Source organism: Cryobacterium sp. PAMC25264, assembly GCF_019443325.1.
Lineage (GTDB): Bacteria > Actinomycetota > Actinomycetes > Actinomycetales > Microbacteriaceae > Cryobacterium.
Map to the genome: position 1 here is coordinate 230,687 of NZ_CP080383.1, position 57,003 is coordinate 287,689.

The following is a 57,003-nucleotide window of genomic DNA, read 5'->3' on the forward strand; positions in this document are numbered from 1 at the left end:
TCGTCTCCGGCCAGACCCCCGCCGTGCGCCGCGAGCAGTACGCCTGCGACATCACCTACGGCACCAACAACGAGTTCGGCTTCGACTACCTGCGCGACAACATGGCGTGGCAGGCCACCGACATGGTGCAACGCGGCCACTACTTCGCCATCGTCGACGAGGTCGACTCGATCCTCATCGACGAGGCCCGCACCCCGCTGATCATCTCCGGCCCCGCGTCGGGTGAGGCGAACCGCTGGTTCACCGAGTTCGCCAGCCTCGCCAAGCGTCTCGTCCCCGACGAGGACTTCGAGGTCGACGAGAAGAAGCGCACCGTGGGTGTGCTCGAACCCGGTATCGAGAAGGTCGAGGATTACCTCGGCATCGACAACCTGTACGAGTCCGCGAACACCCCGCTGATCTCGTTTCTGAACAACGCCATCAAGGCCAACGCCCTGTTCAAGAAGGACAAGGACTACGTCGTCATGAACGGCGAGGTGCTCATCGTCGACGAGCACACCGGCCGTATCCTGATGGGTCGCCGGTACAACGAGGGCATCCACCAGGCCATCGAGGCCAAGGAGGGTGTCGCCGTCAAGGCCGAGAACCAGACTCTCGCCACGGTGACCCTGCAGAACTACTTCCGGCTGTACTCCAAGATCTCCGGCATGACCGGAACGGCCGAGACCGAGGCCGCCGAGTTCATGAGCACCTACAAGCTCGGCGTCGTCGCGATCCCCACCAACAAGCCGATGCAGCGCATCGACCAGTCCGACCTGATCTACAAGAACGAGGAAGCCAAGTTCGGCCAGGTCGTCGAGGACATCGTCGAACGGCACGAGAAGGGCCAGCCGGTCCTGGTCGGCACCACGAGTGTCGAGAAGAGCGAATACCTGTCCCGCCTGCTGGCGAAGAAGGGTGTCCGCCACGAGGTCCTCAACGCGAAGAACCACGCTCGCGAGGCCGCGATCGTCGCCCAGGCCGGGCGCCTCGGCTCCGTCACCGTCGCCACCAACATGGCCGGCCGTGGAACCGACGTGATGCTCGGCGGCAACGCCGAGTTCCTCGCCGTCGCCGCGATGAACGCCAAGGGCCTGAGCCCGGTGGAGACCCCCGACGAGTACGAGAAGGAATGGGATGACGTCTTCGCCGCCGTTAAGGCAGAGGTCTCCGAGGAGGCCGAGAAGGTCATCGCCGCCGGCGGACTTTACGTGCTCGGCACCGAACGCCACGAATCGCGCCGCATCGACAACCAGCTCCGCGGCCGTAGCGGCCGTCAGGGCGACCCGGGTGAGAGCCGTTTCTACCTCTCGCTGACCGACGACCTGATGCGCCTGTTCAACGCCGGTGCCGCCGAGAGCCTGATGGGCCGCCAGGGTGTGCCCGACGACATGGCCATCGAGTCCAAGGTCGTCAGCCGCGCCATCCGCAGCGCCCAGTCCCAGGTCGAGGGCCGCAACGCCGAGATCCGTAAGAACGTGCTCAAGTACGACGACGTCCTCAACCGCCAGCGTGAAGCGATCTACGGCGACCGCCGGCACATCCTCGAGGGCGACGACCTGCACGAGCGCACCCAGCGCTTCCTCGAAGACGTCATCGACGAGGTGCTCGAGGTGCACACCGGCGAGGGCAACGGCGACGACTGGGACTTCGACGCCCTGTGGACCGAGTTGAAGACCCTCTACCCGGTGGGCCTGACCATCGACGAGGTCATCGCAGAGGCCGGCAACAAGGGCAAGATCAACCGCGACTTCATGCGCCGGGAGATCATCTCCGACGCCAAGGTCGCATACGCCCGTCGCGAGGAATCGCTGGGCTCCCCGGCCATGCGCGAGCTCGAACGTCGCGTGGTGCTGTCGGTCATCGACCGTCGCTGGCGCGAACACCTCTACGAGATGGACTACCTCAAGGACGGCATCGGCCTGCGCGCCATGGCGCAGCGTGACCCGCTGGTCGAGTACCAGCGCGAGGGTTTCGCCATGTTCCAGCAGATGATGGGCCAGATCCGCGAGGAGACCGTCGGCTTCCTGTTCAACCTCGAGGTCGAGGTTTCCCAGCCCGCCGGCGCGGTCGACGCCCCCGTCGTCGCGGCCAAGGGACTCACGCCCCCCGCCGAATCGTCCGAGGAGAAGCTGAGTTTCACCGCTCCGAGCGACTCCGGCGGAGTCGAGGTGCGCAACCAGCGCGGCCAGATCCAGCAGGCCGCGACGGACCGGGCGCGCCGCGCCGCCGTGGCGTCCGCTCCCGCCGAACCGGCCGAGGCAGCTCCCACCGGCCCGCCCCAGCGTGGCGCTTTCGGCCAGCGCGCCGAGGGCGAGACCCCGGCGGCCAACAACCGCACCGAGCGACGCGCGCAGGGCAAGAAGAAGTAGCAGAGCTCCGTCAGGGAACTGTGCCCGGTCCGGACAATTGCGTCCGGTATGCCGGGCACAGTTGTCCGCGCGGGCAACATGTGGGCCGGCGGGGCAATCGCTCAGGCGGCGGATGTTCCGGCTGCCGCGTCACAGTACGTTGATGGCGCTGGCCCGCCACCGGTTGTCCAGCCCCTCCAGGCGCACCGCCACCGCCCGAACCCGCACCTTGCTGTGCACGATCACCACGGCCTCGATGATGCCGTCCCTGGGCTCGTTGATGGTGACCCGGCCGATCATGATGGCCGGGCGCTGCGCCCGCTGGCCTTTCACTGCCCGCGCCCGGGCCGAGAGCACCACACGCTTGAGCAGATGCCGGTAGACGTCGTCGCTCACCCACCTGGCCAGCTGATCTAGCTCCCTCGCCCCGGCCAGCACCTCGATCACACACCGGGTGAGGTTGACCAGCAATGGCTCCGGATCCGGTAGCGTGCTTCGCGAACTCGGCTGATGGCCGAAGAAGTCATCATCAAGGAACGCGTCGGCCGACTCGTGGCCCCCTCGCCGCGCGGGCGGGCCCGACGGCGCGTCGGACCGGGCACCGGTCGGCGGGTCGGACGTGCCGCCCGCCGCATCGGGCAGATTGGGCGCGTTCGCCTGCGACAGGGGGCTAGGCTGTGGCTCGGCAAGTGGATCGCTCATGGGTTGCTCCAAATGCGTGGATCCGTGGTGTCGGCGAGGAGAGCAGGGTGGTGCTGGCGCTGTCGTGCGAGTGGAACACCGGATCGACCCCCGTGGAACCCGAGGCCTTGGCCGACACTCAATCACCCGTAAACCTGCCTGTCTAGGCTTTTGGCCGGCTGTGGATAACGTCAGCATCCGTTGCCATGGCCGACTACCGTCGTGGTGTGCGCTGGGACAACCTGTTCGACGACCTCGAAGGTCAGCTCGAGAACGAGCTGACCGCCGAGGACGCCGAGCTGCGCGCGGAAGAAGAACGGCTGCGCCTGGGCCGGCTCGGCTTGCGCCAACGCCTCACCGGAGTGCATGCCGGGCCGACCGCCTCCCGTGTGCTGCGGGTGGTGCTGGTCGGCGCCCAGACACTCATGCTGCGGCCCACCACCTTCGGGCGAGACTGGCTCGCCGCCGACCTGCTCGAGGCCGGGACCGGGACTCCGCAGTGTGTCGTGCCGTTCGCGGCCATCGCGGCCATCGTGCTGCAGCCCGAGCAGGTGGCGCCGTCCCTGGCCGAGGCCGTCGACGAGCCCGCCCGGATGGTGGACCGGATCGGGTTGCCCTTCGTTCTGCGCGATCTCTGCAGACGGCGCAAGAGCCTGCAGATCCACACCGGCGCGGGGCAGGTCACCGGAACCATCGACAGGGTCGGGCGGGACCACGTCGACGTGGCTGTGCACGCACCGGGCACCCTCAGGCGGGCATCCGAGGTGCAGCAGCTGCGGATCGTGCCGATCCCGCAGATTCAGGTGGTGCGGTTGGACTGAGTCCCGCCGGCGTCGGGGTCCCCGCGGCCGATGTCGCCGTCGAACGGACCGGCCCCGTCGGGGCGCAGAATCCGTCCTGCGGACAGCTCCGGGATGTTCGCGAAGTCGGATTGCTCCCACAGGGACATCCGCCGGGCCTCCTCGTACTTCGCTTCGATGTATGACTCGAGAACCACCCGTTCCACCCGCCAGGCGCCCGCCGTGCCGATCCTGATGGCCGGAAGCTCACCGGTGCGCACCAGGTCGAGGGCGGCGGCGGGGGAGAGGTTCAGGATCTCTGCCGTGTCGGCAAGGGTCAGGAACCTGCCGACGGAGGCGGAGGAGACGGGATCGCTCATGCGAACGATTATCCGTCGATCCGGGCGGCCACGCACGGCCTGCGCCCGAGCTGTGGATAACTTCAGCGGGCTCGCTCGCGGAGGGTCACGATGGTACCCACAGGGAGGTCGGCCCCGCGGTCGACGTGAACGGTCGAGATGGCGGACAGGTGGTGACGGAGTGGCTCACACGGAGGCGCGGTACCCGACGACGCGGTACCCGACGACGCGGTACCGTCCGGCGCAGTACTCGACGGCGCAGTACTCGTCGGCGCAGTACCCGACAGACGACGGGGTGGACCGGTGACGGCGCGCCAGGAGGGCGGGCCGGTCCGGGCCGCGTCGTCCACCCGGCCGCGGTTCTGGTTCGACCCGAGGTTCGCACTGGGGCTGGTCCTCGTGATCGCGTCGATCGTCGATCGTCGGCGTCGCCGTCGTCGTCGCCGGAAGCGATCAGACGGTCGCCGTGTACGCCGCCCGGGTGCCCTTGACCGTGGGCGACCGTCTCGACACGGCGGACCTCGTCGAGACTCGGGTGCGGTTGGGAGCGGGCGACACCCTCTACCTCACCCCGGCCCGAATCCCTGCAGGCGGCCTGACCGTGACCCGCACCATCGGCACCGGGGAACTGGTACCCACGTCCGCCGTGGGCGCCCGTTCCGGCGAATCGGTCACAAGCCTGGTCGTGGACCTGCGTGGGCGCCTGTCAACGGGTCTGGCCGCGGGATCAGTGGTGGACGTGTGGTCGGCCCCGGAGGCCGACGGTGAGTCCTTCGGGCCCCCGGCGGTTCTCGTCGGGCGGGCGAGCATCGTGCGGATCCTTGAACCGACCGGCCTGATCCAGTCCGGTGGGGGTCTCGCCGTGGAGGTGCTGGTGCCCAAGGGGAAGGTGGCCCAGGTACTGGAGGCCGTTGCCAACGAGGACGCGATCTCCATCGTGGCCGTGAACGCACCGATCGGCGGCTGACGGTGGTGCTGCTGGCGCTGGCCCTTGACCGGGAGACCGAGGACCGGCTGCTGCCCGACATCATCGACCACGGCCACGTGATCGTGGCCCGCCCTGCCACGGTGTCCGAACTCCTGGCGGCGATCGAGAGGCACAGCCCAGACGGCCTCATTGTCGGGGCCTCGGCCGGCACCCTGACCGCTGAACTCCTTGCGGCGAGCGACGCAAACGGCATCCGGGTGGTCGCCCTGGCCGCCACCGCCCAGGAGCGCAGCTATGTCGCCGAACTAGGGTTGCACGAGGTCGTCGCAGCCGACGCCGACTGGGTCGAGATCGAGAGTGTGCTGACCATGGGCACGGCCATCCCGCTGCGGATCGACGACCCGCCCGACCGTGGCGGCCCCGCCGATGACGCCCCGGGCGTCACCGGCACCCCAGGGCGCCCGGATGCCCCGGCACCCGGCCGGCACCGAGGGCGGCGGGCCGTGCCGGGCCGGCGAGCCAGGCCGCCGCGGCAGCCGTCGCCCGAGCCGGAGCCCGCCACCGCCGCGGAGCCGGCCGGTGGGCTGGAGGGACCCGGCATCGTGATCGCCGTCTGGGGGCCGGCCGGGGCGCCGGGTCGCACCACCCTGGCCATCAACATCGCCGCCGAGATCGCGGCGGCCGGGCACACTGTCGTTCTGGCGGATGTCGACACCTACAGCGGCTCGATCGCGCCGAGCCTCGGCCTGCTCGACGAGGCGCCGGGCTTCGCCGCCGCGTGCCGGCTGTCGGGAGCCGACGCGCTGACCCGGTCCGAGTTCGACCGGATCGCGCATCGCTACAATTCGCCCCGCGGTGCCTTCCAGGTGCTCACCGGAATCGGGCGGCCGTCGCGGTGGCCGGAGCTGTCGGCGGAGCGGGTGAGCCTCACCATCGCCGCGCTGCGCGGCTGGGCGGACTACGTGGTGCTCGACACCGGGTTCAGCCTCGAGAGCGATGAGGAGATCTCGAGCGATCTGTTCGCCCCACGCCGGAACGCCGCGACGCTCGCCGCCCTGGGCATCGCCGATCGGGTCGTGGCGTGCGGCCTCGCCGACCCCGTCGGCATGGCCAGGTTCCTGCGCGCCTGGGGCGATCTGACCGAGGTGATCAGCACCCACCGGGTGCACGTCGTGATGAACCGGGTGCGTGCCAGCGCGGTGGGCCTGGGGGCGGCCGGGCAGGTGAGCAGCGCCCTGCGCCGGTTCGGCGGTATAGAGGCCGCGGTGCTCGTGCCTCACGACCAGGCCGGGGTGGATGCCGCGGTGCTCACCGGCCGCACTCTGCGGGACGCGGCCCCGCGGTCACCGGCCCGGCTCGGAATCCTCGGCTTCGTGCAGCGGGACCTGCTCGACGCGCCCGACGCCGTACCGGCCCGCAGACCCTGGCGCCGCGCAGCGCCCTGGCGGGGCGCCGCACCGGCCACCTGACCGGGGTCCTGACCGGGACGTGGGCCAGGTCGTGGTCAGAGCCCGGGCGGCTGTGGGACGACCAACGGGATGACGCTCAGTGCGCCATCCACCCCCACGATGAGCACGACGCGCTCGCCGTGCACGCCCTCGAGAGCGCTGGCCACCTCCGCCGGGTCCGGCAGGGCCGTGGACCCGCCGGCGCGCTGCCACCAGCTCACCGTGGCACCGGTGAGCTGCCGCAGGTGGCGCAGCACCGGCTCGGCACCCGGACCCATGATGAGCACCAGCTCGCCGATGCCGGTTGCGGTCACGCGCGGCGCATCCGGCACCCCAGCGGTTACCGACGCCGCGATCGCGGCCCGGTCGCCCCGCCAGGCGCTGAAGTGGTACCCCGCCACCAGACCCGTGGCCAGGAGCAAGCCCAGGGAAGCCCGAAGCCGGTCGAGCAGCCCGGCCTCGCCGGAAAGGAGCGAGTCGAAGAGGCGGAACCCGATCACGAGCAGGGCGACCAGCGCGACGACGGCGCTGACTCCGAAGACCACGACCAGGTAGACGCTGCGGCCGGTGCTGTGGCGCCGCTCCGGCAGCACAGCCGTCGTGGGTCGCCAGGTGACCCACCACAGCGGACCGCCCACCACGAGCGAACTGATGCCGGCGAGGAGGAGCGTGCGCGGGTCGGAACCGGCCAGGGGCGTCGTGAGGGTGGCGAGCAGGGCGTTCACGATCACGCCGACGCCGGATGCGGCGGCCACGAGCGAGACCCCGCTGGTCACCAGAACGCCTGCGCCGCTCACCCCCGCCGAGCGCCGTGCCGCCACGGCCCGGTGATACCCCCAGATGAGTCCGCCGACGAGGGCGGCGGCCACGGCCGCACCGAGCGGATCAAGCAGGGCGCGCAGCGGATCCGAGCGGTCCACGGCCAAGCGGAGCAGCACGAACAGCGTCGTGCCCGCACCCGCGAGGGTGAGCAGGCACCCGCCCAGGATGCCCACGCCGACGAGGGCGACAGCGGCGAGGCCGGTGCGCACGGCACGGCCACCGTCCCGGTTCCAGTGCCACCACCAAACGAGACCGCCGCCGGCAGCCCAGACCAGCGATTGCAGTGCGGCCCACCACCAGGGGACGCCGATGGGCGCATCCGTGGCGCCGGCCAGCGCGGTATCGAAGAGCACCGTGAGTGCCGAGACCGCGCCGCCGGCGGCGAGCAGCAGTCCGACGACCCCGCCTAGCACCGCGGCAGTTCCGGGGAGCCGGGTGGGGCGACGGGTGCTCCGGCGCAGGACGAACCGGTGCCCGGCCCAAACCCCCGCCCAGACCATACCCGTCGCCGCCTCCGCGGGGGCGTCGTCGCCGCGCACCACCGCAGACACGGCCGAGAACAGCGCGGTGCCGGCCACGATGAGCGCGACGGTGCAGACGCCCACCACATACAGGGCCCAGGCCAGTGAGTCACGTTCGGCCGGGTCGGCCAGGCGCCGCCAGGCGAACCAGCCCAGCAGCGCGGCGAGCGGGCCACCGACGAGGGTGAAGCTCAGCGACACGGCCAGGCCCGCCGTGTCGCCGCCGACGACGGTGGTGCCGGTGACCACGTCGAACAACCGGCCGAGCAGGTCGGCGAGACCACCGGCCGTGAGCAGAACCAGCACGAAGAGGATGCCGTACACCACCACCCGGCGCAGCACCGGCGCCGCGGAGGCCCGCGGAACGGCCCTCGCCGGCGGGATACCCGCCGGCGCGATGCCCGGCCCGGTCACAGCCCGTCTCCGCTGCCGGTCGACGGGCACACCATGAGCTGCCACGGCACCACATCGATGAGCCACCCGTCGTCCGCGCTGACCAGTTCGAACACGTCCTCCGACTCGGACTCCGACGAACCGAACGGGCCGGCGTCGTAGAACGTGACGATCGACACCCGCACGTCGGCGCTCGAGACGCGCTCGGTGGTGTCCAGCAGGGTGACGCGGATGTCGTCCGTGCCCGGTTCGGAGTACCGGTCGCAGTTTGCCAGGGCGGTGGCGGTGAGGTACCGCGCCGCCGTATCCCCGTCGCCGTCCACCGCGGCCGCCGCGTACCGTTGCACCACCCCGCCGGGCTTGCCGGCGTCCAGCAGCTCGGGTGCACCTCGGGTGAAGACCACCACGAGCGCCACCAGCACGAGCAGGGCGATCAGGCCGAGCACCACCAGCAGGGCGGGGTCGCGCCGGGCCGGCGGAGCAGGCTCGCCGGTGAGGGCGGGCGGCGCGGTGTCTGGGCTCATGAGCGAAGCATGGCGCATCCGGTGCGGTGGCGCCAGCATCCGGTGCGTGCCGGGCGCCGGGCGGCCGTAGGCTGTTCATGTGTCGACGCTCAGTGATCTCGTACTTGCCCAGGGCCGCAATAGTGCGGAGGACGTGGACTGGTTGCACATGCTCGTCGCCGACGGCCAGCTGCTGGCCGACCTCGCCTTCGCCGACATCGTCGTGTGGGTGCCCACCCTGGGCGGCAGCTTCGTGGCCGTGGCCCACGCCAGGCCGTCCAGCGCCGCGACGCTGTTCTATCGCGACTTCGTGGGCCAGGAGATCAAGGCCGAGTGGCGCAAGCAGGTCACCGAGGCCTTCGACACCGCCAAGATCATCGACACCACGGCCCCGGACTGGTACGAGGAGACGCCCACCCGGGTGCGCGCCATCCCGGTGCGCCGCCGCATCAGCTCCAGCGGCGCCGAGATCACCCCCGAACCCATCGCCGTGCTGACCCGGCACACCAATCTCAGCGAGACCCGCACGCCGGGTCGCCAGGAGCTGACCTTCAACGACTGCGCGAACGACCTCTTCGCGATGATCGCCTCCGGGGACTTCCCCGACCTGGGCGCCCCGACCGGCCCGCGCCGCGGCGCTCCGCGCGCTTCGGACGGCCTGATCCGGCTGGACCTGGACGGCGTGACCACCTTCGCCAGCCCGAACGCACTGTCCGCGTTCAACCGCATGGGCTTCGCCGACGAGCTGGAGGGCGAGTCGCTCGCCGAGGTCACCACGAGCCTGCTCAGCGGCAAGGCTGTCGTCGACGAGTCCCTTCCGCTGGTCGTGACCGGTCGGGCCCCCTGGCGTACCGACATCGAGGCCCGCGGGGTGACGGTGTCGCTGCGCGCGATCCCGATCCGCAACCGCGGCGAGCGGATCGGCGCCATCGTGCTCTCCCGCGACGTCTCTGAGCTCCGGCACCAGGAACGCGAACTGATCACCAAGGACGCCACGATCCGGGAGATCCACCACCGGGTGAAGAACAACCTGCAGACCGTGGCGTCGCTGCTGCGCATCCAGGCTCGCCGCACCCACTCGGACACCGCCCGTGAGGCGCTCAACCAGGCCATGCGCCGGGTCGCGGCCATCGCCGTCGTGCACGACACGCTCTCCAGCGGGCTCAGCCAGAACGTCGACTTCGACGCCGTGTTCGACCGGGTGCTGCTGCTCATCGCCGAGGTGGCGTCGGCGCACAACACCACCGCCCACCCCAAGTCGTCCGGCAGTTTCGGGATCCTGCCCAGCGCCTACGCGACGCCGCTCGCGCTCGCGCTCACGGAGCTCGTGACCAACGCCGTCGAGCACGGCCTGGCCGGCCGGGAGGGCGAGGTGTCGATCGAGGCCGAGCGCGACCTCGAGACGCTCACGGTGCGCGTGCGCGACAACGGCTCCGGGCTGCCGGAGGGCAAGGTCGGCTCGGGCCTCGGCACCCAGATCGTGCGCACCCTCATCCAGGGTGAGCTCAGTGGATCGATCGACTGGCACACCATGATGGGCAGCGGCACCGAGGTCACCATCGAGATCCCGCTGCGGTTCATGGAATTCGACTGAAGCCGCACACGACAGCCGGCGTGACGCAGGCACAAAAAAGCGGGCGAGGAACGGGATTCCCGTTCCTCGCCCGCTGTGTCAGCGTGACGCCGAGTGAGTCAGGACGCGCGGCGGGCGCGTGCGGCGCGACGCTTGAGGGCGCGGCGCTCGTCTTCGCTCAGTCCACCCCAGACGCCGGAGTCCTGACCGGTCTCGAGAGCGTACTGGAGGCACACCTCCGTGACGTTGCAGCGGGCGCACACGGACTTGGCCTTCTCGATCTGGTCGACTGCTGGACCAGTGTTACCAACCGGGAAGAAGAGTTCCGGGTCGGCGGTGAGGCAGGCAGCTTTATCGCGCCAGTCCATAGGGGTGCTCCTTTATTGCGGGGGGATGCCTGGCCGATCGGCCGAAGATGCGGGGGAAAGCCCAGATTGCAGGAAGGTCGGATCTACATGGAGATCTGCTCACCACCCTGTGAGCGTCAACTGGGCCTCAAATATGGTCGCATAATAGGGGTGTCAAATCAATAGTTTTGTATGGGATAACGCTGTGAGCCAATCGTTCGACCCCAGCCAGGGGGGTGCTGACGAGCCCCGTCGAGCCCGCCGGCCCCGCGCTCTGACCGTCCTCGCGGCCCTCCTGGCAGCGGAGGCAGCCCTCCTGTGGGCGGCTGTGATCTGGCTCATTCTCGAGCTGCTCACCGACCGACCCACGTCTTTCGCCAGCGCGATCGCCATCCTCGTGCTCACCATCGTCGCCGCGCTCTGGGTCAGCACCATTGCGGTGGCGACCCTCCGCGCCCGCCCGTGGATCCGCGCCGCCGCGGTGACCTGGCAGCTCGTGCAGGTCTTCGTCGCGATCGGCTGCTTCCAGGGCCTCTACGCCCGGCCGGACCTCGGGTGGGCGCTGTTGGTGCCCTCGGCACTGGTGATCGTGCTGCTCTTCACCCGCAGCGTGCTCGAGGCCACCAGCACCCGCGAGCCTTAGTTAGAGGCCGAGCTTCTTGCGCAGGCTCGCCACGTGCCCGGTGGCCTTGACGTTGTAGAGGGCCAGCGTGACCACGCCGGCCTCGTCGAGCACGAAGGTGGAGCGCAGCACCCCGGTGACGACCTTGCCGTAGAGGTTCTTCTCGCCCCAAGCGCCGTAGGCGCGGTGCACGGTCAGGTCCTCATCGCTGAGCAGCGGGAAGGTGAGGTGGTCGTTCTCGGCGAATGTCGCCAGCTTGGCCTGGGTGTCCTTCGACACGCCCAGCACCCGGTAGCCGGCCTGCGCGAGAGAAGCGAGGTTGTCCCGGAAATCGCAGGCCTGCGTGGTGCAGCCCGGTGTCATCGCGGCCGGATAGAAATACACCACGACCTTCTGGCCCCGGTAATCGGCCAGAGAGACGCTCTGTCCGTTCTGGTCGGTCAGGGTGAACTCGGGGGCCGTGTCGCCGGCTGCAAGCCGTGTGGAATCCGTCATGACCCCACGTTATACGAGTCAGTTCTCGCCCTGGCGGTGTGACGGAGCGGCCGCGAACGTCTCCAGGAGACGCTGGAGGGAGTCCAGGCGGGCTTTGCCGGTGTCACCCAGGGTTCCGGCCGCGACGGCCTCGTTGATGGCGCAGTCGGGCGATGACGGCAGGTGGGTGCAGCCGCGCGGGCACTTCTCGGCGATGACGGCCAGGTCGGTGAAGGCGCGCAGGATGTTGTCGGTGTTGATGTGGCCCAGGCCGAAGGAGCGCACCCCGGGGTGTCGATGACCCAGCCGCGACCGGCATCCGTTTCGAGCCGCAGCGAGATCGTCGACGACGAGGTGTGCCGGCCCCGTCCGGTGACGGTGTTCACCACGCCGACGGCGCGGTGCGCGTCGGGCACGAGAGCGTTCACGAGCGTGGACTTGCCCACGCCCGAGTGGCCGACGAACACCGTGTCGTGGCCCACCAAGGCCGCCGAGATGGCGTCAAGCGGCATGGCGTCGTCGCGGCTCTGGAACACCGGCAGGTCGAGGCCGGCGAAGTTGTTGAGGAACTCGGCCGGGTCGGCGAGGTCGGTCTTGGTGATGCAGAGGATGGGGGAGACCCCGGCGTCGTACGCCGCGACCAGGTACCGGTCCACCAGGCGGATGCGCGGCTCCGGGTTCGCCGCGGCCACGACGATGAGCATCTGGTCGGCGTTGGCGACGATGACCCGCTCCACGGCATCCGTGTCGTCGGCACTGCGGCGCAACAGGGTCTCGCGCGGCACGATGCGCACGATGCGCGACAGGCTGCCCTCCGACCCGGTGGTGTCGCCGACGATGTCAACGCGGTCGCCGGTGACGACGGCGTGCTTGCGCAGCTCGCTGGCGCGCGCGGCCGTGACCCGGCGTTCGGTGGGTTCGTTCTCGTCGAGCATCACCGTGTACCGCCCGCGGTCGACCGAGAGGATGCGCCCGGTCAGGGCGTCGCCGTGCTCCGGACGGGTCTTGGTGCGCGGCTTGGTGCCCTTGCGGCCCGGCCGCACGCGAACACTGGACTCGTCGTACTCCGGTTCGTCATCGTCCGGCGTCGCCCACCACGTCACGCGGTGCCCGGTCCAGCGAGCAGTCCGTGCCAGAGATCGGCGAACTGGGGGAGGGTCTTGGCCGTGGTGCCGATGTCCTCGACCTCAACGCCGGCGACGGCGAGGCCGATCAGTGCGCCGGTGGTGGCCATCCGGTGGTCGTCGTAACTGTGCCAGGTGCCGCCGTGCAGCGGTCTGGGGTCGATGGCCAGCCCGTCGGGCAGCTCGGTGACGTGTCCGCCGAGGTTGTTGATCTCGGTGGCCAGCGCTGCGAGCCGGTCGGTCTCGTGGTGGCGGATGTGGCCGATGCCCGTGATGGTGCTGGGCGAGTCGGCGAGGGCCGCGAGGCCCACGAGGGTGGGCGCCAGTTCGCCCCCGGTGGAGAGGTCGAGGTCGACGCCCGTGATGCGGCCGGTGCCGGTCACGGTGAGCCGGTCGCCGTCTACCGACACGGTGGCGCCGAAGAGCGGCAGCAGCTCGGCCAGGTGCGCGCCGACCTGGGTGGTCGTCGTGGGCCAGCCCGTGATGGTGACGGAGCCGCCGGCGACGAGGGCCGCCGCGAGGAACGGGGCCGCGTTGGAGAGATCGGGTTCGATGTCGACCTCCGCGCCCTGGATCGGGCCGGGCTCGACCAGCCAGACGCCCTCGTCCGGGCTGGTGACCGTGACGCCGCGCTGGGCGAGGGTGTGGATGGTCATCTCGATGTGCGGCAGGCTTGGCAGCCGCTCACCCGCGTGACGCAGGCGAAGGCCGGTGCGGAACCGGGCCGCGGCGAGAAGCAGGCCGGAGACGAACTGGCTCGACGAGGAGGCGTCGATGGTGATCTCACCGCCCTCGAGGCCGCCGCTGCCGTGCACGGTGAAGGGCAGCGCACCCCGGCCGTCGTCGTTGATGTCGGCGCCCAGGTCGCGGAGCGAACTGATCGTCGTCGACATCGGGCGTCGCCGGGCGCCGGCGTCGCCGTCGAAGGTGGTGGGGCCCAGCGCCAGTGCGGCGACGGGAGGCAGGAAGCGCATCACGGTGCCGGCCAGGCCGCAGTCGACCGTGGTGGAGCCGAACAGCTCGCCGGGCGTGATGCGCAGGTCGGCGCCGTATTCGCCGGCGCCGTCGACGGCCTCGATGGTGGTGCCCAGCTGCCGCAGCGCGTCGACCATGAGGTCGCTGTCGCGGGAATGCAAGGGGGCCCGCAGCAGCGACGGCGAGTCGGCCAGTGCCGACAGGACGAGTTCCCGGTTGGTCAGCGACTTCGAGCCGGGCAGCGACAGCGTCGCGGCCAGCGGCACGGCGGCGACGGGCGCGGCCCAGAGCGCATCGATCTCCTCGGGTGAACTGTCTCCGTAGGGATCGAACTCCGGCTTGGAATATCTCGAGATCAACATCGGTTATCAGAATAGTCGGGATCATCCTGGCCGGGACCGCCTTGACAGGCAGGTTTCCGAACACGGCGGCCTATCCTGCGGCCGCACACCGGGAGGAAGCAGTGGCAGCAACTCTGCTCATGGAGCGCACGCCCGCGGCATCCGCGCCTATCGCTGGCCTAGAATTGCCCGTGATGACAACAGATACGACTGACATGCGGGACCTGTTCGAAGCACAGGCCATGCCGTTCATCGACCAGCTGTACGCAGCGGCGATGCGCATGACGCGGAACCCCTCTGACGCGCAGGACCTGGTGCAGGAGACCTTCGTCAAGGCGTTCGCATCGTTCAAGCAGTTCGAGCAGGGCACCAACCTCAAGGCCTGGCTGTACAGGATCCTCACGAACACCTTCATCAACACCTATCGCAAGAAGCAGCGCGAGCCCTACCAGGGCACCATCGACGACCTCGAGGATTGGCAGCTGGGCGGGGCGGAATCCACGACGGCGACGTCGAGCCGTTCCGCGGAGGCCGAGGCCATCGACCACCTCCCCGACAGTGCCGTCAAGGACGCTCTCCAGTCGATTCCCGAGGACTTCCGGCTGGCGGTGTACTTCGCCGACGTCGAGGGTTTCTCCTATCAGGAGATCGCCGAGATCATGAAGACGCCCATCGGAACGGTGATGAGCCGTCTGCACCGGGGGCGCCGGCTGCTGCGCGATCTGCTGTCCGGTTACGCCCTCGAGCGTGGCCTGGGTGGCAACCAGACAGGCACGAGCACGAAGAAGACATCCGGGAGCACAGGAAAATGACCGATTGCGGTTGCGAGAAGGCCAAGGCCGAACTCGAAGAGTATCTGCACAACGAACTCCGCAAGGAGGACGCCCTCGACATTCGTGAACACCTCGAGCACTGCCCCGACTGCCGGAGCGAGCACAACGTGGGCCGCACCCTCACCGAGGTCATGCAGCGTGCCTGCAAGGAGACCGCGCCTGAGGACCTGCGCGACCAGGTTCTGCTGCGGCTGCGCGCCATCCAGTCGGCACACTAGCGCCGTAACCCACCCGGTGCCGGCGGATCAGCCGATCCGCGCCACCGTCACTTCGATCGCCGTCACGGCAGAGTTGCCGGACTGGACGAAGTACTCCTCAATGGTGTCGTAGACCTTGCGGCACACCTCGGTGGCCGCTTGCGCGTCCGCCACCCCGATCGACACGGATGCCGTGACGCCGTCGTCGGTCTCCGTGAGAGCCACGAAATCCGGGTCCCTGGGCTTCTGCGTGAGCCCCCCGACCACGTGGTTCAGCACGGCCGTGAGTACCGGTGTGGCCGGATAGACCTCGTCGACGCCGGGGACCTGCTCGACGACGGCGGCCAGTTCGGCGGTGCGCTTCGTTGTGGTGCTCATGGCATCTCCAGTCTGACGGATCGGGTGGGCCAGATCAGTGTAGATCCCCGGACCCCGAAAAAACTTTCCGGCCAATTTCGTGACGAACCGACCGGTATGTGCGTCATAACCATGACGATGCCAATCCTGCCCCGATTCTGGGCTGAGAATCGGTCTTGAGAAATCGTCGACAACTTCCCCCACATTCGTCAGACTCCAGCCCCCAGTGCGGGCGTTGCGGACACCAGGACCGGCGCCAGGCGCCATCGCCGCCCCGAGTGCGGCGGGCCGATCGCCGGCATTGCCGGTGGCGCATCCGAACCAAGGAGAACCCCCAGATGAACAGCATCAGTTCCGACCAGCCGAGCTCGTCGACGACCCTGCCCGCCAGTGCCGGCGCTGTCTCCGACGCGTCCGCGGAGCGGGTCGCCGAAGGGGAGACGACGATCAAGGACGGCGTCATCGCCAAGGTCGCCAGCCTGGCAGTGCGCGAGGTCGACGGCGTCCACGCCCTGGGCAGCGTGCCCACCCGGGCGCTCGGCGCGATCCTCGATGCCGTGACGAGCACCGACGCCAACCCCGGTGTCTCGATCGAGCTCGATGACGACGGTGTCACCGTGCAGATTGTGCTGGTCGCCGGGTACCCGGTGTCCCTGACCACACTCGCCGACCAGGTGCGGTCATCCGTCACCCGGGCTATCGAGGGGTTGGTGGGCATGCCCGTCTCCGCCGTGAACGTGACCATCACAGACATTTACGTGGCCGAAGAGCAGGTCGACAATGGCGTCGACTGACTCTCCGGCCGCGTAATCAAGCCGGCTCCCCAGAGCCCGGTCGAACGAGCACAGCGCGTTCGAATGACCAGCAGTACCCACACCAACAGAAAAGAGACACTCCATGGGGTTCTTCGGATTTCTTCTTCTCGGCCTCCTCGCCGGTGCCATTGCCAAGCTCATCCTCCCGGGTAACCAGGGTGGCGGCTGGTTCATCACGCTTCTGCTCGGCGTCGTCGGCGCACTGCTCGGCGGGTTCCTCGGCAGCCTGCTCTTCAACGCACCGCTCGAGGACTTCTTCTCCATCCAGACCTGGCTCCTGGCCATTGGTGGATCCATCATCGTTCTCCTCATCTACGGCCTCCTCGTGGGCCGTCGCAAGGCGTAATTCCCTCCGGTTTTCTACCGGCATGACAGGCGGCACACCGAACCCACGGGTTCGGGTGCCGCCTGTCGGCGTTCCGGGCCCGGTCTTCCAACTTTCGGTCGATGCCCGGCTGGCGCACTCCGGTCTACTGTCGGGACTGTGATGAAGACAACTGCCTCCGAACCGCCCACGGATGCGGGCCGCCGGCCCCGGAAGACCAGCTCGTCCAGCAGGGTGCCGCTGTGGCTGCGCATCCTGATCCCCACCGCGCTGATCCTGATCTGGTTCGTGATGTTCGGCGCCGGCGGAGCCTCGTTCGGCCGGATCAGCGACGTCTCCACGAACGACCAGGTGCAGCAGCTGCCAGCCAGCGCCGACGCCACCCGGGTGCAGACGCTCCAGGCCGAGTTCCGCGGCGACGACGTGCTGCCCGGCGTGCTGGTCTACGAACGCGTCGGCGGACTCACCGAGGCCGACCGCACGGCCATCACCGCGCAGGTCGCCGATCTGGCCGAGCTGGACGGTGTCGTCACGGAGAGCGTGTCACCGGCCATCTTCTCCGAGGACGGTGAGGCGGCTGAGGCGATCCTCACCCTCGACACCCAGGTGAAACCGGCCGACACCGTGGAGTCCATCCGCGCCTACCTCGCCGACAACCCCATCGACGGGGTGGACACCTACGTGACGGGCCCGGCCGGCCTCATCGCCGACCTCACCGGCGCGTTCGCCGGCATCGACGGCATCCTGCTGCTCACCGCGCTCGCGGCGGTGCTGGTGATCCTCGTGATCGTCTACCGGTCGCCGCTGCTGCCGTTGATCGTGCTGTTCACCAGCCTGGCGGCGCTGTGCGCATCGGTACTCGTTGTGGTGGCACTGGCCAGCGCCGACGTGCTGATCCTGACGGGGCAGACCCAGGGCATCCTGTTCATCCTGGTGATCGGTGCGGCCACCGACTACTCGCTGCTCTACGTGGCCAGGTTCCGCGAGGCCCTGCGCGACAACGCCACGAAGTGGGACGCCACCCTGGTGGCTCTGCGCGGCTCGTTCGAGCCGATCCTGGCCGCCGGCGGCACCGTGATCGTGGGCCTGCTGTGCCTGCTCTTCAGCGACCTCAACTCGAACAAGGCGCTCGGCCCTGTGGCGGCCATCGGCATCGCCTTCGCACTGCTCAGCGCCCTGACCCTGCTGCCCGCGCTCATGCTCTGGGCCGGCCGCGCCGCCTTCTGGCCCGTGCGCCCGAAGCTCGGCTCCGCTCACCCCGGCCTCGACGGCGACAACGCCAAGGGCGTCTGGCCGTGGCTGGCCCGACTGATCAGCCGCCGCGCCCGGCTCATCTGGATCGCCTGCACCGTGCTCCTCGCGGTGGCGTCCATCGGGGCGTTCCAGTTCAAGGCGGACGGGGTGTCCCAGAGCGAGTTCGTGCTGGGTACCTCGGAGGCCAGGGACGGCCAGGCCGTGGTCGGGGCGCATTTCCCCGGCGGCTCAGGCACCCCGGCCGTCGTGGTCGGCCCGGAGTCCGAGCTGCAGGCGATGACGGATGTGCTGCTGGCCAACGACGGCGTCGATTCGGTGACCGTGTTGTCCGAGGACTCCGTCAGCGGGTCGCTGCCGGTCACCGCCGACGGGGTACAGGCGTTCGGCCCCCTGGCACCCCCGCCGGCGACCCCACGGTGATCGACGGCGACGTCATGCTGCAGGCGACCCTCACCGACGTGGGGGACTCGGCGGCGGCCGAGGAGACCGTGCGCGAGCTCCGAACGGAACTCGACAGCGTCGCGGGCACCGTGCTCGTGGGCGGGACCACGGCCATCGCCGTGGACACCACCGACACGGCGATCCACGACCGCAACCTCATCATCCCGATCATCCTCGGGGTCATCCTGGTGATCTTGATGCTCCTGCTGCGGTCGATCCTGGCCCCGGTGCTGCTCGTGGCGACCGTGGTGCTCTCCTTCGCGGCGGCCCTCGGCGTGTCCTCCTGGGTGTTCGACGGCGTGCTGGGCTTCCCGGGCGCCGACCCGGTGGTGCCGCTCTACGGGTTCGTGTTCCTCGTCGCTCTGGGCATCGACTACAACATCTTCCTGATGACCCGGGTGCGGGAGGAATCGATCCGGTTCGGCACCCGTCCGGGCATCCTGCGCGGCCTCGTGGCCACCGGCGGGGTGATCACCTCGGCCGGCCTGGTCCTCGCCGCCACGTTCGCCGCCCTCGGTGTGCTGCCGATCCTGTTCCTGGCGCAGCTGGCGTTCATCGTGGCGTTCGGGGTGCTGCTGGACACCTTCCTGGTGCGGTCCCTGCTCGTGCCGGCGCTCGCGCACGACATCGGCCCGAAGATCTGGTGGCCGAGCAAGCTCGCCACCGCCTCTCCGCGCGAAACGCTCTAGCCCCACCCCCGCGAACCGTGAGTTAAGCCCCCAAACGCGCGCGTTTCTGGGGCTTAACTCACAGTTCGCGGGACTGGAACGGGACTGGAAAAGGGCCGCACCCCCGAGGGGGTGCGGCCCTTTTCACGTGCGGATGCAGAGCGCCGGACGCCTAGGAGACTGCTGATTTATCGGGGCGTTTAAGGCGCGCCTTTGTTGGTTTCGGCGGAGGTGTTTAAGACTTGATTCATGCAGGGTCGTGATGATGGTCAGCGTCAGTTGTTGGATGTCGGTGTGTTCGCTGGGCACATGTTGCCGGCGGGGTCGGTGTTCGCTTTTCTCGCTGAGCACCGGCACGAGTTGTTCCCGGATGACGCGTTCGCGGACCTGTTTCCGTCGGGTCGTGGCCGGCCCTCGACGCCCGCGGACGTGATCGCATCGGTGATGGTGCTGCAGACCCTGCACTCGTTATCGGACCGGGAAACCGCGGAAGCCGTCACGTTTGATCTGCGGTGGAAAGCGGCCTGCGGGTTCGGGTTGACGGAAACATCGTTCCACCCGACGGTGTTGACGTATTGGCGACGCCGCCTCGCGGCAAGCACCCGCCCGCACCGAATTTTCGACGCCGTCGCCGAGGTTATTGCCGGTTCTGGGGCGTTGTCGGGTCGGAAGCGGCGGGCGTTGGACTCCACGATTTTGGATGACGCGGTCGCCCGCCAGGACACGGTGACGCAGTTGGTCGCGCAGATCCGCCGGGTCGGTCGGGAGATCCCCGGCGCCGACATGATCGTGGCCGGCCTGCCCGGCCATGACTACGAGAAGCCCGGCAAGCCCGACATCGCCTGGGACGACAAGGCGGCCAGGGACGAACTCGTTTCCCGCCTCGTGACCGACGCCCTGGCGTTGCTTGCGGCAATCGACACGACGTCATTGACCGACTCGCAGCAGGAGACGGTCGCGTTGCTCGCCCTCGTCGCGGGCCAGGACGTCGAGCCGGCTGAGGGGTCCGATGGCTCGGATGGGCGGTGGCGGATCGCGCGGAAGGTCGCGCCGGACCGGGTGATCTCGACCGTTGACCCGGACGCCCGCCACGCGCACAAGAGCCGGGAGAAGAAGCAAGACGGTTTCAAAGCCCACATCGCGATCGAGCCCGATACGGGTCTGGTGACCGCGGCCGTGTTGACGAAAGCGTCCGGGCCCAAGAACAGTGACGCGGCCCGCGGCGCGGCCCTGGTGGCCGCTGACACGAGCATCGGCTCGGACACGGTCGAGGTCCTCGGTGATTCTGCCTACGGCAGCGGGGACCTCCTCGCCGAGGTCACCGCGGCCGGGCATGTTCCGATCATCAAACCGATGCCGTTGAGTCGGGCGGTTCCGGGCGGATTCACAATCGATGACTTCAGCATCGACGAAGCTAAGCGCACGGTGACGTGTCCTGCGGGGAACACCCGACCGATCACCGTGAAACGTAATGTCACATTTGGCGCCGTTTGCGCGAGCTGCCCGCTCCGAGCCCAGTGCACGAGCGCCGTCGACGGTCGCAAAATGGTTTTGCATCCGCAGCAGCAGATCCAACGCGAGCACCGCGCACGCGCGCTGGACCCTGACTTTCAAGCCGTCTACCGGCAGCACCGGCCGATGGTTGAACGCTCGATCGCATGGATGACTCGCGGCGCGAGACGAGTCCCTTACCGCGGCGTCGTGAAGAACCACGCCTGGTGGAACAACCGCGCCGCCGCGATCAACCTGAAACGACTCCTGAGCCTTGGCCTCACCAGCCAGAACGGGGTTTGGGCACTTGGCTGAAGACCCCAGGCAGGGCAGACACCCCAGCCCTCACACCGACCCCGACGACCACCTTCTACTGGCCAGACTCGCGACACCGAATCGATCCCGCAAGCAGCCCAAACACGACCACACCCGACTCAAAAAACGGGCCCCCGACTCGCCGGGCCCACCGCAGCCATCTAAATCAGCAGTCTCCTAGAGGGTGAGGGCGTTCTTGATCAGCTCGGCCTGCTCGGCGGCGTGGCGTTTGGCGGACCCGGCCGCCGGCGACGCGGACGCTGCACGGGAGAACAGGCGCACCTGACGACCCAGCTTGTCCGTGCCCGAGCTGCTGGTCTGGAGGTAGAAGAACGGCCAGGCGCCCTGGTTCTCCGGCTCGTCCTGGACCCAGGCCAGTTCGGCGTTGGGGTACTCGTCGGCGACCTGCTTGAGCTCGGCGCCCGGCAGCGGGTAGAACTGCTCCATGCGCACGAGCGCGATCTCGGGGTTCGGGTTTTTCTCGAGGTCGGCCAACAGGTCGTAGTAGAGCTTGCCGGCCATGAACAGCACGCGCTTGACGGCGGATTTGTCCTGGATCCGGGCGTCGTCGATCACCGGTTCGAACTTGCCGCTGGTGAAGTCGGCGACGGGGCTGGTGGCCCCACGCAGACGGAGCATCGACTTCGGGGTGAAGACGATCAGCGGGCGGCGCGGCCGCATGTAGGCCTGACGGCGCAACAGGTGGAAGTACGACGCCGGCGTGGACGGACGGGCGACGGTCATGTTGTTCTCCGCGCACATCTGCAGGTACCGCTCGATGCGGGCCGAGGAGTGGTCCGGGCCCTGGCCCTCGTAGCCGTGCGGCAGCAGGAGCACGACGCTGGAGCGCTGGCCCCACTTCTGCTCGGCAGAGGAGATGAACTCGTCGATGATGGTCTGGGCGCCGTTGGCGAAGTCGCCGAACTGGGCCTCCCAGAGCACCAGGGCGTCGGCACGTTCCACCGAGTAGCCGTATTCGAAGCCCATGGCGGCGTATTCGCTGAGCAGCGAGTCGTAGATCCAGAACCGGGCCTGGTTCTCGCTCAGGTTCGCCAGCGGCAGCCATTCCTGGCCGTTGACCCGGTCGTGCAGCACGGCGTGCCGTTGCACGAAGGTGCCGCGGCGGGCGTCCTGGCCGGCGAAGCGCACCGGGGTGCCCTCCAGCAGTACCGAGCCGAGCGCCAGCAGTTCGCCGAAGCTCCAGTCGATGTTGCCGTTGCGGCTCATGTCCAGGCGCTTCTGCAGCAGTTGCTGCAGCTTGGAGTGCACAGTGAAGCCAGCGGGCTTGTTGTTGAAGGTGTCGCCGATCAGGTGCACGACGCTCTCCGACACCCCGGTGGTGAGGGGTTCGCCGACGGCGTCCTCCTGCGCAGCTGCGTTGGAGAGTTCCCGGTGCGCGGCGGCGGCGTCGCTCGTGATGATCGGGATCGACGCGGTCTGCGCCGCGTGGGTCTCCATGAAGGCTCGCTCGAGGCGGTCCTGGAAGTCGGCGTGGGCCGCTTCGAACTCCGCCTGGGTGATGTCACCACGGCCGACCAGCGCCTCGGTGTAGAGCTTCCGCACGCTGCGCTTGGCCTCGATGAGGTTGTACATCAGCGGCTGGGTCATCGACGGGTCGTCGCCCTCGTTGTGGCCGCGGCGGCGGTAGCAGACGAGGTCGATCACGACGTCGCGCTTGAATTCCTGCCGGTAGGCGAACGCCAGCTCGGCCACCCGCACGACGGCTTCGGGGTCGTCGCCGTTCACGTGGAAGATGGGCGCCTGGATGGTCTTGGCCACGTCGGTGGAGTACACCGAGGTGCGGCCCTCGCCGGGAGGCGTCGTGAAACCGACCTGGTTGTTGACCACCACGTGGATGGTGCCGCCGGTGCGGTAGCCGCGCAGCTGGGACATCTGCAGGGTCTCCAGCACGACGCCCTGGCCGGCCATGGCGGCGTCACCGTGCACGAGCACCGGGAGGGTGGAGAACGTGCCGATGGGCTTGCGGTCCTGCTTGGCGCGCACGATGCCCTCGAGGACACCGTCGACGGCCTCGAGGTGCGACGGGTTGGCGGCCAGGTACACGGCCACCTCCTCGCCGTTGCCGCCGGTGAAGGTGCCCTCGGTTCCGAGGTGGTACTTCACGTCGCCGGAGCCCTGCACGCTGCGGGGGTCCTGGGTGCCCTCGAACTCGCGGAAGATCTGTCCGTAGGTCTTGCCGGCGATGTTGGTGAGCACGTTCAGGCGGCCACGGTGGGCCATGCCGATGCAGACCTCGTCGAGGCCGGCATCCGCCGAACCCTGCAGGATCTGGTCGAGCAGGGCGATGGTGGACTCGCCGCCCTCGAGGCTGAAGCGCTTCTGGCCGACGTACTTGGTCTGCAGGAAGGTCTCGAACGCCTCGGCTTCGTTGAGCTTGCCGAGGATGCGCATCTGCTCGTCGTGCGTGGGCTTGACGTACGTCTTCTCCATCTTCTCCTGCACCCACTTGCGCTGGGCCGGATCCTGGATGTGCATGTACTCGATGCCCGTGGTGCGGCAGTAGGAGTCGCGGAGGACGCCGAGGATGTCGCGCAGCAGCATGGTGCGCTTGGTGCCGAAGCCGCCCGTGATGAACTCGCGGTCCAGGTCCCAGAAGGTCAGGCCGTGGCTGGCGATGTCCAGGTCGGGGTGGGTGCGCTGCTTGTACTCGAGCGGGTCGATGTCGGCCATCAGGTGGCCGCGTACGCGGTAGGCGTTGATCAGTTCCTGCACCCGGGCGGTCTTGTCGACGGCACTGGCCAGGTCGACGCTGATGTCAGGCGCCCAGTGGATCGGGTCGTACGGGATGCGGATGGCCGCGAAGATGTCCTCGTAGAAGTTGTGCGCTCCGATGAGCAGCTCGTGCACGATCTTGAGGAACTCGCCGGAGCCGGCGCCCTGGATGACCCGGTGGTCGTAGGTGCTGGTGAGCGTGATGGTCTTGGAGATGGCCAGGCTGGTGAGCGTCTTGACGCTCGCGCCCATGAACTCGGCCGGGTAGTCGAGGGCGCCGGCGCCGATGATGCAGCCCTGACCCTTCATCAGCCGGGGCACCGAGTGCACGGTGCCGATGCCGCCCGGGTTGGTCAGCGAGACCGTGGCGCCGGAGAAGTCGTCGGCGGTGAGCTTGCCCTTGCGGGCGCGGCCGACGAGGTCCTCGTAGGAGGTGAGGTACTCACCGAAGGTCATGGTGTCGGCGCGTTTGATGGCCGGAACCATGAGCGAGCGGGTGCCGTCGGGCTTGGGCAGGTCGATCGCGATGCCCAGGCCCACGTGTGCCGGTGCGATGACGGAAGGCTTGCCGTCCAGTTCGTCGTAGTAGACGTTCTGACTCGGGAACATCTTGAGCGCCCGGATGAGCGCCCAGCCGATCAGGTGGGTGAACGACACCTTGCCGCCGCGGGCCCGCTTCATGTGGTTGTTGATCACGATGCGGTTGTCGATCAGCAGCTTCGCCGGGATGGTGCGCACGCTCGTGGCGGTGGGCACGGTGAGGCTGGTGGCCATGTTGGCCGCGAGGCTCTTGGCCATGCCGCGCAACGGCGTGACGACATCCTGCGGGGGAGTGGGTGCCGCGGCGGAGACCACGGGCTGCGTGCTGGTGATCGGGGCGTCGGCGGGAACCGGCTCCGGCTTGGGCGCGATCGAGGTGGTGCGCGCCGTGAGCGGGCCGCCGACCACGGGGATGGGTGCCGTCACCGGGTGCGCCTGGGCGGTGGGTGTGGCCGGTTCTTCGGCCAGCGGCGGCATCTCGGCCGCGGCGGGAGCGGCGGAAGAGGCCGCTCCGTCAGACGCCGGCGGGGCGTCGGCGCTTGCCTGCCCCGTGGCCGTCTGGTGATAACTGTCCAGGATCGGCCACCAGGACCGATCCACCGAGTTCTTGTCGATGAGGTATCGTTCGTAAAATTCGTCTACGAGCCATTCGTTGGCTCCGAATTCAGCAGAGGCCGTTTCTTCGGACCCACCGCCGGTCAACTGGTTCGACACAGCTGATCGCCCACTCTCTTCGTTGATTCTGATTCTCCATGGCGATCACAACCGCCGGGTCAGTGTGTTGATATCAAGACTAATCCCATCGAGGAGCTGCACCGGCACGGCCGCGGGGGACTAGCGTTAAAAACATGCAGTTCTATGGAGCGGTTCCCCGCCACGACTTGACCTATTCGGACGTCTTCCTGGTGCCCAGCCAGTCGGCCATCAACAGCCGCCTCGACGTGTCGCTCGCCCCCGGGGACGGCACCGCTGCGACGATTCCCATCGTCTCGGCCAACATGAACTCGGTCACCGGCCCCCGCCTCGCCGCGGCATTGGCCCGGCGCGGCGGCCTCGGCGTGTTGCCGCAAGACATGCACCTGCAGGACCTGGATGCGGCCATCCGCTGGGTGAAGTCGCAGCCTGTGCAGTTCGACACCCCGTTCGTCTTCGCGCCCGACGCCACCGTGGCCGACGCGTTGCGCCAGGTTCCACCCGTCGAGGGCCAGGGTTTGGTCATCCACGACGCGCAGGAGAACTACCTGGGTTGCATCGACGCGTCCCGGCTTGCGACGGCGCTGCCGGATGCTCGCCTGGGCGACCTGCTGCACGGCCGGCTGGCCTCCCTGGACGCCGAGGACATCGACACCGCCCGCAGCGCCTTCGACGTGATGACCGCCGCGGACCTCGACTTCGCCCCGGTGCTCCGGCGCGGCAAGCTGATCGGCACGCTCAGCCGCAAGAGCGCCCTGCGCTCCACGCTGTACCAGCCCGCGGTGGACGCCTCGGGCCGGCTGCTCGTGGCCGCCGCCGTGGGCATCAACGGCGACGTCGCCGCCAAGGCGCGGGCCCTGGCCGCCGCCGGGGTGGATGTTCTGGTGCTGGACACCGCGCACGGCCACCAGGACGGCATGATCCGCGCGCTGAAGACCGTCTCGGCGCTCAAGCTGGGCATCCCCATCGTGGCAGGCAACGTGGTCACCGCCGACGCCGTCGAGCACCTCGTGGGCGCCGGCGCGAACATCATCAAGGTGGGCGTGGGGCCGGGCGCCATGTGCACCACCCGCATGATGACGGCCGTCGGTCGCCCGCAGTTCTCCGCCGTGATCGAGACGGCCGAGGCCGCCGCCGGTCTCGGCGCGCACGTCTGGGCGGATGGCGGGGTGCGCTACCCGCGCGACGTCGCGCTGGCCCTGGCTGCCGGCGCCGCCTCCGTGATGATCGGTTCCTGGTTCGCCGGCACCATCGAGGCGCCGGGCACTCTGGACACCGACGCCTCCGGCGCCCTGTACAAGGAGAGCTGGGGAATGGCGTCGACGAAGGCGGTGCGGGAACGTTTCGACCGGCTCGACGCGTACGACCTGGCCCGCAAGACCCTCTTCGCCGAGGGCATCTCGTCGTCGAAGATCTACCTCGACCCGCTGCGCCCCTCGCTCGAAGACCTGCTCGACATGATCACCTCCGGGGTGCGCAGTTCGTTCACCTACGCGGGGGCGGCCAGCGTGGCCGAATTCCACGACCGGGCCCGGGTCGGCATCCAGTCCGCAGCCGGCTACGAAGAGGGCAAGGCACTCGTGGTCTCCTGGTAGCACCCAGTGCCGATGGGCAGGTGTGAACGGTATAGTTGACCCTCTAATGGACGACCCTCCCTCTGCGCATTCGCCCGAACATAAACCCTCGCTCGTGACTCGCGATGGAGCCGCCCGTGTATGAGTGGATCATGCTCGGGATCGGCCTGATCCTGACCCTCGGCACGGGCTTGTTCGTGGCCAGCGAATTCGCGCTGGTCAACCTCGAGCGGTCTGACCTCGAGGCTCGGCAGGGCCGCGGGGAGACCCGTCTGGCGATGACCATCGCCGCACTCAAGATCACCTCGACGCACCTCTCCAGCGCCCAGCTCGGCATCACCCTGACCACCCTGCTCACCGGCTACGCGCTCGAGCCGGCGATCAGCAGCCTCCTGGCCGGTCCGCTGGGCGCGGTCGGGATCCCCGCGGCCGTGATCCCCGTGGTGGGATCGACCGTCGCAATCGTGCTGGCCACCCTGATCTCGATGATCATCGGCGAACTCGTACCGAAGAACTTCGCCCTGGCGCTGCCGATCCAGACCGCCAAGTTCGTGATCCCGTTCCAGACTGTGTTCACCACGGTCTTCCGGCCCGCCGTGACCGTGCTCAACGGCAGCGCCAACGGGCTACTCCGGGCCGTGGGCATCGAACCCAAGGAGGAGATCTCCGGCGCCCGCACCGCCGAGGAACTCTCGTCGCTCGTGCGCCGTTCCGCCAGCGCGGGCCTGCTCGAGGAGGACACCGCGACGCTGCTGCACCGCACCCTGCTGTTCTCCGGTCACACCGCCTCCGACGTCATGACGCCGCGCCCGCGGCTGGCCAGCATCCCCCGCACCGCCAGCGCCCAGGCCGTCATCGATCTCACCCGGCAGACCGGCTACTCCAGGTTCCCCGTGATCGACGAGGGCGTCGACGATGTGGTGGGCCTCGTGCACGTCAAGCAGGCCGTGGCCGTTCCCCGGTTCCGCCGGGCGGATGTGCCGGTGTCGGCCCTGCAGTCCGAGGCCCTCCGGGTGCCGGAGACGATGAAACTCGACGGGCTGCTCGCCGAGCTCCGCGGCCGCGGCTTCCAGATGGCCGTCGTGGTCGACGAGTACGGCGGAACCGCCGGGGTCGTCACCCTCGAGGACCTGGTCGAGGAACTCGTCGGCGAGGTCGCCGACGAGCACGACCGCACCCGGGCCGGCATCGTGCGCTCGCCAGGCTCGCTCACCTTTCCCGGCATGCTGCGGCCTGACGAGCTCGCCGAGCGCGCCGGCCTCGCGGTACCGGATGACGGCCCCTACGAGACCGTCGCCGGTTTCGTGATGAGCGAACTCGGCCGGCTGCCCGTGGTGGGCGACATCGTGCGCATCCCCACCGGCGAACTGCGCGTGGAGCGGCTCGACGGGCGCCGCATCGACCGGCTGCGGTACACACCGGACCCCGTCGAACCCCCGACCGGAACGACCGGCTCGATCCGTATCATCCAGAAAGACGACGTGACCACTCACTCTGAGCGCAATGGGGTGAGCGGCCGATGAGCGACTGGGCCGGACTCGGCTGGCTGGTCGTGCTCCTGATCGGCAACGCCTTCTTCGTCGCCGCGGAGTTCGCCGTGATTTCGGCGCGCCGCTCGCAGATCGAACCTCTCGCGGAGGCCGGCAAGCGCAGCGCCAAGACCGCGTTGTGGGCCATGGAACACGCCACCCTCATGTTGGCGACCTCGCAGCTGGGCATCACGGTGTGTTCGCTGCTGATCCTGAACGTGTCGGAACCGGCCATCCACCACCTGCTCGAGATCCCGCTGAACCTCACCGGCCTGCCCGAAGAGGCCATCGGCACCATCGCGTTCGTCATCGCGCTGTTCATCGTGTCGTACCTGCACGTGGTGTTCGGCGAGATGGTCCCCAAGAACCTGTCCTTCTCGATCCCCGACCAGGCCGTGCTGATCCTGGCCCCGCCTCTGGTCTTCTTCGGTCGTCTGGTCAAGCCCGTCATCGTGGCGTTGAACTCCACCGCCAACGGGGTGCTGCGGCTGTTCGGGGTGGCGCCCAAGCACGAGGCCACGAGTACCTACACGCTCGATGAGGTCGCCACGATCGTCACGCAGTCCACCCGCGAGGGCGTGCTCACCGACGACTCCGGCGCGTTGAGTGCGGCGTTCGAGTTCACCACCCGCAAGGCCAGGGACATCGCGGTGCCGCTGGACCAGCTGGTCAGCCTGCCGGAGGCCGCGACGCCAGCCGACGTGGAGAAAGCCGTCACCCGGCACGGCTTCTCCCGGTACGTGCTCGACGGTGCGAACGGGGAGCCATCCGGCTACATCCACCTCAAGGACGTGCTGGGGCTGAACGTCGACCCCGTCGAGAGCGGGCGAAACGGGTACACCGACCCGATCCCGGCCAAGCTCATCCGTCAGTTGGTGTCGATCTTCGAAGACACCGACCTCGAGGACGCCCTCGCGACCATGCGCCGCTCCGGCGCCCACCTGGCCCGCACGTTCACCGCCACGGGCGACGCCACCGGGGTCCTGTTCCTCGAGGACATCATCGAGGAACTGGTCGGCGAAGTCCAGGACGCAACCAGGCGGCTTTAGGCCAGGGCCGGTGCCGGCTCAGGCAGCTCCGGCAGGGCGTCGACGATGCTCGTGATGACGCCCTCATCGACGTTCGACGGGGCCTGGTACTTGGCCAGGGCCCGGATGCTGGGGTGCGCGTTTGCGACGGCGTAGGACGCTCCGGCGGCTTCGAGCATCTCGGCGTCATTGAGGAAGTCCCCGAACGCCATGGTCTGCTCCCGGTTGATGCCGAGACTCTGCTGCAGCCGGGTGAGCGCCGTGCCCTTGTTGACGCCAGGACGCATGATGTCCACCCAGTTGTCGCCGGAGATGACCACGTCCGCTCTCAGGCCGAGCGCCCGGACGGCGGGGGCGATCCGGGTCTCCGCCTGGCCGAGCCCGAAGACGGCGAGCTTGAGCACGTCGTCATCCGCCGCGGCCGCCCGCACATCGTCGACGACCTCGAGGGCGGCGTAGTACGGGCGCACGTGCCGGAGGAAGTCCTCGTCGGCGCGCTCGACATAGGCCGATCTGGCGCCGCACAGCACAATACCCACATCGGCACCGTCTGCGGCGGCGCGGCGCACCCAGTCCACCACGGGCGCGATGATCGACCCGATGACCGGTTCCCGGGCGATGGAGACGCCGTCCTGCACGATGTTCGTGCCGTTCTCCGCGATGTAGACGAGCCCGGCCCGGCTGCCGAACACGGCGTGCAGGGTCTGGTACTGCCGTCCGCTGGCCGGGACGAAGACGATGCCGGCCGCCTGCAGGCGATCGAGCAGCGGCCAGAACCGGTCGGGCACGCGCCCGTCGGCATCGAGCAGGGTGCCGTCCATGTCCGAGGCGATCAAACGGATGTCGGCCGGCAGGGGAGAGGTCATTTGGCCGAGTTTACCGCCGCGCCGGTCCCGGCGGGCGGGCGGGAGCCGTCAGGCGGGCCAGGCCGCCCGCAGGTACTGACCGGGCCAGTAGTCCAACTGCACGCCGAGCTCATGCGCGGCGCGCAGGGCGAAGTGGGGGTCCCGCAGGAATTCGCGGCCGAGCATCACGGCGTCGGCGGCACCGGAGGCCACGATCTCGTCGGCCTGTCTGGCCGTTGTGATCAGGCCGACGGCGTTGACCGGCACCTCGGCGGTGTCCTTGACGAACTGCGCCAGCGGCACCTGGTAGCCCGGTGCGAGCGGGATCTGCACCCCGGTGACGTTGCCGCCGGAGGAGATGTCGAAGAAGTCGGCGCCCGCCTCGGCCGCCCATCCGGACACGATCGCGGTCTCCTCGACCGTCCAGCCGTCGGCGGCGTAGTCGGTGGCGGAGAACCGCACGAGCAGGGGAACGCTCTCGCCGACCTCCGCGCGCACCGCGACAATCACCCGCAGCAGCAGGCGGGCCCGGTTCTCCAGGGAGCCGCCGAACTCGTCGGTGCGCTCGTTGCTGAGCGGAGAGAGGAACTGGTGCAGCAGGTAGCCGTGCGCCGCGTGCAGTTCGAGCACGTCGAAGCCCGCGGTCAACGCCCGGCGGGCAGCCGCAGCGAAGTCGGCGACGACGGCCGCGATGCCGGCGGCGTCGAGCGCCGTCGGCGTGGCGTAGCCGCCGAATGCGATGTCGGACGGGGCCACGGCCGCCCAGCCGCCCTGCTCGGCGGGCACGCTGCCGTGTTCGGCGGTGCCCCAGGCCGGGAAGGTGGAGGCCTTGCGGCCGGCGTGGGCGAGCTGGATGCCCGCCGTGGCGCCCTGCTCGTGCAGATAGGCGACGATCCGGGTCCAGGCGGTGGTCTGGGCCTCGTTCCAGATGCCGGTGTCCCGGTCGGTGATGCGGCCCTCTGGGCTGACCGCGGTCGCCTCGGTCACGATCAGGCCGGCGCCGCCTGCCGCGAGGGACCCGAGGTGCACGAGGTGCCAGTCGGTGGGGATGCCGTCCAGGCGGTCCACGGAGTACTGGCACATCGGAGCCACCCAGAGCCGGTTGCGGATCTCGACACCGCGCAGGGTGATCGGGTCGAAGAGCGAGAGGGCGGGAGCTGTGGAGGTATCGGACACCGAAACAACCTATCGTGAGTGCATGGCGAAACCGCGACGATGGCTGGAATGGGAGGCCGCCCAGGCCCGCGACTGGATCGCGGTTCCGCAGGCGACCGATGACAAGTACAGCCGGGGTGTGCTGGGCGTGCGCACCGGCTCCACCGCATACCCGGGGGCCGCGGTGCTCGGAGTCGAGGCCGCGAGCCGCACCGGCGTGGGCATGGTGCGCTACCTCGGCCCGAAGCGGGTGTCGAGCCTGGTGCTGCAGCGCCGCCCCGAAGTCGTCACGGCCGACGGCCGGGTGCAGGCCTGGCTGCTCGGCTCTGGCATGGACGCCGCCGCCCGCAGCGACGAGCAGACGGCGCGGCTGCGGAAGGCCCTCAAGCAGGGCCTGCCGACGGTCGTGGACGCCGGGGCCCTCGACCTGGTGGGCAGCACCGCCGGGCCCACCGTGATCACCCCGCACTTCCGTGAGCTGGCCGGGCTGCTCGGCCGCTCGGGCCAGACCGTCACGGCGGACCAGATCGCCGGCGACCCCGGTGAGTGGGCCGTGCGGGCCTCCAGCACCCTCGGCTGCACCGTGCTGCTCAAGGGCAGCGTCACCCACATCGCGTCACCGTCCGGCATCCGCCTGACGGTGTCCGGCGCTCCGGCCTGGCTGGCCACGGCCGGCTCCGGCGACGTGCTCGCCGGCATCCTCGGCGCGCTCCTGGCCACCCACTCCGCACGCATCGAGGCAGATGCCGACGCGCTGGCGGCCCTCACCGCCACGGCCGCGTTCGTGCACGCGGCTGCGGCGCACCTGGCCAGCGCCGGGGGACCGCTCGTGGCGTTGGACGTGGCCGAAGCCGTTCCGGCGGCCCTCTCCGCCCTGCTCGCCTGACCGGGGGCCAGCCAGGCCCAGGCGCCGACGTGAATGTGCAACAGTGGAGCGTGCCCGAAACCCCGATCCCTGCCGCAGCCTCGGTCGCGCCACTGACCGGCCGCCTCTGGTTCCTGCGCCGGCCGCTCGTGCTCTGGGCCGGGTTTGTGCTCGTGCACGCCGTGCTCATCGGCCTCAACCTCAGCGGCATCGGCTGGCCGCTCGGCGATGTCGAACGGGTCTACCTGGGTTGGGCGGAGGGCACCGTCTCCGGCGCCGTGCGGCTGGGCATCGACACCGACTTCGTCTACCCGATCCTGGCCCTTGCCCCGATCCTCGCGTCGTTGGCCTTCGGGGCGCCGGTGTACGCGCTCACCTGGCTCGGCCTGGTGACGCTGCTCAACGGCGTCGCGTTCGGTGTCCTCACCGGCCGCCGGCCCGGCCGGGCCGCCGCCGGGGCCGCCTGGTGGTGGCTGGGCTTCCTGCTCCTGCTCGGCCCGGTCGGGCTCGCCCGGATCGACTCTGTGACGGTTCCGCTGGTGATCATGGGCCTGATGTGGCTGCGCACCCGGCCGTTCTGGGGCGCTGTGCTGCTCAGCGTGGCCACCTGGGTCAAGGTCTGGCCGGTCGCCGCGATCATCGCCCTGGTCGTGGCGTCGAAACGCCGCTGGCAGGTCCTCGCCGCTTTCGCCGGCACCTCCGCGCTGATCATCGTGGTGGCCTTGGCCCAGGGCAGCGGGCTCACCATCCTCAGCTTCGTCACGGAGCAGACCGACCGCGGCATCCAGATCGAGGCCCCGGTGGCCGGCTGGTGGCTGTGGCAGTCGGCGCTGGGCGTACCGGGCACCCTGGTGTACTACGACCAGCAGATCCTCACCTACCAGGTGATCGGCACCGGCACCGAGCTGGCCATCGCGGTGATGACCCCGCTGCTCGTGCTCTGCGTGGCCGCGGTGCTCGCGCTCGGCTGGCGGGCCCAACGCCGGGGCGCCTGCGTCGACAGGCTCTTCCCGCCGCTCGTGCTGGCCCTGGTGCTCACGCTGATCGTGCTCAACAAAGTCGGTTCGCCCCAGTTCATGACCTGGCTGGCGGCCCCGCTGATCCTCGGGCTGGTGAGCTCGCCGCGGTCGTGGGGGCGGCCGGCCCTGGTCGCCCTCGTGATGGCGGCGCTCACCCAGGTGGTCTATCCGTACTTCTACGACGGCCTGCTCGCCACCACCCCGGCCATGGTGCTGATCCTCACGGCGCGCAACCTGCTCGAGGTGGTGCTGCTGGTCTGGATGGCGGTGCGGCTCTGGCGGCTGGGCAGCCCGGGCGCCGGCCCCGGCGTCCTCACGCAGGCCGTGCCGGCCGCCGGCCTGCACCGTTCGATCCTGAAGGAGTAATCATGCTTGTCGCATTCTCACTGGCCCCCTCCGGAGCCCCCACCGACTCGGTACACGACGCCGTCGCCGCGGCCGTGCGCGTGGTGCGCGAATCGGGCCTGCCCCACCACACCGACTCCATGTTCACCACCATCGAGGGCGACTGGGACGAGGTGTTCGCGGTCGTCAAGGCGGCGGCGGATGCCGTGGGCGCGTTCGGCACCCGGGTGTCGCTGGTGCTCAAGGCCGATATCCGCCCCGGCTATTCGGGCGAACTGACCGCCAAACTGGACCGCCTCGAGGCGGCCATGGAGCAGACGGACGATCCCGCGTAACACCGTCGACACGACGGGTGCGTATCCTGAGTCGATGCCCTCACTCACCGACGGGACGGCGACACTGACGCCGGCCCGGGTCCGCCTCGCGCTGCTCGCTCTTGCCCTGGGCGGTTTCGCCATCGGCGCCACCGAATTCGTGGCCATGGGCCTGCTGCCCAACCTCGCCGCGGATCTGCTGCCCGGTCTCTACGCCGATTCCCCGGACGTCGCCAACGCGCAGGTCGGTTGGATCATCTCCGCCTACGCGCTCGGCGTGGTCGTCGGGGCGCCCACCATCGCGGCGGCGGCGGCACGCTGGCCGCGCAAGCAACTACTCCTGGTGCTGCTGGCCTGCTTCACCCTCGCCACCATCGCGTCGGCGCTGCTGCCGACGTTCGGCCTTGTGCTCGTGGCGCGTTTTGTCGCCGCGCTGCCGCACGGGGCCTACTTCGGTATCGCCTCGCTCGTTGCGGCGGAGCTGATGGGGCCGGGCAAACGGGCCCGCGGTGTGGCGATCGTGCTCTCCGGGCTCACCATCGCCAACGTCATCGGGGTGCCGTCGATCACCTGGCTCGGCCAGCTGGCCGGCTGGCGGGTGGCCTACATCGCGGTGGCCGCGCTGTTCGCCGTGACCTTCGTCGCCGTGATCGTGGCCGTGCCCTTCCAGGCCGGAGACGCCGGCGCCACCATGCGCAACGAGTTACGGGCCTTCGGCCGCCTGCAGGTGTGGTTCGCCCTGATGATCGGTGCCGTGGGCTTCGGCGGTCTGTTCGCCGTGTACACCTATGTGGCGCCGTTGGTGATCGAGATCACCGCTCTGCCGGCCTTCGCCGTGCCGCTCGTGCTCATCGTGGTCGGGCTCGGCATGACCGTGGGCAACTTCGCCGGCGGGGTCTTCGCCGACCGCAGCGTGCGGCGCAGCATGTACGCCTTTTTCGCCGTGATGCTCGCGGCACTGCTGCTGTTGGCCTGCTCCGCCCAGCACCTTGCGGGACTGCTGGTCGGGGTGTTCCTGGTCGGTGCGTCGGCGGCGGCACTGTCGCCGACCATCCAGACCCGATTGATGGATGTGGCACACGACAGCCAGTCGATCGCGGCGGCCCTGAACCACTCGGCTCTCAACCTCGGCAACAGCTTGGGCGCGTTCCTGGGCGGGGTCGTCATCGCGGGCGGCCTGGGCTATCTCGCCCCGATCTGGGTCGGCTTCGGACTCAGCGTGGTGGGTCTGGGGCTCGCGGTGATCACCTTCGCGATCGACAGGTCCCGCCGCCGGAGAGGCCGGCCCGTTCCGTACGGCACGGCCCTGATCGCGGTGGTCGACGCGAACTGAGCCGCGCGCCGACCGTCCCCGTGTGATGCTTAGTCGGACTGCAGCAGGATGCCGTCGTGGATGGCGCGCTTGCGCAGCGCGACCTTGGTTCCCACGTCGAAACCGGCCAGGCGGTACTTCTCGCGGATCCGCTTGAGGTACGACTTCGCGGTTTCCTCGGAGATGCCGAGCTGGTGTGCCACGGCTTTGACCGGTTCGCCGGCGCCGTAGAGCGCCATGACCCGGCGTTCCTGGGCGCTCAGGCGCGGCGAGGATCCGGCCGTTCCGCTGTGCAGGGCCAGGTCGAGCTCGGCTGAGATGTAGGAGTCGCCGTCGTTGGCGGCGTGGATGGCTTCGACGATGGTGCTGGCTTCCTCGGTCTTCACGAGGTAGCCGAGCGCTCCGGCGGCCAGGGCCTCGCGCACCAACGCGGGCTCGGAGTAGGTGCTCATGAGCACCGTCTTCACCCCGGCGGTCTTGAGCGTGGAGATCTTGAGCGAGACCGGGATGTTGTCCTTGAGGTCCAGGTCGAGCAGAACCACATCCACCGGGAATTCCGGATGGGTCAGGAGCTCTGGCCACGTGGTCACGGCGGCCACCATGTTGATGTCGTCAGCGGCCCCCCTGATCCACTCGGTCAACGCCCCCAAGAGCATCCGGTGGTCGTCGACCAGGGCCAACCGGATGGGATTGTCGATGAGCGTCACTGCTGTGTTCGTCACTGCTGCCTCCTGTTGCATGTTCCCCCGTCAGACGCACTCGTGCCGGCTGGCACGGTCAGGCGTCCGCAGGATTGTCAATACTGCACTCGATGTCGACGTGGAGCTGCCCACTTCGCACCGAATCGATGTGAGGGCCCACTACTCGGATAGCTTGCCACGTCTCCGGGTCCACGCGTCGCCGAGGCACACCCTCGACGATCATTTTGATCGGAAACCGCAGCATCTCACCGATATCATGGCCACTGGTACGGCCCAAAGGCCCAAAAACGAGCGAAACCGTCGGTTCGGCCCCATCGGTGTCGCTGATCAGGAGCCAAATCGCCAGCAGCAGTGCGTCACGTTGCTCGGGCGAGAGCTGGCCGGCGAGCCCGGACGGGTCGTCCAGGTTCACGGCGGGGCCGAGGAACTCCGACTCGGTGAGGGCATGGTGCAGCCAGGTCTCCCGACGGCCCTCGATGAGGTGCAGGCGCAACTGGGTCGCCAGCGTCGCCGCGGCCGCCGATTTCGCCGGGCTGAGCGGCAGCGCCGTCCGACCCGTCGCCACGTCGTCGAGCAGGGTCTCCGCGTCGAGGTCGATCCGCGCCAGCTCCTCCGACGCGAGCATACCGACGGCTGAGGACGGCTGGGTCACCGTGCTCTGCACCAGGACCAGGTCGAGCTCCCGCTGCACCATACGGCGGAAGCCCCGGACGATCGAGACGCCGACCATCGGCGGGAACACGCACAGGCTGATGGTGAGGATGGCCGGTGCGAAGGTGAGAGGCGTGCTCGCGGCGGCCGTGAGCGAGCCCGCGGCGATCACGGCGCCGAGCACCAGCGTGGCAGCGACGACCTCCCGGCCGCGCCGCACGGTGACCAGCATGGCGAACAGTGCGCCCACCCCGGCGGCGGCAGTGGGGTAGGTGCCCACAGCGTCGCCCGGCCGTACCCGGCCAGGTCGAGCCCGACGACGACCTCGCCGGTGGCGAGCACCGTCAGGAACATCCAGGTGGGCATCCGGCTGGAGAGCCGGTTGACGAAAATCCCGGTGACCGCGATGGCGAGAACCAGGATGACCCAGGCGGCGAGGGTGGGCAGCGGGTTCGGGTAGCGGTCCCACTGCATGGCGAATCGCCACATCAGGAAGAGGGCGAAGAACCCGCCGCTCAGGGAGATGCCGACGCCGAGGTGGCGGCCGCCGAGACCGGCGCCGTTTGCCCTGGTGGTGTTGACCGTGCGCTGCGGCCGCCGGAACGCGCGGCGGCGTTCGTCACGCTGCTCGTCGAGCAGCTGGCGGTGCGCCCGGCTCGACGACGACCCGCCGTTCGCGCCCAGGGGCGCCGGCACCGCACCCGAGGTCACTTGGGCACCTCGAGAACGACGGTCGTGCCGGAGCCGGGAGAGGAGAAGAGCCGCGCGGTTCCCCCCACGTCGCGAAGGCGCGCCACCACGGACTCGGCGAAGCCCAGTCGTTCGGTGCTGACCGCACTGAGGTCGAAGCCTCTGCCCGCATCCGTCACCATCGCCCGCACCGTGGTGTCGTCGTCGGAGATGGTGACGTCGGCGCGGGTGACACCGGAATGCCGGCGGACGTTCTCCAGGCACTCGCCGAGGGCGAGCAGGAACGAGTCGAGCACATCGCTAGGCAGGAGCACCTGGCCACTGCCGTGCCAGTCGACCTCGAGGCCCATCCGTCCGAAGCGCTGCTTGACCGACTCGAGGGTGCTGCCGAGCATGGACGTGTTGGCCGGCTCGAGAGTGTACACACCGGACCGGCTCGGGGTGGGCAGGCCGCCCAGGCGCAGCTGGCGCAGGAGCCTGGCGTCGTCGCCGGACTGCTGCCGCAGCGCCGCCGGGCTCACCCCGACTCCGGAGTGGGCGAGCAGGGTGAGGGTCGCCAGCACGGTGTCGTGCAACAACCGGGCACCCTGCCGGCGCTGGGCCTCGAGCTCGCTGGCGTGCCGTTCGGCCTGGTGGGCCCGCCCGATCGCCGCGATGCGCTGCAGCACCCGGGGCACGCTCTGCGCGATCCACCACCCGCCCAGCGACAGTGCCGCCCAACCGCACACGGTCAGGGCCAGGGGGAAAACCGAGCCGCCGGCCGAGATGGTCACGAGCGCCACCGCGGCCACGGTCAACCCGAACGAGGCGAACAGGATGACCTGTCGGGCGGGCACGACCACCAGCACGGGGGCGACGCAGCTGATCGCACCGGCAGCGATGGAGGCGATCACGGCCTCCTCCAAAATATTGAGGCCGAGGCCAAGCGGGGAGGTCAGTCCCACGAGGAGAATCGCGGTGTTGCCCAGCAGAACGACGCCCACGGCCCAGCGCACGGCGCTGCTCCGGCCGAGCAGGTACTGGCAGCCGATGATGAGCAGCAACAGGGGCACGACAACCAGGGTCACGCGTGGTTCGAGCCCGCCGGGCACAGCGAGGTAGGCCAAAGTGGTCACCGACGCGGTCAAACCGATCATGCGGCTGACCCGCCGGAGGACCCGGTCTCGCTCTCTGGCAATGCGTGGCATGGATGCAGTGCTCCTCGTGAGTGCTCTACACAGCACCCTATCGGGCCGGGGTCTGTTTTACGCCGGTTGACTAGGACTTTCGTTTCCGGTCCGGGGGTCAGGGCGGTGCCCTGCTCCCGCCCGGGCGCGGCGCAGGAGGGCCCTGAGCACCACCCCGCTGACCACGGCCATGGTCAGGGCCATCAGCACGGCGGCGAGCAGCCCGATGGCGAGGACCAGCGCGGCGGACTGCCCGGGCTGCCAGAGCGGTGTCGCCACCGCGAAGAAAGCCACAAGACCCGCGCACCAGGCCGCCGCGCTTCCCGCGATCCACCAGCCGGAGCGGGGCAGCAGCCGGCGCAGTTCGAACCACTGGGCGAGCCCCAGACTGCACAGCAGGAACGTGGCGAGCAGGGCCGCGACGATCAGCTGGGCGGCAGCGGGCCACCGCTGCCAGACGTCGGCCCACTCGGCGGGCAGCAGTCCGACGAACCAGGCCGCGGCCGCGCCGATGGCCGTGGCACCGACCCACCGGGACCGGATCAGATTCGGCAGCACGACCCGGAGGACCGTGGCCTGGGTCCAGCCGAGCACGGCGCCCTCGATCGCTCCGGCGAGGATGAGCGCTGCGCTGGCGATGGGTGACCCGGCGAAGGCCAGCTGGGCGAGAGTCGGAGCCAGAAAGCCCGCGGTCTCGCCGAGGGTGACCCACAGCACCCAGTACCGCAGGAACCGGTCGAGGAGGTCGGGACGGGCGCGGCGCTGGGGCGCTGGGGCGTTTCTATCGACCGTCATCGGGAGCGTGGGTGGGACCGGGTGCGGGCGGTGCGGCTGCGGGCGCGGGCGCGGCAGGTGCGGCGGTCGCGGGGACCGGTCGGCCGGCCGGAGCGAGGGACCCGGGGTCGATGGGGCCCTGATCGAGCCGGAAGGGCGGGTACTCGTCACGCATCAGGGCGGCGTACACGATCACCCGGTAGAGCCACCGGTTCAACCCCAGGATCAGGTCGAAGATGCCGCGGCGGTACCGGCCGCTGAAGAGCAGGACCACGGCGGCGATGAGCACCAGGACGGTGAGGAGGGAGGTGCCGGCACCACCGCCGGTTCCCCAGTTGTTCCAGCTCGCCGTCCACGCCCAGGTGCCACCGGTGATGATGGTCACGATGATCAGGTGCGGGATCGCCAGCAGCCAGGACTTCACGAGGACCAGGCCGTGCGAGAGACGCTCCGGGTAGTCCACTTCGAGGTCGGCCGGGTAGTCGGTCGCGGCGAGCGTGAACGGCGGGTACCGGTCGGTGCCGAGGGCAGAGTACGCATAGAAAGCCACCCGCCAGTTCCAACGCAGCACCCCGACGTTGTAGTTGAAGATCGCCCGGGGATACCGGCCGGTGAAGAGGATGGCGAAGCCCGCCACGATCGTGCTGATCCAGAAGCCGAACCACAGGAAGAACAGCACGATGTAGTGCGGGATGACGAGAACCCATTTGACCAGCCAGAGCGCCCGCGAGAGCCCGGGTTGGAGCCAGCCGTTCAGCCGCGCCGGATAGTCGGCGCCGGGCCGGTCGGGATCCAGCGGAGGCTGGGTTCCCCGGGCATCGGGCCGGCTCGACGGGGCCGGTCCGTTGCGGCCGAGGCCGATCACGCCGAGCATCACGAGGGCCAGGCCGATGACCAGAGTGATGAGACCGGTGAGCAGCAACGCCGCCGCCGCCGGGCCGAGCAGACCCGACCGCACCCCCGCCCGCAGGTCCACGGCAACGGGGCGGCTGGCATCCGCGTTCATCACCACGACCGCCCAGGCTCCCGGCTGCACCGACCAGGTGATCTCCTGGGTGCCCGGGCCGGCGGCGGACGCCGCCCACCAGGACTGCTCCTCGGGAGGTTCGGGTCGCTCCGACCCGGCGATCTGGCGGTAGTCCACCCGGAACGGGGTGGACTGGATACCGCTCACCTCGGTGTGCGCGACGCTGGCCAGGTAGCTGTCCACCTCGGTGCGCGGCGCGACCCCGATGAAGACGTCAGCCCCGTTTCTGCTGGTGGCCTCCAGCCGGATGCGGGCGATGTCGAGGTTCAGCGGCGGTGGTGTGCGCGTGGTGGTGACCGGGCCGAGAGTGGGGGTGGTGAGCGCATACGAGTTCGCGACGAACGATGCGGAGCGGGTGGAGAAGTAGCCGTTCTCGCCCTGCGCCCCGCTGGCGATGGCCGCCACGGTGCCGGCGGCGGTGAGCCCGAAACCCAGCAGTGTGACGATCGTGCCGATCAGGAGCATGACGAGGGGGCCGGGCTTCATGGCAGCGGATCCTTTCGCACAGGCGAACCTACCGAATTCAGCCAGAGTTCTCCCGAACCGTGAGCCTGTCAACCCTCCTGGTCAGGGCCCGGCGCGGCCAGGAGCCGGCGCAGTTGGGCGCCGATGGCCTCGTCCTCGATGAGGAAGCCGTCGTGGCCGTAGCCGGACTCGATCACCACCGTCCCCGCGCCGGCCGGGCCCGGACCCAGGCCGAGGCCGGCGCCGAGGCCGGCGGCGATCACGCGTTGCCCGTCGACGGGGAACAGCCTGTCGCTGTCGATGCCGACGATCAGGGTGCGGGCCGTGATGCGGGCCAGGGCGGCGTCGATACCGCCGCGGCCGCGGCCCACATCGTGGGAGTTCATCGCCTCGACGAGAGTGACGTAGCTGTTCGCGTCGAAGCGCCGGGTGAACTTGTTGCCGTGGAAGTCGAGGTAGGACTCGACGGCGAACCGGCCGTGCGAACCCAGCGGGGTGATGTCGCTCTGCCAGCTGCGCTCGAAGCGCGAATTGAGTTCGGACGGGCTGCGGTAGTTGAGCAGGGCCATCCGCCGGGCCAGCGCGAGGCCGCGGCTCGGGCCGTCGCCGGCGTCGGCGTCGTAGTACTCGCCGGAGCGGAACAACGGGTCGGTGCGGATCGCCTCGATCTGCACCGAGTTGAGCGCGATCTGGTCGGCCGTGGTGACGGGCGGGGCCGCGAGGATGCCGAGGCGGTCCACCCGGTCGGGCTGGTCGATGCCCCATTCCAGCACGTGCATGCCGCCCATCGAGCCGCCCACGATGGCGGCCCACCTGTCGATGCCGAGCCGGTCGCTGAAGGCCACCTGCGCCGCCACCTGGTCGCGGATGGTGAGGTACGGGAACCGCGGCCCCCACTCGGACCCGTCGGGTGCGAGTGAGGCGGGCCCGGTGCTGCCCTGGCAGCCGCCGAGCATGTTCGGTGCCACGACGAACCAGCGGTCCGTGTCGAGGGCGAGGCCGGGACCCACGATTCCGCTCCACCAGCCGGCGGTGGGATGCCCGGAGCCGGAGGCGCCGACCAGGTGGCTGTCGCCGGTGAGGGCGTGCAGCACAAGCACGGCATTGTCCCGAGCGGGGGAGAGCTCGCCCCAGCTCTCGTAGGCGATCCGGGCCGCCGGCAGGCGCTGGCCTGCCTCGAGATCCAGGCCGCCGATGTCGACGAAGCGTCGGTGGCCCACCGGGTCGCCGTCGCGCCAGGCGCCGGTGACCGGTGGTTTACCCGCAACGGATCGTACCTGTGCCTCGGTGACGAGGCTGGACGGGACGGTGTCCTCGGAGTATTGCCATTCCATACGGCTCCATTGTGGCCAACTTCCGGCCTTGACCGCCGATTGTTACGTCATGTCCCGCCCGGCGCGTCTGCCCGGCGCGTCCGCCCAGCGCGTCCGACTATGCGTTCGCGCGGGAGGCCTGCACCACGGCGCGCGCGGCAGCGAGCCCAGCTTCGAGGTCGGCCTGCAGGTCGGCGACGTTCTCGATACCCACCGACAGCCGCACCAGGCCGGGCGTGACTCCCGCGGTGAGCTGCTGCTCGGGGGTGAGCTGGGCGTGGGTCGTGGACGCCGGGTGGATGACGAGCGAACGCACGTCGCCGATATTCGCCAGGTGGCTGAACAGGGTGAGGTTGTCCACCAGCGCACGGCCCGCATCCACGCCGCCCTTGAGCTCGAACGACAGCACGGCGCCCACACCCAGCGGGGCGTAGGTGTTGGCCGTGGCGTACCAGGGGCTCGACGGCAGGCCGGCGTAGTTGACCGACGCGATGTCCGGGTGGTTCTCCAGGAACTCGGCGATCGTCTGCGTGTTGGAGACGTGCCTCTCGATGCGGAGGCTCAGCGTCTCGATGCCCTGGATGAGCTGCCAGGCGCTGGCCGGGGCGATGGCGCTGCCGAGGTCGCGCAGCAGCTGCACGCGGGCCTTGATGATGTAGGCCAGGCCGTCGCCGACCGCCGCGGTGTAGCTGGCGCCGTGGTACGACGGGTCCGGCTCGGTCAGGCCCGGGAACTTCTCGACGTTGGCCGTCCACTCGAATAGGCCGCCGTCCACGATGACGCCGCCGATCACGGTGCCGTGGCCGCCGAGGAACTTGGTTGCTGAGTGCACGATGATGTCGGCGCCGTGCTCGAACGGGCGGATCAGGTACGGCGTGGCGATGGTGTTGTCCACGATCAGCGGCACCCCGTTGGTGTGCGCGACCTCGGCGACGAGGGCGATGTCGAGCACGTTGATCTTGGGGTTGCCGATGGTCTCGGCGAAGAACAGCTTGGTGTTGGGCCGAACGGCACGCGCCCACTCGGCCGCGTCGTCCTGGTCTTCCACGAAGGTGGTCTCGATGCCGAGCTTGGCGAGCGTGTACTTGAAGAGGTTGTAGGTGCCGCCGTAGATCGAGCTCGACGAGACGATGTGGTCGCCGGCCTGGGCGATATTGAGTACCGCGAAGGTCGAGGCCGACTGGCCGGATGCCAGCAGCAGCGCACCGGTGCCGCCCTCGAGGGCGGCGACGCGCTCTTCGACCACGGCCTGGGTCGGGTTCTGGATGCGGGTGTAGATGTTGCCGAATTCGGCCAGCGCGAACAGGTTCTGGGCGTGCTCTGCGCTGTTGAAGACGTAGGAGGTGGTCTGGTAGATCGGCGTGGCCCTGGCGTTGGTCACCGGGTCAGGGCGGGCCCCGGAGTGGACCTGCTTGGTTTCGAACTTCCAGTCTGCGGAATCGCTCATGGTCGGTCTCCCTGTTCGTGCGTGGGCCGGCATGCCGGCAGCGGTGTGCGGAGCGCTTTCGCTCCGTCTGCAGCAACCCTAGGCAGCCCGGCCGCGTGCGACAACGCGTCCGGACACACAACGTCATCTGCCGGTGGGTTATTTTCCCGGCCCGTGCGGCAACACGATGGTGCCCGTGTGGGTGGACGGCTCCTGCCGGAACAGCCAGCGCAGCCGGGGCTCGACGAGGGGCCGGAAGATCCGTTTGACCACGGGCACCGACAGCAGCACTGAGATGCCGATCGCCAGCAGGATCACGCCGGGCAGCACCCAGGCCGGCTGCGGCCCGTCGAGCACCCCGGTTTCCCGCAGGGGGTAGAGCAAGAAGGTGTGCAGCAGGTAGATGTACATGGTGGCCGCGCCCAGCGGGGTGAACCAGGTGGCCCGGCGGGGCATCAGCATGAGGAACGCCAGGATGAACCCGAACGAGGCGAGCATCAGGCCCAGCCGGATGACGCCGGCCCAGAACTGGTCGTAGCCGAACTGCCAGTAGGCCTCGTCGTAGAGCGTGAAACTGCGCAGGCGCAGGTCCCGCACGCCCACGATGTTGACGGTCACAAGCAACGCCAACACGCCGAACAGCGCGATCGCGCCGCTCCGCCAGCGCCAGACCGCGGCCGGCGACAGGTGCATCCACTGGGCGGTGAGGGGCCACTGGCGCAGCTTCCAGCCGAACACGAAGAACGGCAGCAGGCCCAGCGTGCGCGACAGCGAGAAGGTGCTGTCGATGTCGCCGACGTACCCGGCGCCCACCGAGATGGCGATGGCGATCAGCAGCGGGTACCGCAGCAACACCAGATAGGGCAGCAGCACCCGCCAGATGGCCAGCGCGATGAGGAACCAGAGCGTCCAGGACGGGCTGGAGTAGTCGACCTTGAGAGTGCCGCTGAGCCCCCAACTGATCAGGGTCCAGATGCTCTGGAAGATCAGGTACGGGAAGACGATGTCGGTGATGAGCCGGTGCATCTGCCGGGGCCCGGCGGACCAGACTTGGCAAAATACCCGCTCACGGCGACGAACACCGGAACGTGGAAGGCGTAGATGAACAGGTAGACGCCGTAGGCGGTGTCGGACTCGCCGATGAGTTTGAGGATGGCGTGCCCGATGACCATCAGGGTGATGGCGATCCAGCGGGCGTTGTCCCAGAGCGGAACCCGGCGCTTGGGCTTGTGCGGGCCGGCGTCGTGCGGGGTCTTGGTCGGCGAACTCATCGGGTCCATTCTCCGGGCAGAATAGGGCAATGGGCAAAAGAAGAGTCGTGGTTACCGGTGCGAGTAGCGGAATCGGGGCGGCCACCGTGCGCCTGTTCCGGGAGCACGGTTGGGATGTGGTGGGCGTGGCCCGCCGCGCCGACCGGCTGGCGGAGCTCGCCGCGGAGACCGGGGCTGCGGTCTTCACCGCCGACCTCACCGTGCAGGCTGACGTGGATGCGCTGCGGGACTTCCTCGCCGCATCCGGGCCGGTGAACGCCCTGATCAACAACGCCGGCGGCGCCAAGGGCCTCGACTCCGTGGAGAACGGCTCGCTCGAGGACTGGGCCTGGATGTACGAGATCAACGTGCTCGCGGTGAAGCGGGTCACCAGCGCGCTGTTGCCGCTGCTGCGCGCCTCGGTCGCCGCGCCGGAAGCGGGCGCCGCAACCGACGTGTCCGCGGACATCGTCAACATCACCTCCACCGCCGGGCACACCGCCTACATTGGCGGCGGCGGGTACAACGCCGCCAAGTTCGCCGCGCACGCCATGACCGAGGTGCTGCGCCTGGAGCTGAACGGCGAGCCGATCCGGGTGATCGAGGTGGCACCCGGCATGGTGCAGACCGAGGAATTCGGCCTGGTGCGCTTCAACGGCGACGCCGAGAAGGCCCGGGCGGCGTACTCGAACGTGGTCAACCCGCTCGTGGCCGACGACGTGGCCGCCACTGTCGTGGCCGCCGTGGAGATGCCCGCGCACGTGAATCTGGACCTCGTGGTGGTCAAGCCCGTCGCCCAGGCCTCCACCACCCTGGTCGCCCGCGGCCCTCTGGCCCCGCGCCTGACCTGATCCCGCCCGCACCGCCCCGTCGGCCGCGGTAGCTGTTTCCCGAACGGACAATTGCGCCCGGCGTACCGGGCGCAATTGTCCGTTTCGGCCACAGTTGCAGCCGTCAGGTCGGAGTAGGGGGAGCGTGACTAGTGCTCGCTGGCCTTCTCGGCGCCGAAGCCGGTGAGGGAGCGCACCGCCATCTCGGCGGCCAGCTTCGGATCTTCCCGCTTGGTGCTTGTGACCGAGCCGAGCCAGCCGAGGAAGAAGCCAGCGGGATCGAGATGATGCCCGGGTTGTTCAGCGGGTAGAGCGCGAAGTTCACGCCCTCACCGAACATCGAGGTGGGCGTGCCGGAGAACACCGGCGAGAACACGATCAGCAGGATCGCCGAACCCAAGCCCCGTACATGCTCCACAGTGCGCCGCGGGTGGTGAAGCCGCGCCAGAACAACGAGTACAAAATGGTGGGCAGGTTGGCGCTCGCAGCGACGGCGAAGGCCAGCGCCACGAGGAACGCGATGTTCTGCCCCTGCACACCGATGCCGCCGGCGATCGCGAGGATGCCGATCACCACGACGGTGCGCCGGGCGATCTTGACCTCGCCGTCGGGGTCGCCCTTGCCCTTCTTGATCACGCTCGCGTAGATGTCGTGCGCGAAAGAGGTGGCCGCCGTGATGGTCAGTCCGGCCACCACCGCGAGGATGGTCGCGAACGCGATCGCCGAGATCAGGCCGAGAAGCAGTGGACCACCGAGCGCCAGCGATAGCAGTGGGGCGGCCGAGTTCACGCCGCCGGGAGACGCCAGGATGGTGTCGGCGCCCACGAGGGCCGCCGCGCCGAAGCCGAGCACCAGCGTGAACAGGTAGAACGCCCCGATCAGGAAGATTGCCCAGACGACCGAGCGCCGGGCCTCCCTGGCGCTGGGCACGGTGTAGAAGCGCATCAGCACGTGCGGCAAGCCCGCGGTGCCGAGCACCAGGGCAATGGCCAGCGAGATGAAGTCCAGCGGGTTGTGCCCGTACTGCAGCCCAGGGGCGAGGATGGCGCCGGCCGGGGTGACCGCGGAGTTCGCGACGGCGGCGTCGAGCAGGGTGGACAGGTTGAACCCGTTGATCACCAGCACCCAGACCGTCATGGCGCCGGCTCCGATGATGAGCAGGAACGCCTTGACGATCTGTACCCAGGTGGTGCCCTTCATGCCTCCGATGAGCACGTAGAGGATCATCAGGCCGCCCACCACGGTGACCACGATGGACTGGCCGAGCTTGTCGTTGATGCCCAGCAGCAGCGATACGAGTCCGCCGGCACCGGCCATCTGGGCGAGCAGGTAGAAGAAGCACACCGCAAGGGTGGTCGTGGCGGCGGCGACGCGCACCGGCCGTTGCGCCAGCCGGAAGGAAAGCACATCCGCCATGGTGAACTTGCCGGTGTTGCGCATCAGTTCGGCCACCAACAGCAGCGCCACGAGCCAGGCGACCAGGAAACCGATCGAATAGAGGAACCCGTCGTAGCCGTTGACGGCGATGGCGCCGACGATGCCGAGGAAGGACGCCGCCGAGAGGTAGTCGCCGGCGATCGCGAAGCCGTTCTGCGGGCCGGTGAAGGAACGCCCGCCGGTGTAGTAGTCCGCGGCGGTGCGGTTGTTGCGACCGGCCCGGATCACGATCACCAGGGTGACGGCGACGAAGGCCAGGAAGATCGAGATGTTCAGGACGGGGTTGGTCTCGGCCTGTGCGGCGACCTCCGCGGCCACCCGGGCGACAGCCGGCGTGTTCAGGCTCACGGCGATCATGCGGCGGCCTTCGCTTCGAGCTCGGCGCGCAGGTCCGCGCCCAGCGGGTCGAGCACCCGGTTGGAGAACGCGACGTACCAGATGGTGATGGCGAACGTCGTGACGAACTGGCCGAGGCCGAGCAGCAGGCCAAGGTTGACGCTGCCGAAGACCGGCTGCGCCATCACGTCGGGCAGGTAGGCGGCCACCAGCACGAAGGCGAAGTACCAGACCAGGAAGAACACGGCGAGCGGGATCACGAACCGCCGGCGCCGCCGTTGCAGGTTGACGAAGCGTTCAGAGGTCTCGAATTCGACGTAGTCGATCGATCCTCCCGGCCGGGCGTCTTTCAGTGATTCCTTCAATGGGGCTCCTTTGCTCCGGTGAGATGGGATGGCTGAGTGCATAGGTCGGTCGCGACTGTGCCCGTTCCGGACAACTGGTCCCGGCGTACCGGGCGCATTTGTCCGCACGGGGAACAGTTAGGCGGGGACTGCGGGGATCGCGGTGGGGGCGGGGCGCACCGCCTGGACGAGGGCGTCGAGGGTGGCGGGGTCCTCGATGGTGGGCGGCACCTTGTACGGCTCACCGTCGACGATCTGGCGGATGGTCTTGCGCAGGATCTTGCCCGAGCGGGTCTTGGGCAACCGCTCCAGGATGGTCACATCCCTAAACGCCGCCACCGGGCCGATGTGCTCGCGCACCAGGTTGACCAGCTCGGCGCTGAGCAGGTCGTGGTCGACGACCCAGCCGGCCTTGAGCGTGACGAAGCCGGCGGCACGCTGGCCCTTCAGCGGGTCGTGCACGCCGAGCACCGCGCACTCCGCGATGGCCGGATGCCGGGTGAGGACCTCCTCGAGGGATCCGGTGGAGAGCCGGTGCCCGGCGACGTTGATCACGTCGTCGGTGCGGCCCATCACGTAGAGGTAGCCGTCGGCGTCGATGTGGCCGGAGTCGCCGGTGGCGTAGAACCCGGGAAAGGCGGTGAGGTAGGCGCTGGCGAACCTGTCGTCGCCGCCCCAGATGCCCAGCAGCGAGCCGGGTGGCAGCGGCAGCCGGATGGCGATATTGCCGTCCTTGCCCGGCTTCGTGATGCGGGCTCCCTTCGAGTCGAGGATGGCGATGTCGTAGCCGGGTACGGGCACGGCCGTGGACCCGGGCTTGGTGGGCAGCTCTTCGATGCCGCGCGGGTTGGCGCAGATGGCCCACCCGGTCTCGGTTTGCCACCAGTGGTCGACGACCGGGCAGTGCAGGCCGTCGTTGGCCCAGTGGAAGGTCTCCGGGTCGAGCCTCTCGCCGGCCAGGAACAGCGCGGTGAGGCTGGACACGTCGTACCGGGCCAGTTCGGCCAGCTCCGGGTCGACCCGCCGGATGGCACGGATGGCGGTGGGGGCGGTGAACAACACGTTCACCCGGTAGTCCTGCACGACTCGCCAGAAGGCGCCGGCATCCGGGGTGCCGATGGGCTTGCCCTCGTAGATGACGGTGGTGGCGCCGGCCAGCAGCGGCGCGTAGACGATGTAGGAGTGCCCGACCACCCAGCCCACGTCGGACGCCGCCCAGAAGACATCGTCGGGGCCGATGTCGTAGATGTTCCGCATCGACCAGGTCAGCGCCACGGCGTGGCCGCCGTTGTCGCGGATGATGCCCTTCGGGTTTCCCGTCGTGCCTGAGGTGTAGAGGATGTACAGCGGGTCATCGGCGGCGACGGTGACCGGCTCGGCCGGGGTGGCCGCAGCCGCGGCCTCGGCCCAGTCCAGCCAGCGCACGGCCGCGCCGTCAGCGGCGTCGGACGCGTAGTCGGCGGCGGACCCCGGGATGGCGTGCCGGTTCTGCACGATGACGGTGTGCACCGACCCGGCGCTCTGGTCGAGCGCTTTCCGCACGAGCGGCAGGTACTCGACGGTCTTGCCCGGTTCGAGCCCGCCCGAGGCCGTGACAAGCACTGTGGGACGGGCGTCGTCGATGCGCACCGCGAGCTCGCTGGCGGCAAAACCGCCAAAAACCACCGAGTGCACGGCCCCGATGCGGGCGCAGGCGAGCATGGCCACGACGGCCTCCGGGATCATCGGCAGGTAGACGACCACCCGGTCGCCCCGCCCCACGCCGGCCGCGCGGAGCACGCCGGCGAAGCGGGCAACCCTCTCGAGCAGGTCGCGGTAGCTGATCTGGGCCCGGGTGCCGGTCATGGCGGAGTCATAGATGAGCGCGGTGTGGTCGCCGCGGCCGGCCAGCACGTGCCGGTCGAGGGCGTTGTAGCTCGTGTTGAGGGTGCCGTCGGCGAACCAGCGGTACTCGGTGGGGGAGTGCTCGGTGAGCGCCGCGCGGGGCGGGTCGACCCAGTCGACGAGCCGTGCGGCGTCCAGCCAGAATTCCTCGCGTGTCTCGATGCTGCGTCGCCAGGTCGCACGGTACGCGCCGGTGCCGGCCTCTGGCGGGGTGGCCGGCGGGGTACCTGGCGCGTCGGTGCGCGGTGTGGTGCGAGTGCTTACGGTGTGGTCGGTCATGGTGTGAACCTCTCCATTGAAGCTCTCATGTATACACAAGGTGCGGTTAGTCTTGCACAATCGCGGCAATAGGGGAATAGAATGCACTTGTGTATACAGAAACCGTGAGGGCCGCACCGGAGCGGGCCAGCGACCGGGCCTACCGGGTGCTGCGCGACGAGATTCTCGACGGGGTGCTTCCGGCCGGAACCGTGCTTCTGGAGGTGGAACAGTCCGCCAGACTCGGGGTCTCCCGCACTCCCTTGCGCTCCGCCGTGGCCCGGCTGGTCACCGATGGCCTCGTCGCCGGTCGCAGCGGCCGGGGCTTCTCGGTCACCGCGATGTCGGTCGAGTCGATCAACGATCTCTACGAGCTACGCGAGGCCCTCGAGGAGCGCGCGGCGACCCTGGCTGCCCGAGGCGCCGATCGTTCGGCGTTCGGGATGCTGCGCGAACGGTTCCTCGCCGCTCCCGCCCTGCTCGACGACGGTGAGACCGGCATCCACGAGTACTACGCCCTGATCGACGAGTTCGACGCGGCCATCGATGCCGCCGTCGACAACGCCTTCCTGGTGGGAGCCCTCGACACGGTGCGTACGCACCTGGCGCGCATCCGCCGGGTCGCCCGCGGCAACCCGGTGCGGCTGCGCCAGGCGGCGGCCGAACACCTGCTGATCCTCGACGCGATCATCGACGGCGACGCGGCGCTCGCCGCGCACGCCACCCATGTGCACCTCCACCTGAGCCTGGCGAGCGTGCTCGCGGTGCTCGGCTCCACCGACCAGGCTTCCTGACCTCCCGACCGAAAGGACCACCCGTGCAGTCCACCGAAGTGCGCGTTCACCCGAGCGAGAACAGCCCTGCACGCACCGAACAACTGGCCTGGAAGCTCGCCGCCTGCGCGGCCGACCCGGTGCCCGTCGACAATGATGTGACCGAGATGATCATCAATCGGATGATCGACAACGCCGCCGTCGCGGCGGCCTCGCTCACCCGCGACCCGGTCGCCGCGGCTCGCTCCCAGGCGCTGGCGCATCCGCGCTCAGGCGGCGGCGACGGCGCTACAGTGTTCGGCCCGCCCAGCGGTCGCCGGGTGTCGCCGGAATGGGCGGCCTGGGCCAACGGTGTCGCCGTGCGGGAGCTCGACTACCACGACACCTTCCTCGCCGCCGAGTACTCGCACCCGGGCGACAACATCCCGCCGATCGTGGCCGTGGCCCAGCACCTGGCCGCCGCCCGCGGCCTCACCGGGCACGAGCTGGTGCGCGGCATCGCCACGGGCTACGAGGTGCAGATCGATCTGGCCCGCTCGATCAGTCTGCACAAGCACAAGATCGACCACGTCGCCCACCTGGGTCCGTCGGCCGCGGCCGGCATCGGCACCCTGTTGGGCCTGGATCCCGACACGATCTTCCAGGCCATCGGCCAGGCCCTGCACACCACCACGGCCACCCGGCAGTCCCGCAAGGGGGAGATCTCCAGCTGGAAGGCGTTCGCACCGGCGTTCGCCGGCAAGATGGCCGTTGAGGCCGTCGACCGGGCCATGCGTGGCCAGACCAGCCCCACCCCGATCTACGAGGGCGAGGACGGCGTCATCGCCTGGCTGCTTGACGGGCCCGAGGCGTCCTACGACGTGTCGCTGCCGGCCGGCGGCGAGCCCAAACGCGCGATCCTGGACAGCTTCACCAAGGAGCACTCGGCCGAGTACCAGGCCCAGGCCCTCATCGACCTGGCCCGGAAGCTCCACCGCGAGCACCCCGAGATCCTGGTGCCGGGCGCGGTGCGGTCGATCGTCATCCACACCTCGCACCACACCCACAACGTCATCGGCTCCGGCGCAAACGACCCGCAGAAGTACGACCCGCGGGCCAGCCGGGAGACACTGGACCACTCGGTGCCGTACATCTTCACCGTCGCGCTGCAGGACGGCAGCTGGCACCACGTGGACTCCTACCTGCCCGAACGGGCCCGGCGGGCCGACACCGTGGCCCTGTGGAACACCGTGACCACGAGCGAAGACGCCGAGTGGACCCGCCGCTACCACTCCACCGATCCGGCCGAGAGGGCCTTCGGCGGCCGGGTGGAGATCTTGCTGGCCGACGGCACCCGGCTGGTCGACGAGCTGGCCGTGGCGGATGCGCATCCGCTCGGCGCCCGCCCCTTCGTGCGGGAGGACTACGTCGCCAAGTTCCGGCTGCTCGCCGGCGACGCCCTGGAGCCGCCGGAGATCGAGCGGTTCCTCGACCTCGCCCAGCGCCTCCCCGAGCTCTCCGGTGCCGAGCTCGGCTCGCTCACCCTCGTGGCCCGGCCCGGCCTCTTCGACACGCTGCCCAGCCTGAACGGAATCTTCTGATGCTCTACTCCGCACTCACCCCCGCCGCCAAGCGCGAGAAGCTGCGCGCCGACCTCGCCGGCGGCAGCCTGCTGCGCTTCCCCGGGGCGTTCAACCCGCTCTCCGCCAAGCTGATCCAGGCCAAGGGCTTCGAGGGGGTCTACATCTCCGGCGCCGTGCTCGCGGCCGACCTCGGCCTGCCCGATATCGGCCTGACCACCCTCACCGAGGTCGCCGGCCGCAGCCAGCAGATCTCCCGGATGACCGACCTGCCCACGCTGGTCGACGCCGACACCGGCTTCGGCGAGCCGATGAACGTGGCCCGCACGGTGCAGACACTCGAGGACGCCGGCGTGGCCGGACTGCACATCGAGGACCAGGTCAACCCCAAACGCTGTGGCCATCTGGACGGCAAGCAGGTGGTCGACACCGACACCGCCCTCAAGCGCATCCGCGCCGCCGTGGATGCCCGTCGTGACCCGAATCTGCTCATCATGGCGCGCACCGACATCCGCGCCGTCGACGGGCTGGATGCCGCGATCGACCGGGCGAAGGCCCTGGCGGACGCCGGCGCCGACGCGATCTTCCCCGAGGCCATGGGCACCCTGGCCGAATTCGAGGCGATCCGGGCGGCGGTGGACGTGCCGATCCTGGCGAACATGACCGAATTCGGCAAGAGCGAGCTGTTCCGGGTGGACCAGCTCGAGGGCGTCGGGATCAACCTCGTGATCTTCCCGGTGTCGCTGCTGCGGCTGGCCATGGGCGCGGCCGAACAGGGATTGGACACGATCGTCGCCGAGGGGTCGCTGACCAGCCTGCTCCCGGCCATGCAGACCCGCGCTGAGCTCTATCAGTTGCTCGACTACGAGGCTTACAATCGCTTCGATTCGGGGATCTTCAACTTCACGCTGAGCGGCCACGAGGGCTAGCCCACCAGCACGACACACGGACGGCAGCACCACCAGCACGGCTAAGAATCAGGACGCAGAGGAGCGACATGACCATCAACCAGCCCACCCACAGGTCCGTGGAGGAACCACCGGTCGTGCCCGAGATCCACCGCGGGCTAGCCGGAGTCGTGGCCGACTCGACGGCCGTCTCCAAGGTCAACCCCGACTCGAACTCGCTGTTGTACCGCGGTTACCCGGTACAGGAACTCGCCGCCCAGAAGAGCTTCGAAGAGGTCGCGTACCTGCTCTGGAACGGCGAGCTGCCCACGGATGCCGAACTGGCCGAGTTCGAGAGGGCCGAGCGGGCCCTGCGCCGGCTCGACCACTCGGTGCGCCGGGTTATCGATGAGATCCCCACCTCCGCGGACCCCATGGACGTGGTGCGCACGGCCGTGAGCGTGATCGGCGCCAACGACCTCACCACGCCGGATTCCTCGGTGGAAGCGAACCTGGCCAAGTCGCTGCACCTGTTCGCTCAGCTGCCGGCGATCGTCGCCTACGACCAGCGCCGCCGGCGCGGGCTCGAACTCGTCGAACCGCGCGACGACCTGGGCTACTCGGCCAACTTCCTCTACATGACCTTCGGCGAGGTGCCCGAACTGCCCGTGGTCGAGGCCTTCGATGTGTCGATGATCATGTACGCCGAGCACTCCTTCAACGCGTCCACCTTCACCGCGCGGGTGATCACCTCGACCCTCTCCGACCTGTACTCGGCCGTCACCGGGGCCGTGGGCGCGCTCAAGGGGCCGCTGCACGGCGGCGCCAACGAGGCCGTGATGCACATCTTCAACGAGATCGGCCTGGGCGATGGTTCTGCCGAGCGTGCCGAACGCTGGCTGGACGACACCCTCGCGCACAAACGCAAGGTGATGGGCTTCGGCCACCGGGTCTACAAGCACGGAGACAGCCGGGTGCCCACCATGCACGCGGCCCTGCTGACCCTCATCGAGCACTACGACCGCCCCGACCTGCTCGAGCTCTACGAGGCACTCGCCACCGGTATGGCCGAGCGCACCGGCATCCTGCCGAACCTGGACTACCCGTCCGGGCCGGCCTATCACCTGATGGGTTTCGATACCGCCACGTTCACGCCGATCTTCGTGGCGGCCCGGGTGACCGGCTGGACGGCGCACATCATGGAGCAGCTGGCCGCGAACTCCCTCATCAGGCCGCTGTCGTTCTACAACGGCACACCGGAGCGGCACCTGGCCCCACCGCCGCCGGGCGAGGTGCTCTGAGCGGGCGGCGTCGCTGCGTCGGGCGCGGCTGAATGCTGCGCGCCTTCATACTGGGGGAATGACTGTTCTTATTGCCGGATGCGGCGACCTCGGCACCGAGGCGGGCCTCCGCCTGACTGCGCTCGGCCAGCACGTGGTGGGCCTCCGCCGCCGGGCCGGGCTGTTGCCGGCTGCGCTCGACGGGCAGTCCGTCGACCTGACCCGGGAGAAGCCCCAGGTGCCGCCGGACACCGACCTCGTGATCGTGGCCATCACCGCGGGCAGCCCCGACCCCGAGCTGTACAGGGCCGCCTATGTGACCGGGCTGGCCAACCTGCTCGACGCCCTGGATGAGGCGCAGGTGACGCCGCGCCGTTTCCTGATGGTGTCCTCGACGGCCGTCTACGACGTGGACGACGGCAGCACCGTCGACGAGACGACCCCGGCGACCTCGGACGCCGGCACGGACGCGATCCTGCTCGAGGCCGAACAGCTGCTGCGGAGCCGCCTCCCCTCGGCCGTGGTGCTGCGCCTCGGCGGCATCTACGGCCCCGGCCGGGAGCGTCTGATCGACCAGGTGCGTTCGGGGCGCGCCACCGTGGGCGAGCGCACCCGCCTGACCAACCGGATCCACCGCGACGACGCCGCCGCGATGATCGTGCACCTGCTCTGCCGGGCCAAGGCGCCCGACCCGCTCTACCTCGGGGTGGACTCCACTCCGGTGCCCGCCGCCGAGGTGCTGGCCTTCATCGCCGGCGAGCTCGGCCTGCCCGTGCCCGAGATCGTCGAGACCGGCAGCAGGCGTGGCGGCGACAAGCGCGTGGACAACCGGCGCATCCTCGAGACCGGCTTCAGCTTCAGCTACCCGAGCTACCGGGAGGGCTACCGGGCCGTTCTGGCCGGGCAGGGCGTGCGGCACCCGTAACCACCAGCGGCACACTGCACCGCATCGTGGCCGGGCCGAGCCGCAGGATCCCGTCGGTCACCGGCTCGCAGCGAAGCCCGCCACGCCCGCGGAGCGCGCGGTGGGCGCCGGGGGCGAGCGTCACATCCATCCAGGCGCAGGGGTTCGCGGGCCGGTGCGCCCGGAATTCGACGGGACCGTCACCGCTGTCGAGCGAGAAGATCGCCCCGCGCAGGGCGTCGACGTCCACGCCGCGAAGCAGGATGTTGCGCCGGGTGTCGGCCGGGTCGAGGGTGCGCGGCAGCCCGAGGTCGTCGGCTACCTGCGTGAGGACGTCGGCGTTCATCACCGTGACCGACGCCTGCACGTGCGCCCGTCGGCCGAAGTGCCGGTCGCCCACGATGCCCATGCCCGCGCGCACCTCGATGCGTTCGTGACTCTCCTCGCCCACCGCCGGCAGCGGCCCATCGGCCGGGCGCCCTTCGTACCGGTGCACGGGGGAGGCGTGCAGCAGCACGATCTCCAGCTCGGCGCGGTACGGGAGGTCACTCACAACGACCAGACTATGCGTCCACCCGGTTGCCTCACTCCTGCAATCCTTCCGGAGACGACCACCGGATGCCGGAATTTCGGGAGAGTGGCCGCCGCGGCGGGAGTGAGCAGGAGTTAGGCATCCCGATCGGTGAGTGGGTGGGTTAGGGGGCCATTCCGGACTGCACGGGCACGAACTCGACGTTGTGGGTGGGGTGCACGGACTTGACCGGCGCACGGGAGAAGCCCTTGGCGTCGAGGCGGTTCTCGGCGCGGAAGGTGGCCAGGGCCGCGTCGTAGAGCTCATTGAGCCGCGCGCCGGTGTACTCGCCGTCGTGCCGTCGGTGAAACGGATGGTGATAGGCGTCTTGGCGGGGAAATGCCGGTTCATGCGGACGAAGCCGTCGGCATCCTGCTGCAGTGTGATCATCCCGCTAGTCTTCCGTATCCGCACCGGCCGTGGTACCGGGCCCACACTGGGCCCTTCGTCCGCGCGCGGCGGGCGCGGGAGGTTCTACCATTGACAAATGCAACAGGACCAGCACGCCGAGACCCCCGCCACCGTCGATCCGCCCCGCGAGGTGCTGGAGTGGACCGAATTCGCCGACGCGTCCAGGTCATTGGCCAGCACGGTGCTGGCAAGCGGGTTCCAGCCCGACGTCGTCATCGCCATCGCGCGCGGCGGCCTGCTGCTGGCCGGGGCCATCTCGTACGCCCTCGGCACCAAGAACTGCGGCTCCATCAACGTGGAGTTCTACACCGGCATCGACGAGCGTCTGCCGGAGCCCGTGCTCTCCGGCCCGATGCTCGACGCCCCGGCGCTGGCCGGAAAGCGCGTCCTGTTGGTGGACGACGTCTCCGACTCGGGCCACACCCTGGCCCTGGTGGTGGGCATCCTCAAGGAATCGGCCGGCGAGGTGCGCTCCGCGACGCTGTACACCAAGCCGCGCACGGTGCACGTGCCCGACTTCACCTGGCGGGAGACCGACGGCTGGATCGTCTTCCCGTGGTCGGCATTGCCGCCCGTGACGGCCACCCCGCTGACGAGCGCGGTCGACGCATGAGCATCCACCTCGTCGGCGGCGGCTGGGCCGCCGAGAACGCCACCGAGAACGACGCCGTGGTCTATGGGCCGTTCCTGGCCGAAGCCGCCCTGCGCGCCACCGCGGCCGGCCGCGACGAACCGCGCCTGGCCGTCATCGTGGTGCGGGACGCCGACGGCGCCGACCACGCCGCCAAGCTGCTCGCGGCCATCGGCGCCGCCGGGCCGGTCGACCCGCACCTCACGGTGCTCGGCCTCACCGACGAAGCCACCCTGCTCGCCGTGGCGGATGTCGACGGCATCGTGATCGGCGGCGGCCTGACCCCCGCCTACCTCAGCGCCCTCACCCCTATCGCCGGGGAGATCCGCCGTCAGGTGGCCGCCGGCATCCCGTACCTCGGCTATTCCGCCGGCGCCATGATCGCTGCCGAACGCGCCGTGCTCGGCGGCTGGCAGATCGGCGGTGTACCGGTGAGCCCCCTGGACGCCTCGGAGGGGCTCGACGAGATCACCATCGAGAACGGCATCGGCCTGCTCGACGTGACCGTGGATGTGCACGCCGCCCAGTGGGGCACGCTGTCCCGCATGGTCGCCGCCACCGAGGCCG

General features: G+C 69.5%; 50 protein-coding genes and 3 pseudogenes (2 of these 53 only partly in view). 27 read left to right on the plus strand and 26 right to left on the minus strand.

Annotated elements, in window-relative coordinates:
* Window positions 1-2,351, plus strand: the 3' portion of a protein-coding gene (secA, locus tag KY500_RS01015; RefSeq protein ID WP_066593200.1) for a preprotein translocase subunit SecA. 466 nt of this gene lie to the left of the window's left edge; only the last 2,351 of its 2,817 coding nucleotides appear in the window; the start codon falls outside the window, past its left edge; the stop codon is at window positions 2,349-2,351.
* Window positions 2,352-2,480: 129 nt separating this feature from the next.
* Here secA and KY500_RS01020 read toward each other — a convergent pair whose 3' ends face one another.
* Window positions 2,481-3,032, minus strand: coding sequence for an Rv3235 family protein (locus KY500_RS01020; protein ID WP_219901984.1), 552 nt, complete (start codon window positions 3,030-3,032; stop codon window positions 2,481-2,483).
* A 185-nt stretch (window positions 3,033-3,217) separates the two neighbouring features.
* Here KY500_RS01020 and KY500_RS01025 point away from each other — a divergent pair, with 185 nt between their 5' ends.
* Window positions 3,218-3,832, plus strand: a complete 615-nt coding sequence (locus KY500_RS01025; protein WP_255579661.1) for a hypothetical protein — start codon at window positions 3,218-3,220, stop codon at window positions 3,830-3,832.
* Here the strand turns inward: KY500_RS01025 and KY500_RS19670 are convergent.
* Complete coding sequence (locus tag KY500_RS19670) at window positions 3,811-4,170, minus strand: helix-turn-helix domain-containing protein (RefSeq protein ID WP_219901985.1); 360 nt, start codon at window positions 4,168-4,170, stop codon at window positions 3,811-3,813. The two genes, KY500_RS01025 and KY500_RS19670, sit on opposite strands and share 22 nt — an antisense overlap.
* A 460-nt stretch (window positions 4,171-4,630) precedes the next feature.
* Between KY500_RS19670 and KY500_RS01035 the strand changes: the two genes are divergently transcribed.
* On the plus strand, window positions 4,631-5,116 hold the full coding sequence (locus tag KY500_RS01035) for a hypothetical protein (protein WP_219901986.1): 486 nt from the start codon (window positions 4,631-4,633) through the stop codon (window positions 5,114-5,116).
* 2 nt (window positions 5,117-5,118) lie between these two features.
* A complete protein-coding gene (locus KY500_RS01040) occupies window positions 5,119-6,546 on the plus strand; it encodes a regulator (RefSeq protein WP_219901987.1) in 1,428 nt (475 codons plus the stop codon).
* A 35-nt stretch (window positions 6,547-6,581) separates the two neighbouring features.
* On the opposite strand, the gene KY500_RS01045 is transcribed toward KY500_RS01040, so the two are convergent.
* Together KY500_RS01045 and KY500_RS01050 are read right to left on the minus strand one after the other, a co-directional pair.
* Window positions 6,582-8,282, minus strand: coding sequence for a DUF5671 domain-containing protein (locus KY500_RS01045; RefSeq protein WP_255579662.1), 1,701 nt, complete (start codon window positions 8,280-8,282; stop codon window positions 6,582-6,584).
* Window positions 8,279-8,785, minus strand: coding sequence for a hypothetical protein (locus KY500_RS01050; RefSeq protein ID WP_255579663.1), 507 nt, complete (start codon window positions 8,783-8,785; stop codon window positions 8,279-8,281). Before KY500_RS01050 ends, KY500_RS01045 begins: the two co-directional genes overlap by 4 nt.
* Window positions 8,786-8,864: 79 nt before the next feature.
* Here KY500_RS01050 and KY500_RS01055 point away from each other — a divergent pair, with 79 nt between their 5' ends.
* Complete coding sequence (locus KY500_RS01055; RefSeq protein ID WP_066593230.1) at window positions 8,865-10,358, plus strand: sensor histidine kinase; 1,494 nt, start codon at window positions 8,865-8,867, stop codon at window positions 10,356-10,358.
* Between the two features lie 98 nt (window positions 10,359-10,456).
* Here KY500_RS01055 and KY500_RS01060 read toward each other — a convergent pair whose 3' ends face one another.
* Complete coding sequence (locus KY500_RS01060; protein WP_035837005.1) at window positions 10,457-10,705, minus strand: WhiB family transcriptional regulator; 249 nt, start codon at window positions 10,703-10,705, stop codon at window positions 10,457-10,459.
* A 184-nt stretch (window positions 10,706-10,889) separates the two neighbouring features.
* Here KY500_RS01060 and KY500_RS01065 point away from each other — a divergent pair, with 184 nt between their 5' ends.
* On the plus strand, window positions 10,890-11,327 hold the full coding sequence (locus KY500_RS01065; RefSeq protein WP_219901988.1) for a hypothetical protein: 438 nt from the start codon (window positions 10,890-10,892) through the stop codon (window positions 11,325-11,327).
* Here the strand turns inward: KY500_RS01065 and bcp are convergent, their stop codons facing one another.
* The 3 genes and pseudogenes from bcp to aroA all read right to left on the minus strand — a co-directional run bounded on the left by bcp (window position 11,328) and on the right by aroA (window position 14,241).
* Window positions 11,328-11,801 (minus strand): thioredoxin-dependent thiol peroxidase, encoded by a 474-nt coding sequence (gene bcp / locus KY500_RS01070; protein ID WP_219901989.1) that lies wholly within the window; start codon window positions 11,799-11,801, stop codon window positions 11,328-11,330. It abuts the gene before it with no gap.
* Window positions 11,802-11,819: 18 nt separating this feature from the next.
* A pseudogene (gene rsgA / locus KY500_RS01075) lies at window positions 11,820-12,883 on the minus strand (ribosome small subunit-dependent GTPase A).
* Window positions 12,880-14,241 carry a 3-phosphoshikimate 1-carboxyvinyltransferase gene (gene aroA, locus KY500_RS01080; RefSeq protein ID WP_219901990.1) on the minus strand — a complete coding sequence of 454 codons (1,362 nt, stop codon included), beginning with the start codon at window positions 14,239-14,241 and terminating at the stop codon, window positions 12,880-12,882. The pseudogene rsgA and the gene aroA overlap by 4 nt, the downstream one beginning before the upstream one ends.
* 173 nt (window positions 14,242-14,414) lie before the next feature.
* Between aroA and KY500_RS01085 the strand changes: the two genes are divergently transcribed.
* Window positions 14,415-15,032: a sigma-70 family RNA polymerase sigma factor gene (locus tag KY500_RS01085; RefSeq protein ID WP_066593248.1), complete on the plus strand. Its 618-nt coding sequence runs from the start codon at window positions 14,415-14,417 to the stop codon at window positions 15,030-15,032.
* A complete protein-coding gene (locus tag KY500_RS01090; RefSeq protein WP_120337933.1) occupies window positions 15,029-15,271 on the plus strand; it encodes a zf-HC2 domain-containing protein in 243 nt (80 codons plus the stop codon). The genes KY500_RS01085 and KY500_RS01090 overlap by 4 nt, the downstream gene beginning before the upstream one ends.
* Window positions 15,272-15,298: 27 nt before the next feature.
* Here KY500_RS01090 and KY500_RS01095 read toward each other — a convergent pair whose 3' ends face one another.
* Window positions 15,299-15,628: a hypothetical protein gene (locus KY500_RS01095; RefSeq protein WP_219901991.1), complete on the minus strand. Its 330-nt coding sequence runs from the start codon at window positions 15,626-15,628 to the stop codon at window positions 15,299-15,301.
* A 317-nt stretch (window positions 15,629-15,945) separates the two neighbouring features.
* Here KY500_RS01095 and KY500_RS01100 point away from each other — a divergent pair, with 317 nt between their 5' ends.
* The 4 genes and pseudogenes from KY500_RS01100 (at window position 15,946) to KY500_RS01115 (ending at window position 20,916) form a co-directional block, all read left to right on the plus strand.
* Window positions 15,946-16,401 carry an Asp23/Gls24 family envelope stress response protein gene (locus tag KY500_RS01100; RefSeq protein WP_219901992.1) on the plus strand — a complete coding sequence of 152 codons (456 nt, stop codon included), beginning with the start codon at window positions 15,946-15,948 and terminating at the stop codon, window positions 16,399-16,401.
* 103 nt (window positions 16,402-16,504) lie between these two features.
* Window positions 16,505-16,768, plus strand: coding sequence for a GlsB/YeaQ/YmgE family stress response membrane protein (locus KY500_RS01105; RefSeq protein ID WP_219901993.1), 264 nt, complete (start codon window positions 16,505-16,507; stop codon window positions 16,766-16,768).
* A 141-nt stretch (window positions 16,769-16,909) separates the two neighbouring features.
* Window positions 16,910-19,131, plus strand: a pseudogene (locus tag KY500_RS01110) (MMPL family transporter).
* Between the two features lie 228 nt (window positions 19,132-19,359).
* Window positions 19,360-20,916: an IS1182 family transposase gene (locus KY500_RS01115; RefSeq protein ID WP_219900421.1), complete on the plus strand. Its 1,557-nt coding sequence runs from the start codon at window positions 19,360-19,362 to the stop codon at window positions 20,914-20,916.
* A 177-nt stretch (window positions 20,917-21,093) separates the two neighbouring features.
* Here the strand turns inward: KY500_RS01115 and KY500_RS01120 are convergent, their stop codons facing one another.
* Complete coding sequence (locus tag KY500_RS01120; RefSeq protein WP_219901994.1) at window positions 21,094-24,903, minus strand: multifunctional oxoglutarate decarboxylase/oxoglutarate dehydrogenase thiamine pyrophosphate-binding subunit/dihydrolipoyllysine-residue succinyltransferase subunit; 3,810 nt, start codon at window positions 24,901-24,903, stop codon at window positions 21,094-21,096.
* Window positions 24,904-25,037: 134 nt separating this feature from the next.
* Here KY500_RS01120 and KY500_RS01125 point away from each other — a divergent pair, with 134 nt between their 5' ends.
* From KY500_RS01125 to KY500_RS01135, 3 genes are all read left to right on the plus strand, one after another.
* The gene (locus KY500_RS01125; protein ID WP_219901995.1) at window positions 25,038-26,477 is read left to right on the plus strand and encodes a GuaB1 family IMP dehydrogenase-related protein; all 1,440 of its coding nucleotides are present in this window, start codon (window positions 25,038-25,040) and stop codon (window positions 26,475-26,477) included.
* Between the two features lie 104 nt (window positions 26,478-26,581).
* Window positions 26,582-27,979, plus strand: coding sequence for a hemolysin family protein (locus KY500_RS01130; RefSeq protein WP_219901996.1), 1,398 nt, complete (start codon window positions 26,582-26,584; stop codon window positions 27,977-27,979).
* Entirely contained in the window at window positions 27,976-29,034 is a 1,059-nt protein-coding gene (locus KY500_RS01135) for a hemolysin family protein (protein ID WP_219901997.1), read from the plus strand. Before KY500_RS01130 ends, KY500_RS01135 begins: the two co-directional genes overlap by 4 nt.
* Here the strand turns inward: KY500_RS01135 and KY500_RS01140 are convergent.
* Both KY500_RS01140 and KY500_RS01145 read right to left on the minus strand, forming a co-directional pair.
* Complete coding sequence (locus KY500_RS01140; protein ID WP_219901998.1) at window positions 29,031-29,879, minus strand: Cof-type HAD-IIB family hydrolase; 849 nt, start codon at window positions 29,877-29,879, stop codon at window positions 29,031-29,033. The two genes, KY500_RS01135 and KY500_RS01140, sit on opposite strands and share 4 nt — an antisense overlap.
* A gap of 48 nt (window positions 29,880-29,927) precedes the next feature.
* Complete coding sequence (locus KY500_RS01145; protein ID WP_219901999.1) at window positions 29,928-31,034, minus strand: NADH:flavin oxidoreductase/NADH oxidase; 1,107 nt, start codon at window positions 31,032-31,034, stop codon at window positions 29,928-29,930.
* A gap of 22 nt (window positions 31,035-31,056) precedes the next feature.
* On the opposite strand from KY500_RS01145, the gene KY500_RS01150 reads away from it, so the two are divergent.
* The 4 genes from KY500_RS01150 to KY500_RS01165 are packed head-to-tail and all read left to right on the plus strand — an operon-like array spanning window position 31,057 to window position 34,889.
* Window positions 31,057-31,899, plus strand: coding sequence for an ADP/ATP-dependent (S)-NAD(P)H-hydrate dehydratase (locus KY500_RS01150; RefSeq protein ID WP_219902000.1), 843 nt, complete (start codon window positions 31,057-31,059; stop codon window positions 31,897-31,899).
* A 29-nt stretch (window positions 31,900-31,928) separates the two neighbouring features.
* Window positions 31,929-33,263 (plus strand): glycosyltransferase 87 family protein, encoded by a 1,335-nt coding sequence (locus KY500_RS01155; protein ID WP_219902001.1) that lies wholly within the window; start codon window positions 31,929-31,931, stop codon window positions 33,261-33,263.
* Between the two features lie 2 nt (window positions 33,264-33,265).
* A complete protein-coding gene (locus tag KY500_RS01160) occupies window positions 33,266-33,577 on the plus strand; it encodes a YkoF family thiamine/hydroxymethylpyrimidine-binding protein (protein WP_219902002.1) in 312 nt (103 codons plus the stop codon).
* 34 nt (window positions 33,578-33,611) lie between these two features.
* Complete coding sequence (locus KY500_RS01165) at window positions 33,612-34,889, plus strand: MFS transporter (RefSeq protein ID WP_219902003.1); 1,278 nt, start codon at window positions 33,612-33,614, stop codon at window positions 34,887-34,889.
* Window positions 34,890-34,918: 29 nt separating this feature from the next.
* Here KY500_RS01165 and KY500_RS01170 read toward each other — a convergent pair whose 3' ends face one another.
* The 10 genes from KY500_RS01170 to KY500_RS01215 form a co-directional block, all read right to left on the minus strand.
* Window positions 34,919-35,590, minus strand: coding sequence for a response regulator (locus KY500_RS01170; RefSeq protein WP_370626857.1), 672 nt, complete (start codon window positions 35,588-35,590; stop codon window positions 34,919-34,921).
* 55 nt (window positions 35,591-35,645) lie between these two features.
* Complete coding sequence (locus tag KY500_RS01175) at window positions 35,646-36,500, minus strand: hypothetical protein (protein WP_219902004.1); 855 nt, start codon at window positions 36,498-36,500, stop codon at window positions 35,646-35,648.
* Window positions 36,389-36,931 (minus strand): hypothetical protein, encoded by a 543-nt coding sequence (locus KY500_RS01180; protein ID WP_219902005.1) that lies wholly within the window; start codon window positions 36,929-36,931, stop codon window positions 36,389-36,391. Before KY500_RS01180 ends, KY500_RS01175 begins: the two co-directional genes overlap by 112 nt.
* Window positions 36,928-38,097 carry a sensor histidine kinase gene (locus KY500_RS01185; protein WP_219902006.1) on the minus strand — a complete coding sequence of 390 codons (1,170 nt, stop codon included), beginning with the start codon at window positions 38,095-38,097 and terminating at the stop codon, window positions 36,928-36,930. Before KY500_RS01185 ends, KY500_RS01180 begins: the two co-directional genes overlap by 4 nt.
* Window positions 38,098-38,154: 57 nt before the next feature.
* Window positions 38,155-38,871, minus strand: coding sequence for a hypothetical protein (locus KY500_RS01190; RefSeq protein ID WP_219902007.1), 717 nt, complete (start codon window positions 38,869-38,871; stop codon window positions 38,155-38,157).
* Window positions 38,858-40,363 (minus strand): DUF4389 domain-containing protein, encoded by a 1,506-nt coding sequence (locus KY500_RS01195; RefSeq protein WP_219902008.1) that lies wholly within the window; start codon window positions 40,361-40,363, stop codon window positions 38,858-38,860. Before KY500_RS01195 ends, KY500_RS01190 begins: the two co-directional genes overlap by 14 nt.
* Window positions 40,364-40,431: 68 nt before the next feature.
* Window positions 40,432-41,676 carry a homoserine O-acetyltransferase gene (locus KY500_RS01200; RefSeq protein WP_219902009.1) on the minus strand — a complete coding sequence of 415 codons (1,245 nt, stop codon included), beginning with the start codon at window positions 41,674-41,676 and terminating at the stop codon, window positions 40,432-40,434.
* A gap of 97 nt (window positions 41,677-41,773) precedes the next feature.
* Complete coding sequence (locus tag KY500_RS01205) at window positions 41,774-43,102, minus strand: bifunctional o-acetylhomoserine/o-acetylserine sulfhydrylase (RefSeq protein WP_066593328.1); 1,329 nt, start codon at window positions 43,100-43,102, stop codon at window positions 41,774-41,776.
* Between the two features lie 138 nt (window positions 43,103-43,240).
* A complete protein-coding gene (locus tag KY500_RS01210; protein ID WP_219902010.1) occupies window positions 43,241-44,107 on the minus strand; it encodes an acyltransferase family protein in 867 nt (288 codons plus the stop codon).
* Entirely contained in the window at window positions 44,068-44,352 is a 285-nt protein-coding gene (locus KY500_RS01215) for an acyltransferase family protein (protein WP_219902011.1), read from the minus strand. Before KY500_RS01215 ends, KY500_RS01210 begins: the two co-directional genes overlap by 40 nt.
* A 29-nt stretch (window positions 44,353-44,381) precedes the next feature.
* On the opposite strand from KY500_RS01215, the gene KY500_RS01220 reads away from it, so the two are divergent.
* Window positions 44,382-45,182 (plus strand): SDR family NAD(P)-dependent oxidoreductase, encoded by an 801-nt coding sequence (locus tag KY500_RS01220; protein WP_219902012.1) that lies wholly within the window; start codon window positions 44,382-44,384, stop codon window positions 45,180-45,182.
* A 128-nt stretch (window positions 45,183-45,310) separates the two neighbouring features.
* Here KY500_RS01220 and KY500_RS01225 read toward each other — a convergent pair.
* From KY500_RS01225 to KY500_RS01235, 3 genes and pseudogenes are all read right to left on the minus strand, one after another.
* Window positions 45,311-46,955, minus strand: a pseudogene (locus tag KY500_RS01225) (cation acetate symporter).
* Entirely contained in the window at window positions 46,952-47,299 is a 348-nt protein-coding gene (locus KY500_RS01230; protein ID WP_255579667.1) for a DUF485 domain-containing protein, read from the minus strand. Before KY500_RS01230 ends, KY500_RS01225 begins: the two are co-directional and overlap by 4 nt.
* 117 nt (window positions 47,300-47,416) lie before the next feature.
* Window positions 47,417-49,441: an AMP-binding protein gene (locus KY500_RS01235; RefSeq protein ID WP_219902014.1), complete on the minus strand. Its 2,025-nt coding sequence runs from the start codon at window positions 49,439-49,441 to the stop codon at window positions 47,417-47,419.
* Window positions 49,442-49,530: 89 nt separating this feature from the next.
* On the opposite strand from KY500_RS01235, the gene KY500_RS01240 reads away from it, so the two are divergent.
* The 5 genes from KY500_RS01240 (at window position 49,531) to KY500_RS01260 (ending at window position 54,844) form a co-directional block, all read left to right on the plus strand.
* The gene (locus tag KY500_RS01240; protein ID WP_255579668.1) at window positions 49,531-50,214 is read left to right on the plus strand and encodes a GntR family transcriptional regulator; all 684 of its coding nucleotides are present in this window, start codon (window positions 49,531-49,533) and stop codon (window positions 50,212-50,214) included.
* 23 nt (window positions 50,215-50,237) lie between these two features.
* Entirely contained in the window at window positions 50,238-51,773 is a 1,536-nt protein-coding gene (locus KY500_RS01245) for an MmgE/PrpD family protein (RefSeq protein ID WP_219902015.1), read from the plus strand.
* The gene (gene prpB / locus KY500_RS01250) at window positions 51,773-52,681 is read left to right on the plus strand and encodes a methylisocitrate lyase (RefSeq protein ID WP_219902016.1); all 909 of its coding nucleotides are present in this window, start codon (window positions 51,773-51,775) and stop codon (window positions 52,679-52,681) included. Before KY500_RS01245 ends, prpB begins: the two co-directional genes overlap by 1 nt.
* Window positions 52,682-52,749: 68 nt before the next feature.
* Window positions 52,750-53,940, plus strand: a complete 1,191-nt coding sequence (locus tag KY500_RS01255) for a bifunctional 2-methylcitrate synthase/citrate synthase (RefSeq protein ID WP_219902017.1) — start codon at window positions 52,750-52,752, stop codon at window positions 53,938-53,940.
* Window positions 53,941-53,998: 58 nt separating this feature from the next.
* A complete protein-coding gene (locus tag KY500_RS01260) occupies window positions 53,999-54,844 on the plus strand; it encodes an NAD-dependent epimerase/dehydratase family protein (RefSeq protein WP_219902018.1) in 846 nt (281 codons plus the stop codon).
* On the opposite strand, the gene KY500_RS01265 is transcribed toward KY500_RS01260, so the two are convergent.
* Window positions 54,777-55,376: a molybdenum cofactor biosysynthesis protein gene (locus KY500_RS01265; RefSeq protein ID WP_255579670.1), complete on the minus strand. Its 600-nt coding sequence runs from the start codon at window positions 55,374-55,376 to the stop codon at window positions 54,777-54,779. The genes KY500_RS01260 and KY500_RS01265 overlap by 68 nt on opposite strands.
* Window positions 55,377-55,881: 505 nt before the next feature.
* On the opposite strand from KY500_RS01265, the gene KY500_RS01270 reads away from it, so the two are divergent.
* Complete coding sequence (locus KY500_RS01270) at window positions 55,882-56,418, plus strand: phosphoribosyltransferase (protein ID WP_066593375.1); 537 nt, start codon at window positions 55,882-55,884, stop codon at window positions 56,416-56,418.
* Window positions 56,361-57,003, plus strand: partial view of a Type 1 glutamine amidotransferase-like domain-containing protein gene (locus tag KY500_RS01275; protein WP_255579672.1) — the 5' portion only. It continues 143 nt past the right edge of the window; 643 of the gene's 786 nt are visible here — the first part of the coding sequence; it begins with the start codon at window positions 56,361-56,363; its stop codon lies beyond the right edge, outside the window. Before KY500_RS01270 ends, KY500_RS01275 begins: the two co-directional genes overlap by 58 nt.

Coding starts and splice junctions, on each gene's coding strand:
- KY500_RS01060 (WP_035837005.1), bottom strand. CDS start 10,705: ATGGACTGGCGCGATAAAGCTGCCTGCCTCACCGCCGACCCGGAACTC.
- KY500_RS01270 (WP_066593375.1), top strand. CDS start 55,882: ATGCAACAGGACCAGCACGCCGAGACCCCCGCCACCGTCGATCCGCCC.
- KY500_RS01100 (WP_219901992.1), top strand. CDS start 15,946: ATGAACAGCATCAGTTCCGACCAGCCGAGCTCGTCGACGACCCTGCCC.
- KY500_RS01020 (WP_219901984.1), bottom strand. CDS start 3,032: ATGAGCGATCCACTTGCCGAGCCACAGCCTAGCCCCCTGTCGCAGGCG.
- KY500_RS01095 (WP_219901991.1), bottom strand. CDS start 15,628: ATGAGCACCACAACGAAGCGCACCGCCGAACTGGCCGCCGTCGTCGAG.
- KY500_RS01125 (WP_219901995.1), top strand. CDS start 25,038: ATGCAGTTCTATGGAGCGGTTCCCCGCCACGACTTGACCTATTCGGAC.
- aroA (WP_219901990.1), bottom strand. CDS start 14,241: ATGTTGATCTCGAGATATTCCAAGCCGGAGTTCGATCCCTACGGAGAC.
- KY500_RS01195 (WP_219902008.1), bottom strand. CDS start 40,363: ATGAAGCCCGGCCCCCTCGTCATGCTCCTGATCGGCACGATCGTCACA.
- KY500_RS01185 (WP_219902006.1), bottom strand. CDS start 38,097: ATGCCACGCATTGCCAGAGAGCGAGACCGGGTCCTCCGGCGGGTCAGC.
- KY500_RS19670 (WP_219901985.1), bottom strand. CDS start 4,170: ATGAGCGATCCCGTCTCCTCCGCCTCCGTCGGCAGGTTCCTGACCCTT.
- KY500_RS01085 (WP_066593248.1), top strand. CDS start 14,415: ATGACAACAGATACGACTGACATGCGGGACCTGTTCGAAGCACAGGCC.
- KY500_RS01215 (WP_219902011.1), bottom strand. CDS start 44,352: ATGAGTTCGCCGACCAAGACCCCGCACGACGCCGGCCCGCACAAGCCC.
- KY500_RS01165 (WP_219902003.1), top strand. CDS start 33,612: ATGCCCTCACTCACCGACGGGACGGCGACACTGACGCCGGCCCGGGTC.
- KY500_RS01255 (WP_219902017.1), top strand. CDS start 52,750: ATGACCATCAACCAGCCCACCCACAGGTCCGTGGAGGAACCACCGGTC.
- KY500_RS01135 (WP_219901997.1), top strand. CDS start 27,976: ATGAGCGACTGGGCCGGACTCGGCTGGCTGGTCGTGCTCCTGATCGGC.
- KY500_RS01150 (WP_219902000.1), top strand. CDS start 31,057: ATGGCGAAACCGCGACGATGGCTGGAATGGGAGGCCGCCCAGGCCCGC.
- KY500_RS01140 (WP_219901998.1), bottom strand. CDS start 29,879: ATGACCTCTCCCCTGCCGGCCGACATCCGTTTGATCGCCTCGGACATG.
- KY500_RS01190 (WP_219902007.1), bottom strand. CDS start 38,871: ATGACGGTCGATAGAAACGCCCCAGCGCCCCAGCGCCGCGCCCGTCCC.
- KY500_RS01130 (WP_219901996.1), top strand. CDS start 26,582: ATGGAGCCGCCCGTGTATGAGTGGATCATGCTCGGGATCGGCCTGATC.
- prpB (WP_219902016.1), top strand. CDS start 51,773: ATGCTCTACTCCGCACTCACCCCCGCCGCCAAGCGCGAGAAGCTGCGC.
- KY500_RS01210 (WP_219902010.1), bottom strand. CDS start 44,107: ATGCACCGGCTCATCACCGACATCGTCTTCCCGTACCTGATCTTCCAG.
- KY500_RS01105 (WP_219901993.1), top strand. CDS start 16,505: ATGGGGTTCTTCGGATTTCTTCTTCTCGGCCTCCTCGCCGGTGCCATT.
- KY500_RS01235 (WP_219902014.1), bottom strand. CDS start 49,441: ATGACCGACCACACCGTAAGCACTCGCACCACACCGCGCACCGACGCG.
- bcp (WP_219901989.1), bottom strand. CDS start 11,801: ATGACGGATTCCACACGGCTTGCAGCCGGCGACACGGCCCCCGAGTTC.
- KY500_RS01160 (WP_219902002.1), top strand. CDS start 33,266: ATGCTTGTCGCATTCTCACTGGCCCCCTCCGGAGCCCCCACCGACTCG.
- KY500_RS01115 (WP_219900421.1), top strand. CDS start 19,360: ATGCAGGGTCGTGATGATGGTCAGCGTCAGTTGTTGGATGTCGGTGTG.
- KY500_RS01050 (WP_255579663.1), bottom strand. CDS start 8,785: ATGAGCCCAGACACCGCGCCGCCCGCCCTCACCGGCGAGCCTGCTCCG.
- KY500_RS01220 (WP_219902012.1), top strand. CDS start 44,382: ATGGGCAAAAGAAGAGTCGTGGTTACCGGTGCGAGTAGCGGAATCGGG.
- KY500_RS01260 (WP_219902018.1), top strand. CDS start 53,999: ATGACTGTTCTTATTGCCGGATGCGGCGACCTCGGCACCGAGGCGGGC.
- KY500_RS01200 (WP_219902009.1), bottom strand. CDS start 41,676: ATGGAATGGCAATACTCCGAGGACACCGTCCCGTCCAGCCTCGTCACC.
- KY500_RS01205 (WP_066593328.1), bottom strand. CDS start 43,102: ATGAGCGATTCCGCAGACTGGAAGTTCGAAACCAAGCAGGTCCACTCC.
- KY500_RS01025 (WP_255579661.1), top strand. CDS start 3,218: ATGGCCGACTACCGTCGTGGTGTGCGCTGGGACAACCTGTTCGACGAC.
- KY500_RS01090 (WP_120337933.1), top strand. CDS start 15,029: ATGACCGATTGCGGTTGCGAGAAGGCCAAGGCCGAACTCGAAGAGTAT.